Source organism: Bacillus sp. JK106 (assembly GCF_053663355.1).
The window spans coordinates 511586-569256 of record NZ_JBSJQC010000002.1; the positions used below are offsets into that span (position 1 = coordinate 511586).

Consider the following 57671-nt stretch of genomic DNA (forward strand, 5'->3'; position numbering starts at 1 on the left):
TTAAAGCGCGTTCACGGCGGGGCGTCTAAACTTTCCAACAGCAGGCAAGAACCCGATATGCTTGAAAAATCCTCCAAAAACCTTCAGGATAAACTGAAGATCGCTGAAGAAGCGGCATCTTTATTAGAAGAAGGTGACTGTATTTACCTTGATGCGGGAACAACTACATTGCACATGATTGATTTTATAGATCATACAAAGGACATTGTGGTTGTCACAAACGGGGTTATGCATATCGACGCTTTAATAAGGAAGGGGATTCCTTTTTATCTTCTCGGAGGATATGTGAAGCATAGAACAGGTGCGATGATCGGCGGCGCCTCATTAACGGCGGTCAGCCAGTACCGTTTTGACAAAAGCTTTCTCGGGGTGAACGGCGTGCACATTGAAGCCGGCTTTACAACACCCGATCCGGATGAGGCTCTTCTGAAGACAAAGGCTGTGAGACAGGCGAAAAATGCGTATGTTTTAGCCGATCCTTCTAAATTCGGCGAGATTTCTTTCGCAGCGTTCGCCGCCTTGGGCGATGCAGCTATCATTACCACTGAAGCTGAAGAACTTGCATTCGATAATTACCAAGAAAAAACTGTCGTAAAGGTAGTGAAACCATGATTTACACTGTAACCCTCAATCCGTCTGTTGACTATATCGTTCACGTTGAAGATTTTGCCGTAGGCGGTTTAAACCGTTCCAGCTATGACACGAAGTATCCCGGCGGAAAAGGCATCAACGTTTCGAGATTACTGAAAAGACACCATGTGCCGTCAAAAGCATTGGGGTTTGTCGGCGGATTTACCGGAAATTATATCACGTCATTTTTGCAGCAGGAAGGTCTGGAAACGGCTTTTTCTGAGGTGGATGAAGACACGCGTATAAATGTAAAACTGAAAACGGGCGATGAAACGGAAATTAACGGACAGGGCCCGACGATTTCAGACGAAGTGTTCAATGCCTTTTTAGAACAGTTCTCCGCTCTGGAAGAGGGAGACATCGTCGTTTTAGCGGGAAGCATCCCTTCTTCCCTGCCGCATAACACGTATGAAAAAATTGCTGAGGCATGCAGAAAGCAGAATGCCCGGGTAGTGGTGGACATCTCCGGTGAAGCGCTGATGAAAGCGACAGAAATGAAACCGTTTTTGATGAAGCCGAATCATCATGAGCTTGGGGAAATGTTCAATACGGTCATTGATTCAGCCGAAGCTGCCGTTCCTTACGGTAAAAAATTAATTGAACAAGGCGCTGAACACGCGATTGTTTCGATGGCTGGCGACGGTGCGCTTTTATTTACGAAAGAGGCGGTTTTCCTCGCCAATGTTCCTAAAGGAAAGCTTGTCAATTCGGTAGGCGCGGGTGATTCCGTCGTCGCGGGATTCCTTGCGGGAATTTCAAAACAGCTGCCTTTGGAAGATGCGTTCCGTTTAGGAGTTGCTTCCGGAAGCGCGACGGCATTTTCTGAAGAACTCGGAACTGAAGAGTTTGTACAGCAGCTTCTTCCTGAAGTTAAAGTCACACGTCTATAGAGGAGGAAAGAAAAGTGAAGATAACTGAGCTGTTAACAAGAGATACAATTCATCTCAATATAGAAAGCAAAGAGAAAGAAAACGTTATCGATGAAATGGTGACAGTGCTTGACAAAGCCGGCAGATTAAATGACAGAGAGGCTTACAAAGCAGCCATTTTAAATCGTGAAAGCCAAAGCTCGACGGGAATCGGCGAAGGCATTGCCATTCCTCATGCGAAGACGGCGAGCGTCATTAACCCGGCCATCGCATTCGGCCGTTCAAAAGATGGTGTGGATTATGAATCATTAGACGGTCAGCCGGCACACCTGGTCTTTATGATTGCGGCAACCGAAGGAGCAAATAATACGCATCTTGAAGCATTATCAAGACTTTCAACGCTTCTTATGCGTGAGGAAATCCGCAAACAGCTTCTTGAAGCTGAATCAGAAGATGCAATCATTGACATCATCAATCAGCATGACAAAGATGACGATGAGGAAGAAGAGCAGGAAGAACAGGCAGCGCCGTCAGGAAAAGGAAAAATCCTTGCCGTTACGGCATGCCCGACAGGTATCGCTCATACGTTCATGGCAGCTGACGCACTGAAAGAAAAAGCGAAAGAGCTCGGCGTTGACATTAAAGTCGAGACAAACGGTTCGAGCGGTATTAAACATAAGCTGACGGCTCAAGAAATTGAAGACGCGCCTGCGATTATCGTGGCGGCTGATAAACAGGTTGAAATGGAGCGCTTTAAAGGCAAACATGTTCTTCAAGTGCCTGTAACGGCCGGTATCAGACGTCCTCAGGAACTGATTGAAAAAGCAGTTAACCAAGATGCGCCGATTTACGAGGGCAGCGGCGGAGCATCTTCCGCTTCAAATGAAGACGGCCCGAAACAGAAATCAGGCACAAGCATCGGAAGTACTTTCTATAAACACTTAATGAGCGGTGTCAGCAACATGCTTCCATTTGTCGTCGGCGGCGGAATTCTCGTTGCGATTTCATTCTTCTGGGGAATTCATTCAGCTGATCCGAAAGATTCGACATACAACACGTTTGCTGCCGCGCTGAACTTTATCGGTGACGGTAATGCGTTAAAGCTGATTGTTGCAGTTCTTGCCGGATTCATCGCAATGAGTATTGCGGACCGTCCGGGATTTGCGCCGGGTATGGTCGGCGGATTTATGGCTACGCAGGCGAATGCCGGATTCTTGGGCGGACTGATTGCCGGATTCTTAGCCGGTTATGTCGTAGTCCTTTTGAAAAAGCTGTTTGTCTTTATTCCTCAGACTCTTGACGGATTAAAACCTGTATTGATTTATCCGCTGCTCGGTATTTTTATCACCGGTGTCCTGATGCAGTTTGTCATTAACACACCTGTAGCAGCGTTTATGAATTTCTTAACAAATTGGCTTGAAAGCCTTGGAACTGGAAACCTTGTCTTAATGGGGATTATTTTAGGCGGTATGATGGCTATCGACATGGGCGGCCCGCTCAATAAAGCGGCGTTCACTTTCGGTATCGCGATGATCGATGCCGGAAACTATGCGCCGCATGCGGCCATCATGGCGGGCGGAATGGCTCCGCCGCTTGGAATCGCACTGGCGACAACATTCTTTAAACACAAATTCTCTAAACGTGACCGTGAAGCCGGTATTACGTGCTACTTCATGGGAGCAGCTTTCGTTACAGAAGGCGCCATCCCGTTTGCAGCGGCTGATCCGCTTCGCGTCATCCCTGCAGCCGTTGTCGGTTCTGCGGTAGCGGGCGGACTGACAGAGTTTTTCAGGGTAACGCTTCCTGCACCGCACGGAGGAATATTCGTTGCATTCATTACGAACCATCCGCTGCTTTACTTAATGAGCATCGTGATCGGAGCGATTGTAACTGCGGTTATCTTGGGAATCATCAAAAAACCGGTAGTAGAGAAATAAGCGAAAAGCGTCCTTTACGGGCGCTTTTTTCAATCATATGCGCATAGAAGCGTTATGTATTTTGTGATGAGTTGTGATAAAGTAAAGATGGTACATGAACCGAAACAGTGATCGTCTAGGAGGAACCACGTTGACTGAAGAACAAAAACCTACTTCTGAAAAATCGGTAAAAAGAAAATCCAACACATATTGGGAATGGGGAAAGGCCATCATTATAGCGGTTGCACTTGCGCTGTTAATCCGCCATTTCCTGTTTGAACCGTACTTAGTGGAAGGATCATCAATGTACCCGACATTACATGACGGTGAAAGACTGTTTGTCAACAAAAGCGTCAATTATATCGGAGAAATCGAGCGGGGGGACATCGTCATTATTAACGGCGATACATCGAAAGTCCATTATGTAAAGCGGCTCATCGGAAAACCGGGAGAAACGGTGGAAATGAAAAATGACACGCTTTATATAAACGGCAAAAAAATCGCAGAACCGTACCTCGCGAGCAATAAAAAAGAAGCGAAAAAACTGGGAGTCAACCTGACGGGAGATTTCGGCCCCGTAAAGGTTCCGAAAGGCAAATACTTCGTCATGGGCGACAATCGGCTGAATTCAATGGACAGCCGGAACGGACTCGGTTTAATTGCCGAAAACCGGATCGTCGGCACCTCGAAGTTTGTGTTCTTCCCGTTTCATGATATGCGTCAGACAAAATAAAAACGCCGCGCTGCCCGATTCGGACAGCAGGCGTTTTTTATTTGGCAAACGAGGCGGCGACGGCGATGAACAATACTGTGGCCAGCACTGATCCGACAATGGCCAGAACGCTGAAAAAAAGATTCACCTGCTTCTTCTCTTTGCCGCGTTTTTCAAGCATCCGTTTTGAAAAGAGATGCGAAAACGTATAAATGAGGGCGATTCCGACGTACAAGCCGATGTCACGTGCCGTAAAGCCTGTGACGGCCAGAAAAACCCCGGTGAAGAAAATCATAAGACAGTATTCTGTGAGTGTTAAAAGCTTCAACTTGTTCCTCCGTGATGAATATGTATATATATCTATTGTATCACAGCGCTCCGGGTTTGACGCCTGCATCTTTTCAAACCCGTATATTCGCAGGGAAACATTTCTCTTCCCCTTTATTCATGGTATACTTTTAATGATGATAGACACGATGGAGGATTCTAAATGATTGCTGTAAATAATGTGAGCTTGCGTTTTGCGGATCGCAAGTTATTTGAAGATGTCAATATTAAATTTACGCCGGGCAACTGCTACGGATTAATAGGCGCAAACGGTGCCGGAAAATCAACATTTTTGAAAATTTTATCCGGTGAGCTGGAGCCGCAGACCGGCGATGTCCATATGAGCCCGGGCGAACGTCTTGCCATTCTGAAGCAGAACCACTTTGAATATGAAGACTGTGAAGTGCTGAAAGTCGTCATCATGGGGCATAAACGTTTATACGAAGTCATGCAGGAAAAAGACGCGATTTATATGAAGCCTGATTTTTCAGATGAAGACGGCATCCGCGCCGCTGAACTTGAAGGAGAGTTTGCGGAATTAAACGGATGGGAAGCTGAAAGTGAAGCCGCTATTTTGTTAAAGGGGCTGGGCATCTCTGAAGACCTGCATACGAAGAAAATGGCCGACTTAGGCGGTTCAGAAAAGGTGAAAGTGCTTTTGGCACAGGCGCTGTTCGGCAAGCCGGACGTTCTGCTGCTTGATGAACCGACCAACCACTTGGATCTGAAAGCGATTCAGTGGCTGGAAGAGTTTTTAATCAACTTTGAGAACACAGTCATCGTCGTATCCCATGACCGTCACTTTTTAAATAAAGTGTGCACGCACATCGCCGATCTTGATTTTAATAAAATTCAAGTGTACGTCGGCAACTATGATTTCTGGTATGAATCAAGCCAGCTTGCTTTAAAGCTTTCTCAGGAAGCCAACAAGAAAAAAGAAGAGCAGATTAAACAGCTTCAGGAGTTCGTGGCCAGATTCAGCGCCAACGCCTCTAAATCAAAGCAGGCGACATCAAGAAAGAAACTCCTTGATAAAATCACGCTTGATGATATTAAACCGTCATCACGCCGTTATCCTTATGTCAATTTCACGCCGGAACGCGAGATCGGAAATGACGTGCTGCGGGTTGAAGGCTTAACAAAAACGATTGACGGGGTTAAGGTGCTTGATAACGTCAGCTTTATTATGAACAGAGAAGACAAAATCGCATTTACGGGCCGCAACGAACTTGCCGTTACCACATTGTTTAAAATCATTTCCGGGGAAATGGAAGCAGACAGCGGCACATTTAAATGGGGCGTGACTACATCTCAGGCGTACTTCCCTAAAGACAACAGCGAGTATTTTGACGGCAGCGATGCGAACCTTGTCGACTGGCTCCGCCAATACTCGCCGCATGACCAAAGCGAAAGCTTTCTGCGCGGTTTCTTAGGACGCATGCTGTTCTCAGGAGAAGAAGTCAACAAAAAATCAAACGTCCTTTCCGGAGGAGAAAAAGTACGCTGCATGCTTTCAAAAGCGATGCTTTCCGGTGCGAATATCTTAATTCTGGATGAACCGACAAACCACTTAGATTTGGAATCCATTACGGCGCTTAACAACGGCTTAATCAGCTTTAAAGGCGCTATGCTGTTTTCATCTCATGACCATCAGTTTGTACAGACAATTGCCAACCGCATCATTGAATTAACGCCTAAAGGCATTGTTGATAAACAAATGTCTTATGACGAATTTCTTGAAAACGCGGATGTGCAGAAAAAGCTTGAAGAGCTATACGCGTAATAAAGAAGCAGGGGAGACTCTGCTTTTTTATTTATGAAAAAAGTTTTCAATCTTCTGACTTCCCATTACAATAAAGGAATACATAAATTGAAAAGAGACGGAGGAATGCATCATGAAGTTTTTAGTTGTCGGAGCTGGGGGAGTGGGCGGATATATCGGCGCGCGACTTGCAGAAAAGGGAAATGACGTTACGTTTCTCGTCCGTCAGAAGCGGGCGGAACAATTAAAAGAGACGGGATTGACCGTCAAAAGTGCAAATGGTGATGTTTCAATCAAGCCGAAAATAATCATGGCGGGCGAAGATGGAGAGTTTGACGCCGTTATCATCGCATCAAAAGCGTATTCTTTGCAGGACGTCATTGGGGATGTCAAACCGTTTGTCAAACCTTCGTCGGTCATTATTCCTTTTTTAAACGGATACAGGCACTATAACCAGCTGTTTGAAGCTTTTTCAAAACGGCAGGTGCTGGGCGGCCTCTGCTTTATTGAGAGCGCCCTTAACGACAAAGGGGAAATTCTTCATACGAGCGCTGCCCACCGCTTTGTTTTCGGTGAATGGAACGGGGAGCGCACAGAACGTATGAACGAGCTGGAAAACGCATTTGCAGGCGTGAAAGCGGATGTCATCATCAGCGGGGATATTGAAAAGGACATTTGGAAAAAATATATGTTTATTGCCGCGCAGGCGGGAGTGACCACTCTGTTTCAACAGCCGGTCGGACCGATTTTAGAAACAGAAGGCGGCCGCAGCACGGCAAAGCGCCTCTTTGCTGAAATCGGAGCCATTTTCAAGGCTGCCGGCATCCCGAAAGATCCTGGTCTGGAAGAAGAGAGTTATCGCACATTGACAAGCATGTCTTACCATATGAAATCGTCGATGCTGAGAGATATGGAAAAGGGCAGGGTGACGGAAGGAGATCATTTACACGGCTTTTTGCTTGAGAAAGCGAAAGGCTTGTCAATTGATACACCTGTTTTGGAAACCGTCTGCGCCAACTTGCAAATGTATGAAGCGAAATAAAAAGGAGGCCTGATCGCCTCCTTTTTTTATTAAAATGCCCAGTTTCCGTTTCTGAAGATCGGTTCTCTTTTCCCGTCCGCGGTAATACCGTCGATATTCATGTCTTTGGAACCGACCATAAAATCTACGTGTGTAATGCTTTCATTTAAGCCCTCTTTAACAAGCTCTTCCCGTGTCATTTGTTTGCCGCCCTCAATATTAAAGGCATACGCACTGCCGATCGCCAAGTGGTTAGAGGCGTTTTCATCGTACAGTGTGTTGTAAAATAAAATATTTGATTGTGAAATCGGTGAATCGTAAGGCACTAAGGCCACTTCACCGAGATAGTGTGAGCCTTCATCGGTTTCGACGATGCCTTTTAAAATCTCCTCGCCTTTTTCAGCTTTCACATCGACAATGCGGCCGTTTTCAAAGGTAAGAGTGAAGTTATCAATAATGTTGCCGCCGTAGCTCAGCGGTTTCGTGCTGGAAACCGTGCCGTTCACCCCGTCACGCTGCGGAAGGGTGAAAACCTCTTCTGTCGGCATGTTGGCCATGAATTCGTGACCGCTTTCATTCACGCTTCCCGCGCCTGCCCATACATGTTTTTTCGGCAGTTCAATGGTTAAGTCTGTTCCTTCAGCCTGATAATGCAGGGCGCTGTAATGTTTTTTGTTCAGGTGTTCCACTTTTTCATGAAGATTTTGATCATGTTTTTTCCATGCTTCCACAGGGTTTTCTTCATTTACGCGGGTCGTTTTGAAAATTTCTTCCCATAAAAGCTGAACGGCTGTTTCTTCCGGCTGATCCGGGAACACTTTTTTCGCCCAGCCTGTTGAAGCAGCTCCGATCACCGTCCAGCTGACCTTATCTGATTGAATATATTGTCTGTATGTATGCAATGCTTTTCCGGCGGCTTTTTGGAACGCTGCAATCCGTTTGCCGTCAGTGCCTTTTAACAGGTCGGGGTCGGATGAGACGACAGAAATAAACGCAGCCCCTTTTTTCGCGAGCTCTTCTTTTCCTTTTGCTTCCCATTCAGGATACTCTTCAAACGCTTCAAAAGGTGCCATCTCGTATTTTAATCTGGACAGTTCATCGTCCTGCCAATTTACGGTGACGTTTTTTGCGCCTTTTTCATAAGAATGTTTGGCAAGCAGTCTGACAAGTTCCCGGACATCAGTTGAGGCATTGATTACGACATGCTGTCCTCTTTGGACATTGACGCCGACTTCTACCGCCAGCTGAGCATATGTATTTAACTTTTCAGTAAACGAACTCATCGTTCATTCCTCCTCATCGGTTTTTCTCATCATATCAAATAACGCCTCATAAAGGAAAGAAAGGAGCACAAACGAAAAAGACACAGCTTTTGCTGCGTCTTTACGGGTGATTCAGTTTTACGGCGCCGCCGGCCGGAGAATGGGGCATATTGGCCAGTGAAATGCTCATACCCCCCAAAATAATTCCGCTTAAAATGACGGCTACTGCTACGCGTCTTCCCACATCTCTAAGCATATGCTTCCTCCTTAATGTTTCTCCAGTTCTCACAATATGAGCCGGCCGGAGAAAAAAGAAGCACAATCTTATTATTTAATCGCTTTTTGCAGCTTGTCGATGACGTCTAATGAACGCCCAGTGCCGATAGCCACTGATTCAAGCGGATTTGCCGCCAAATGAACGGGAACGACGATTTCATCTGTCAGCCATTCTTTCATCCCGTTTAAAAGGGAGCCTCCGCCGGTTAACACGACGCCGCGGTCAACGATATCACCGCTGAGCTCCGGCGGACAATCTTCAAGCGTCGCTCTGATCGCTTCAAGAATATGCAGGAGCGACTCACGCATCGCGTGCTGAATTTCATTAGACTGCAGTCTGATTGTCTTCGGCAGACCGGTTACAAGGTCACGCCCGCGGATTTCCATCGTTTCCGGCACATGTTCGATCAATGCAAATCCGATTTCCATTTTCACTTGTTCTGCCGTGCGTTCCCCGATCAGCAGGTTGTATTTTTTTCTGACGAACGAGGCGATATCTTCATCAAGCTGGTCGCCGCCGATTCTGATCGAATGGCAGGATACGACGCCCCCGAATGAGATGATGGCGACTTCAGTCGTACCGCCGCCGATATCTACGACGACGTTTGCGACCGGCTCGTCAACAGGGAGGTCGGCCCCGATTGCAGCGGCTACGGGTTCTTCAATCAAGTGAACGTTTTTCGCTCCGCAGTTTTTGACAGCGTCACTGATGGCGCGGCGTTCAACGGCTGTTGAGCCTGAAGGCGTGCAGACGACGACATTCGGTTTGCGGAAGGTCATTCCGATTTTTTTTCCGGCTTTTTTCATAATGTGTTTTAATAAGTCAGTTGTCATATCATAATCAGCAATGACACCGTCTTTCATCGGCCGTACGGCGACGATTTTCCCCGGCGTCTTTCCGATCATGCTTTTGGCATCCGTTCCGATGGCAAGCACCGCTTTCGTTGTTGTATCTACAGCGACAACGGAAGGCTCGTTTAAAATAATACCTTTATTTTTACTGTAAACAAGTATATTAGCGGTTCCTAAGTCGATTCCGATCTCAGTTGATTGAAACATGTTTTCACCCAATCCCTATCCTGATTTAATTGATTCTACATTTAAAGTTTCTGAGAAAAACCACGATTTTTGGGGGTTTCCGCCGGGAATGAAATGTTTTTGTAAAAAAGGAGGGAAAGTCTGTATCCCGTATTTCAAAAGGCTTTTTTTCTGTAAAAAACATTCATTTCCGGATGCTGAGAAACTTTTGCTCCGTTCCTTTCGTCTACGTTTATGAAGGATTTTCCTTGGACATAAAGAAGAGACATTAAAGGAAGTAGGGGATTTCTATGAAATCAATTGGTGTAGTAAGAAAAGTAGACGAACTCGGGCGTATTGTCATGCCGATTGAATTGAGAAGAGCATTGGATATCGCTATTAAAGATAGTATTGAATTTTTCGTTGACGGAGACAAAATTGTCTTAAAAAAATACAAGCCGCACGGCATTTGCTTAATGACCGGGGAAATTACCTCCGAAAATCAGGAGTACGGCAACGGCAAAATTATTTTAAGTCCTGAAGGAGCGAAAATGCTGCTTGAGGAAATCGAGGAAGCGTTAAAAGATAGATCATAATCAGCAAAAAGGGCGGGGCATTATTCCGTCCTTTTATTATGAACTTGTGCAAAAACTCACGGGAAAAGTAAGCGAACCTGCTCAATTAATTGGGAATAGTTATCATTTTTTAGTCAATAATGCAGTCAACAATGTTACAATATATGTAGAAATGCTAGCGGCAGGTGGGACTATGGGAAAATATCAAGCGCGTATCATTTCCTTAATCTTGGCAATGATTTTTATTATGTTTTGGGATTATTTATTTTATATGATTGAACGGAATCCGATTAACTGGCCCGTTGACATCACCTTTACCGCCGTCACATTAATCAGCGTCTGGCTGCTGGCTTATTATGTGGACAATAAAAAGCAGCTGCTGGCGGAGCTGAAGGACAGCGAGCAGAAAGCAAAGGCGCTTTCAGATGAGAAAAACCGGATCATGGACAATTTGCAGGAAATCGTTTTTCAGACGGATTCACAAGGGAATATTACATATTTGAATCAGGCCTGGACGACGATTACGGGCCACTCCATCAGCGAATGTATGGGCACGATGTATAATGATTATTTTATAAAAGAAAAACATATCATTGATTATATTATCTCCCAAATCAAGCAGCAGTCCCCGTCAGGAATGTTTACGGCCAAATATATTAAAAGAGACGGCACGATTTTTTGGGGGGAAGTCCATTATAAGCTGTATTATGACCGCAGACAGAAATTTGTCGGGAGCCTGGGGACGATGTCTGATATCAGTGAACGGAAAAAAGCGGTCGACGAGCTTCTGGAAACGAACGAACGCCTTGCCATGCAATCTCAAAAGCTGGCCATTGCCGGAGAGCTTGCGGCAGGAATCGCCCATGAAGTAAGAAATCCTTTAACGTCAGTCAGCGGCTTTCTCCAGCTGATGAAAGCCCAGTATCCGGAAAGAACGGATTATTTCGATATTATTTTTTCGGAGATTAAAAGGATTGATCTCGTGCTGGGGGAGCTGCTTCTGCTCGCCAAGCCGCAGACCGTGACGTTTACCGCTCATCATCTCAACCATATTTTAAGGCAGGTGGCGACGCTTCTTGACACGAACGCGGTGCTGTCAAACACTGTGATTGAGAAGGATTTCAGGCAGACTGAGTCCTGTATGGTCAACGGTGACGAAAACCAGCTGAAACAGGTATTTATCAATATTATTAAAAATGCGATTGAAGCGATGCCTGACGGCGGGAATATTCATATTTATACAGAACGGGATGAAGAATACGCGGTGATCAGCATACAGGATGAAGGAAACGGCATGTCGAAAGAAAAGCTTGAAAACATCGGCAAACCGTTTTTCTCAACAAAAGATCAGGGAACGGGTCTCGGGCTTCCGATTTGTTTACGAATTCTGAAGGAGCATAATGGTAAACTTAACATTAAGAGCAAAAATGGAGAAGGCAGTACGTTTCAGGTGATTCTGCCGTTAGAAGCGGCTGCTGTCCAAAAGGAGGAAAAATAACTTGCTTCTTTTTGTATACGGTTTGTTACGGAAGCGTGAAGAAAACCATGAACTGCTGAAAGGCGCTCCGTGTGTGTGCGAGCAGGCCGCGATAAACGGTGTGCTGTACGAAACGGATAAAGGTCAGCCTGCGGCGTCTTTAGCAGAAACAGCTTTTGTGTACGGGGAATTGTATGAAACAGATCATCAGATGATCCGTAAGCTGGATATGTATTATGCTGATTTTGACCGGAAAGAGGTTGCCGTGACGACGGATGCCGGGAATAAAACCGCCTTCGCATATGTCGTAAAGCCCGACCAGTGTGCCTCATTCAGCCGTATCAAAAGCGGAGACTGGAAAGAATACCGTTTTATGAAACGGGAGGATGACAGTCCGGTTTATTATTTTGCTTACGGCTCCTGTATGGACAATGCCCGGTTTAAACAGGCGGGGGTCGACCACTTCTTTGCCGAGCCGGTCGGAGGGGCGGTTGTTGAAGGGTATTCGACGAGATTCACGTTAAGGCGTCCTGACGGTTCCAGAGCCGATCTTGTTGAAGACGGGGGACGAACTGAAGGCGTGCTGTACAAGCTCCCGTTTGAAGCGGCAACCTATCTGTACAAAAGAGAAGGTGTTGATAACCACACATACCGTCCCGCGTTCATAGAAGTGTGTGCCGGCGGCCGTGTATACAGAGGCGTCCTGACGTTTCTGGTTCTTGATAAAGCTGAGGAAATTGCGCCTCCGGGTCACTATCAGGAAGAAATCGAACGCGGAGCGGACCTGTATTTATCACTCGCCTTTTCAGAAAAGCTTAAACGCTATATGAACTCATTGCCGAAAATGTGATACTATTCCTATTAGAGATATTGTTTAAAGGAGTACTGTTATGAGAAAAGAGTTTGCCGTTATCGGTCTCGGACGCTTCGGCGGAAGTATTTGCAAAGCATTAAGTGAAGAAGGCCTTGAGGTCATGGCGATGGATATTGATGAAGATAAAGTAAATGAATACGCCAAAATCGCATCACACGCGGTCATCGGCGATTCAACCGATGAATCGGTGCTGAAAAACTTAGGGCTGCGCAACTTTGACCACGTCATTGTGGCAATCGGCGAAAATATACAGGCGAGCATTTTAACGACGCTGATCTTAAAGGAACTCGGCGTGAACACGATCACGGTTAAAGCGCAGAACGATTATCATGAGAAAGTGCTTGCGAAAATCGGGGCCGATCACATCGTCCACCCTGAACGTGACATGGCAAAACGCATCGCCCACAACATCGTATCAAATAATGTGCTTGATTATTTGGAGCTGTCCGACGAACACAGCATTGTGGAGATCGTGGCCAACAGCAGGCTTGCGGGCAACACACTGCTTGATCTGGACATCCGGGCGAAGTACGGCATTAATATCGTGGCGATCAAGAGAGAAAAAGAAGTGATCGTATCTCCGCTGGCGACTGAAATGATTCAAAAAGAAGATATTCTCATCGTTATCGGCTCTCTTACGGACATTTCCCGATTTGAAAAAAGAGTGCTTCATACAAAGTGAAAAGCCGTCCGTAAAAGGACGGTCTTTTATTATGTCAGAATAGAAAGACATTTATCATGTAAGCGGTATATTCTGCAATTTTTATTGACTATGATCAGGCGATCCGATAGCATATTGTACCATATAAAGAAAAAGAGGAGGCCTCATTTTGAACAAAGAAACACTGGCTGAACGGCTGAATGCATCAGCCGGCAGACAAAAAGCCGATACCGTCATTAAAAACGGAAAAATCATGGATGTATTTAACCAGGAATGGATCTCTGCAGATATCGCCATTACGGACGGAGTGATCGTCGGGCTGGGCGAATATGAAGGGGAAGAAGTCATTGATGCAGAAGGCCAAATGATCGTTCCGGGCTTTATTGACGGACATGTTCATATCGAGTCCTCTATGGTTACTCCGATTGAATTTGCTAAAGCCGTCCTCCCTCACGGAGTGACGACTGTCATTACTGATCCTCACGAAATTGCGAATGTTTCCGGAGCAAAAGGCATTTCATTTATGATAGAGCAGGCGAAAAAGGCGCCGCTGAACATCCGTTTCATGCTTCCTTCCTGTGTTCCCGCCGCTAGCTTTGAACGCTCAGGAGCTGTATTAAAAGCCGAGGATTTAAAGCCTTTTTATCAGGAGAAAGAGGTGCTCGGGCTTGCGGAAGTAATGGATTATATGTCTGTTGCGGAAGGTGAAGAGGATATGCTTCAGAAACTGCTTGATGCCAAGCGTCACGGAAAACGGATCGACGGGCATTTAGCCGGACTGTCTTCAGATATCATCAATATATACAGAACCGCAATGGTGTCAAATGATCATGAAGTGACGACAAAAGAAGAAGCGCTGGACAGAATCAGACGGGGAATGTACGTCATGCTGCGCGAAGGATCGGTGGCAAAAAATACGCTCAATGTGCTGCCGGCGGTGAATGAAAAAAACGCGCGCCGCTTTTTCTTTTGTACGGATGATAAGCATGTAGATGATCTGCTTTCAGAAGGAAGTGTGAACCACCAAGTCAAAATGGCGATAAAGGCCGGACTTGATCCATTCCTTGCGTATCAGCTCGCCAGCTTAAATGCGGCTGAGTGCTACGGCCTTGAAACAAAAGGGGCGGTAGCGCCGGGTTTTGACGCAGATCTGCTGTTTATTTCAGATGTACGGGAGGCTGCCGTCACGAAGACCATGGTCGCCGGCCGGACCGTTGCCGAGAACGGGCGAACGGTTGATGAACAGTCTGCCGGTTCCTATTCGCCGGACCAGGCGCTGTTGGATACAGTGCGGTTGAAATCGCCGCTGACTGAATCTGATTTTTATATGCCGATTCATGAGGGCAGGAAAATGAAAGTAATCGAAATGATACCGAATCATTTGGAGACGAGAAAAAAAGAAGTGCCTGCACCGTCTGCTGACGCGTTTCGTTCTGATACAGATAATGATTTATTAAAAATCGCCGTAGCAGAGCGGCACAGCGGCGAAAAAATGATAGGACTCGGGATTGTACAAGGGTTCGGGTTAAAAGAAGGCGCCATCGCCACAACCATTTCTCACGATTCCCATAATATCATCGCCGTCGGTACAAACGATGCCGATTTGGCAAAAGCAATCAACAGGCTCCGTGACACCGGGGGCGGATTAACAGCCGTGAAAAACGGAGAATTGCTTCACTCCGTTCCGCTTCCGATCGCCGGGCTTTTGTCTGATAAGTCGGCGGAATGGGTCAATGACAGCTTGGGCGTGCTTCATGAAAAGCTTCCTCTGCTCGGATTCACCGGTGATTTCAATCCGTTTCTCACCTTATCGTTTTTAGCCCTTCCGGTGATTCCGGATATTAAAATGACGGCGGCCGGTCTGTTTGATGTCAAAGCCTTTCAGCATATTCCGCTGCAATAAAAAAACTGCACTCGTAATGAGTGCAGTTTTTTTAGACCTCCATAATGATCGGAAGGATCATCGGGCGGCGTTTTGTTTTTTCGTATAGGAACGGAGCAAGCGTATCGGTAATTTCGTTTTTAATTTCGGACCACTGCGTTGTTTTCCGATCCATTACTTTCTCCAGATGGTTCGAAATGAGCTGCTGCGCGTCATTGATCAAATCACCGGATTCTCTCATGTATACAAAACCTCTTGAGATTAAATCAGGTCCCGCCGAAACCTTAAAGTCGTCCATATTGATGCTGACAACAACGATAACAAGGCCTTCTTCTGAAAGAATGCGGCGGTCGCGGAGCACGATATTGCCGATATCACCGATTCCGCTTCCGTCAATGTAAACGGAGCCGGACGGAATTTTGCCTGCCACAGCGGCTTCTTCGCCTTTGAGGGCCAGCACTTCGCCATTATCCATGATAAAGCAGTTTTCTTCAGGTATGCCGCAATCAGTCGCGAGTTTGACGTGCATTTTCTGCATTCTGTACTCACCGTGAATCGGCATAAAGAACTTCGGTTTGATCAGGCGGAGCATTAATTTCTGCTCTTCCTGTCCGCCGTGTCCGGATGTATGAATGTCATTCAATGAACCGTGAATGACTTCTGCGCCCGCACGGTACAGCTGGTTGATGGTGCGGCTTACGCTGATTGTGTTTCCGGGTATCGGAGAGGAAGAAAAGACGACTGTATCTCCGGGATTAATGGAAATCTGCCGGTGCGTCCCGTTAGCGATGCGTGATAACGCCGCCATCGGTTCACCTTGGCTCCCCGTACATAAAATCGTTACCTTATTGGCAGGCAAACGATTGATTTCGTTATGCTCAATAAACGTATTTTTAGGACAGGTAATGTAACCGAGATTTTGTCCGATTTCAATAGCCGATTCCATACTGCGTCCGAATACGGCAACTTTTCTGCCGTTTAAAACGGCTGCTTCAATCACCTGCTGAAGACGGTGTATATTCGAAGCGAATGTCGCAAATATAATTCTGCCGTCCACTTTTCGGAAAATATCGTGAATGCTTTCGCCTACGCGGCGTTCTGACATGGTGAAATCAGGCACCTCACTGTTTGTACTGTCAGAAAGCAGGCACAAAACGCCTTCTTTCCCGATTTCAGCCATCTTTGTCAAGTTAGCCGGTTCGCCTACCGGTGTGAAATCGAACTTAAAGTCCCCGGTATGTACGATATTGCCCGGCGGTGTTTTGACGACGATTCCGTATGAATCCGGAATGCTGTGTGTTGTTCTGAAGAAGGATACAGACGTCTTGCGGAACTTCACGATGTCGTCTTCACCGATGATGTTTAATTTGGTCTGTCTTAACAGCCCGTGCTCTTCAAGTTTATTCCGAAGTAAGCCGATCGCGAGTTTACCGCCGTAAACGGGAATATTTACTTGTCTGAGCAGGTACGGAATACCGCCGATATGGTCTTCATGACCGTGGGTGATAAACAGACCTTTAATTTTATCTTCATTTTTTACTAAATACGTGTAATCGGGGATTACGTAATCAATGCCGAGAAGTTCATCTTCCGGGAACTTGATTCCCGCATCAATCAGTACAATTTCATCCTGAAACTGCACCCCGTACGTATTTTTCCCGATCTCGCCCAATCCGCCGAGGGCGAAAACGGCAGTCTGGTCATTTTTTACAAATTTCATTCCGCTCATAACTCCAATACTTTAAAATTTTCGCTCTGCTTCTCATATTCTAAAAAAGCACCGTCCACAGGCTGAACAAATTCAATGTTGTATTTCTGATCTTTCAGTTTCGTTCTGACGTCCCGTTCTGAAACGCCCTCAATGTAAAGTGAATCTGTTTTTTCCCGAACAGGTACTTCGTCAGCCTTCTCTTGATAAAATACCTTATAAATCATCCAAATCTCTCCTTAAATGCCGTATGTTAGACTCGCTTATTCTATTATATTCGAAAACGGATTATAAGGAAAGTCTCGAGCAAAAAAGGGACTTTCAAAAACCGAAAGATCCCTTCTACGCGATGACTTTTTTCCGGAGCATTCCGCCCCACTGTCTTCTGAGTTTCTTCCGTAATCGGCGCAGCATCGTATACCTCCTTTAAAGCCCTTTATAGCAGTAGTATGCGGAAAAAATGAATTTGTTTTCGTGGGTAAAACTGGAATTTGATCAAGGCGGTTTTCCGGAAGAAAAACTTTCTGTATGATGATATTGAAAAAGACACGACTGATAAACGGGAAAAAGGAGAAATTGACATGAAACCAAAACTGATCTTTTTTGATATTGACGGCACGATCTATGACCATGATAAACATATTCCCGATAGCGCAAGAAACGCCGTGACGGCGCTTAAAGAGGCTGGCCATCACGTTTTTATCGCCAGCGGAAGGTCCCCGTTTATGGTAAAACCGATTCTGGAAGAGCTTGAGATTGAATCATTTATTTCATACAACGGCCAGTATGTCGTATTTGAAGGTGAGGTCATTTATAAAAATCCTCTTCCTGAAGATGCGGTTGCGCGTTTATTAAAGCAGGCGGCAGAAGGGGAGCACCCCGTCGTATTTATGGCGGAAGACACGATGAAAACGACCGTCCCCGGACATCCGCACGTCTCGGAAGGAATCGGCAGTCTGAAAGCGCCTTATCCCGAAGTTGATGAAACATTTTATAAAGGAAAAGAAATTTATCAGCTGCTTTTATTCTGCCGCGGACATGAAGAAAAAGCATATGCCGCTTTTCCGGAGTTTGATTACGTCCGCTGGCATGAATTGTCCACGGATGTGCTTCCGAAAGGCGGTTCAAAAGCGGAAGGCATTAAAAGAGTGCTTGAGCGGCTTCCGTACGGCGTAAGTGACACTTATGCATTCGGCGACGGACTAAATGACCTTGAGATGATCCGTTTTGCCGGCACCGGGGTGGCGATGGGAAATGCGGTTCCGGAATTAAAAGCTGCCGCCGATTTCGTCACAAAGCCGGTGGATGAAGAGGGAATCAGCTGGGCCGTCAAAGAACTGGGCCTTTTGAAATAAAGAAAACCGGCACTTTGGGAAGTGCCGGTTTTTTTAACGGTCAATGGCAATGGCGTTTTCAGGTTCTTTGAACGGATCTTCTTTATCGATATGGTCGTAAAACATCACGCCGTTCAGATGATCGATTTCGTGCTGAAACACGATGGCCGGAAAACCTTTGAGGCGGATGTCAATCTGTTCTCCTTCAAGCGTCACCGCCTTCACGCGGATGCGGGCGTAGCGCGGCACATAGCCGGGAATGGGTTCGTCTACCGACAGGCAGCCTTCTCCGCTCGTCAAGTAGCTTTTTTCCACTGAGTGGCTGACGATTTTAGGGTTAAAAAGAGCATAGCTGTATAAAGTGCCTTTCGCATCTTCTGCATGGACGGCGATCATCCGTTTTTTTACGTCTGTTTGCGGAGCGGCAAGACCGACGCCCGGACGAAGGTTGTATTTCTCGGCTAATTCAGGATTTTGGCTGTTTTTCACAAACTCAATCATATCAGCAAGATGCTGTTTTTCTTCGTCAGAAGCGGGAAGCTGAACCTCTTCAGCGATCTCTCTGAGCGCGGGATGTCCGTCGCGTACAATATTTTCCATAGTAATCAAGAAACTTCACTCCTAAAGCTTAATATGTAAATTATAGCGAATTTCTTTATCGCGGCGCAACGAAACAATTGGCCGGCCATAGCAGGCCGGCCGATTTTCATGGTGTATAAGGTCAGCAGCCGCAGCCTAAATAAGCGGCACCGACGATGATTAATAAGATAAACAATACGACGATTAATGCGAATGTGCGGCCATATCCCCCGCCGCAGCCATAACCGTAACCGCCATAACCGTATCCGCCGCCGCAGCAACCGCCGCCAAATCCGCCGCCAAATCCATATCCGTACATAAAAAAACCTCCTCTTTTAATTACGCTGACCCTTTGTCAGCAGGGCCGGCGTCTACTATAAACTATGTAAAAGCCAAAAAGATGTATGGTCATCCGCCCTGTTTTCTCAATTTTTTACGCAAGTATTCTTTGACAGCACCGTAAGCGTCTTTTTACCCGGTCATGCCAATTACAGCTCAGCTATTGTCAAAAAGCGTTCGGGCTTCTATAGTGGAAATTGTCAAGATTGGGGGATTTTAAGTGAATATGATTCAAAAAAAGGTAATAGCAGGAATCGGAGCGCTCGGCGCCGCAAGTATGCTGCTTGCGGGCTGCGGGGGAAAAGATCCGGTTGAATCGCTTCATGACTCGATGGAAAAAGCCGTTCAAGCGGAAAAACCGTTTCAAAAAGAGCAGAAAACATTAGAAAAATTGGAGAAAAAAGAGCACAAGCTTTACGACAGCGCGGTTAAACTGAATATGGATGATTACCAGAAAATCGTCACACTGTCTGATCAGGCTCTGAGCAATGCAAATCAGCGAAAAAAACATCTGAAAGCAGAAAAAGACAGTATTGATGATTCAAAAAAAGCATTTGAATCCGCAAAAAAAACTTCTCAAGAAATAAAGGATAAGAAAGTAAAAGAAAAAGCCGGGCATGCTGTCGCTTTAATGGGGAAAAGGTATGCATCTTATGATCTTTTGTACAAAAAGTACGAAAAAGCCATTTCACTTGATAAGGACCTTTATAAACTGATTAAAGATAAAAAGCTCACATTAGCGCAGCTGGAAGAGCAGATCAGCAAAGTAAACTCAGTTTACGAAAAGGTGCATAAACAAGCAGATGAGTTCAATCAATTTACTAAAGACTACAACAAAGAGAAAGAACTATTATTCCGCGAATAGTATAGTGAAGGCATATCGGCATGGGCTGATGAACTGATAACAACCGAGTTCAGCCGCCTGTAAAATGGCGGCTGAAGAATTGGTATATACGTGTGTTTCCCATTGACAACATGTAAATCATGGTATAGTATTTATTTAGGGAAATATTCACATAAAACCAATCGTTGTTTCGGCACGTTGGAATGTTTTTATTATATTGATATATAAAAAACGGAATGAAAATGCGGTTTTAATTATCAGAAAATTCTATCTATTTATATTTGCGGCAATATGATATTTGTACATGTTTTTGCTTTTAAACCTTTATCCGGCATAAAGGTTTTTTTATTTTGCTTCGTATTGCTTATTAAGTAAATGACAATTTTAAAATTGAAGTGAAAAATGTTGATCAAATCACAATCGGAACGAAAAGAAACGGCAGAAATACGGAACAAGGAGGAAAACAAATGCTTGCTTACGTCTTTCCCGGACAGGGAGCGCAGTTTAAAGGAATGGGCAGAGACTTATTCGATGAATTCAGTGAGCTCATTAAAAAGGCAGATCATATTTTAGGATACTCCATAAAGGATTTATGCCTTTCAGATGAAAAAGAGAGGCTCACTGATACGAAGTATACACAACCTGCAATTTATACAGTGAGCGCACTGCAATATTTAAAGGGTTTAAAAGAAGGGCATACACGCCCTGATGCTGTTGCAGGACATAGTCTGGGTGAATATACTGCGCTTTTTGCGGCCGGCGTTTTTAATTTTGAAACAGGTCTCCGGCTGGTTGCTAAAAGAGGCGAGTTAATGAGTGAGGCTTCCGAGGGCGGAATGGCTGCCGTGATCGGACTGGATGAGCATCACATAAAAAAAATACTTCAAAAGTATGAATTCGGCCAAATAGATATCGCCAATTACAATACATCTTCACAAATTGTGATAGCAGGGGCTGCAGAAGAGATAAAGCGGGCAGCCTCTTTTTTTGAAAAAGAAGGGGCGAAAGCTTATATCGTATTGCAAGTCGGCGGAGCTTTTCATTCTCGTTTTATGGAAAGTGCACAGCGTGAATTTGCGGAATTTATCGAGGAGTTTCATTTTTCTGAATTGAATTTCCCGGTCATCTCTAACTATACGGCAAGACCTTATAAACAAGAAGATATCAAACGGAATTTAATTGAACAAATAACAAACTCGGTGAAATGGACTGAAAGCATCAGGTACTTAATGGGACAAGGCGTCACTGTGTTTGAAGAGATCGGTCCCGGAAACATTCTGACTAAATTAATTCAAACCATACAAAGAGATGAGGAACCGCTTAATATTAGTGCGCCGGAAGACAGTCTCTTGTTTTCTGAAGGGAACAAGGACAATTCGGAAAGCGGGAAAGAGAAGGGCCTCTTGGCCGAAAATATAGAAAGCAGTGCGGCTTCACCGGTGTCCCGATTGGGTGATCAATCTTTCAAAGAAGATTACGGTTTGACATACGCGTATTTGGCAGGTGCGATGCATAGAGGGATCTCTTCCGCTGAAATGCTGATCCGCCTCGGGAAGAAAGGAATGCTGGGGTTCTTTGGCACAGCGGGTTTAACTATAAGGGAAATTGAACAGGCTCTTATTACTATTAAGAAGACACTCAAAAGTGGCCAGCCCTACGGAATGAATCTGCGATTTGAGCCGGATCATCAAGATAGAGAAAAGGAATTGATAGATTTATATATCAAGCATGACGTACGGGTAATAGAAGCGTCTTCGTATCTTTCCGTCAGCGCGCCATTAATTTATTACAAAGCGCATCAGTTGAAGATGGACAAAAGCGGCAGGGTCATACCTCATAATCGGATCATTGCCAAAGTTTCACGGCCGGAAGTTGCGGCCGCATTTCTGAGTCCGCCTCCTCAAAGTATCGTAAAGAGAATGTGTCAGCAGGGTATGCTGACGGAAGAGCAGGCGGAGTGGCTCAGCCGTGTTCCGGCAGCAGACGATATCATTATTGAAGCAGATTGCGGCAGTAATACCGAACAGGGCTCATTGACGGCGATGCTGCCGTTTTTTGTTAACCTGCGGGATGAAATGATGGAAACACACAAATACGCAAGGAAGATCAGAGTCGGGGCCGCGGGAGGAATCGGGACTCCCGAGTCTGCGGCGTCTGCTTTTTTAATGGGCGCTGATTTTATTATGACGGGATCCATTAATCAATGTACAGTTGAAGCAGAAACAAGCGGTTTTGTTAAAGAAATGCTGAGTGAGACAGGAATATGCGATACTGCTTATGCGCCTTCGGAGACTCTGTTTGAGTTCGGAACAAAGGTGCAGGTGCTGAAAAAGGGCACGCTGTTTCCGGTCAGGGCAAATAAATTATTTCAAATCTACCAACAATATGAGTCTTTGAGTGAGATAGATGAAAAGACAAAGATTCAGCTCGAAAATGACTATTTTAACAAGACTTTTGATGAAATCTACGAAAGCATAATAGATAAACAGCCGAACCTGGCCCAAAAAGCTGAGCGCAATCAAAAATATAAGATGCTGTTACTATTTAAGTGGTATTTGCAGAGAGGATGTCTGCTTGCTTTGGAAGGGCAGGAAGAACAAAAGGTGAATTTCCAAGTTCATTGCGGCCCGTCTTTAGGCGCTTTTAATCATTGGGTAAAGGGCACGGATTTGGAATCATGGAGAAACAGACATGTTGATGACATTGGTGAAAAAATGATGAATGAGACCGAAAGTCTGCTAAGGCGCAGATTGGATACGTTATTTCTACACTAAAGAAGGGGCGGGTGGAGGCCAATGGTTCATTTGAATAAACAGAGTGCGGATATCGCGATAATCGGGGTTGCTTGCAGATTCCCCGATGCAGATCATTATCATGAATTCTGGGAAAACATAAATAGCGGCAAAGATTCCATCCGGGAAGTGCCGATTGAACGGTGGGATCCCGATCTTTATTATTCAGCTGATATCAGTATACCGAACAAAACAATCAGCAAGTGGGGAGGTTTTATTCATAAAGCTGACCATTTCGACCATAAGTTTTTTAATATCTCTCCCCGGGAAGCGAAAAACATGGATCCTGAGCAAAGAATCCTTTTAGAAGAAACTTGGCGGTGCATCGAAGATTCCGGGGTCTCTTTGCGGGATCTCCAGCGTAAAACCACTTCTGTTTTTGCGGGTATTATGAATTCTGACTACCGGCAGACAGGTCATGCTGAATCGGAAATCGACAGTTACGCCTGTTTAGGAAGTTTCGAAGCTATGATCTCCAACCGGCTTTCATACACATTCGGTTTGACCGGAAAAAGCATGTCTGTAAATGCCGCTTGTGCATCGTCGCTTGTTGCTTTACATGAAGCGGTTAAGTCATTGCGGACAAAAGAAAGCGATTATGCAATCGCATCGGGAGTAAACTTGAATTTCCAACCCGGAAAATATATTTCTTTTTCTAAAGCCAGAATGCTGAGTCCTGACGGCAAATGTAAAACCTTTGACGCAGCGGCGAACGGGTACGTTCCCGGAGAAGGGGCAGGCGTTGTATTGCTGCAGCGCCTTGGTGATGCAGTAAAAGCCGGTCACCATATATACGGGATCATAAAAGGGACAGCTGTTAATCATGGCGGTAAATCCCGTTCCATAACCGCTCCCAGAGCAGAAGCGCAGTGCCGGGTCATCTCAGAAGCTTTACACAACGCTGCTGTTGATGCTGCGACGGTTTCTTATGTAGAAGCACATGGCACAGGTACATCTCTGGGCGATCCGATAGAAATAGAAGCATTGACAAAAGCGTATCGGCAATATACTGAGGATACTCAATATTGCAGGATCGGAAGTGTGAAAACAAATATCGGTCATACAGAAGCAGCGGCGGGAATGGCCGGATTGATAAAAGTTCTAATGATGATGAAACATCGGAGGGTGCCGAAAAGCCTGAATGTACATACGGTAAATCCAATTATACAGTTTGAAAAAACACCGTTTAGGCCGGCGCTTGATTCAAGTGATTGGAAGGCGGCAGACGGGGCTCCGCTCAGGGCGGGAATCAGCTCCTTCGGTTTTGGAGGTGTTAACTCTCACGTCATCATCGAAGAATTTATACATACAAATGACGAAACTGACAGAAAGGGAAGGGTTCCCTTCCTTTTTTCCGCTAAAAGTGAAGAAAGCATGAAACAAATGATACATAATTGGAGAACCTTTTCTGACGATTCTGAGGAATTTTGCAAAATATCAAATGAAGTGATCAGCAGCACCCTTTTAACAAGGACATCGTTTGATTACAGGGCTGGTTTATTGGCAGGCAGCAAGGAGGAATTTAAAAATCAGCTTAAAGAGGGATTGAGTTTTCGGAGGAAACAAGATTCTGAATGGGCGCTTGCCATCGGTGACTTCAAATGGGAAAGTTATAAACAATTTGCCGTTTTGAAACGCGTGTTCCCTGATTTAGAAAAGAACGTAAGGTCGGTGCTGAAGGATATACCAACATTGCACAGTTCATTTAAAAGAAAATGGACGCCTGAGAAAATCCGCTTGTATTCTTTAGTTATCAATACGGAAATCATAAAAAGTATCCTGGCATCCGGTTTTAAGCCAAGCCTCATTACAGGCGCCGGAGACGGATATTACGTCGCTCTTGCAGCAGCGGATATCATCAAAATTGAAAAGGTCATTTCTGTCATCACAGGCGCTGAAAAACCTTCGCACTTATCCTGTGAGCCGCCGTCCATTCCATTTGTCAATCCGTACACTTCAAAAACGTACCCGCCGGTTCGATTAAATGAAGAATATGTAAGGATGCTGCTGAACGGTCTGAACTTCCCGGCTGATTTTACAGACCGCCTGTACGGGAAAACACGGCTGCTTCTTGAGCACCAATATACGTTTAAAGGGTTTTTAGAAGAGTGGGATAAAGCGGGAAAGACTCAGGAAATCGAGATTTTATCTTATATTGTGAATCGCACGGCGGATAAAAGAAACGCATTGCCGGCTGATGAGGAAGCGGCGATCATGGCTATCCTTGCCTCTATGAGAAGACTGTATAAGAGATGGGATTTAACAGATTATGATGGATTCTTTGATAATGATTATGTTCTGGAAATATTAAATTTACTGGATGAGGGAATCTTGTCTAAAGAACTTTTTCTGAGCATGTTAGTGAAAAAGCAAGACGGAATTAAACAGGCTGTTGCTTGTATGAATGAGCAGCCGGCAGGTTTTTATGATAAGACTCGTTTTCCGCTGATGACAGAATACAATCAAATGGATGCCGTGTCTCAGGAGATAGCTGACCATATGCCGCTTCACACGGAAGAAAAGGGAACGGAGCCGGATGTGAATATCTCTGATTTTTCAGTTTTTCAATTCGGATCGCTCCCTCCATCAGCAAAACTAAACAAAGCGGCTGCTTTTGAAGCGGACAAACCAGCCGATGAGGCTCTTTATCATTCATTTATGCAAATGTGGCTTTCAGGAGAAGAGATTGAATGGGCGAAACTAGGTGATTATCATAAAAGAAAAGCCCCGCTTCCGCCTTATCCGTTTGAGCGCTCTCAATTTTCTTTAAACCCTCAGCCGGTAAAATCAGACGCGGCTTTTTCAGAAAAGAAGAATCAGGCACTTTATACGCCGGTATGGAAAGAAACCGCACTTGAGAATGAAGCGGGCAGCGGACAAGCCTGTACTATTTTGTTGTTCTCCGGGAATAAAGACTATTTTGAAGAGCTGAAAAAAAGAGAGAATACGTCCGCATATCTTATTATGCCCGGTGACCGTTTAGAGCAGATAAGCGACAGTGTTTTCACCATCAACAGGCAGTGTCCCGAAGATTATCAAGGTGTCATTCGTCTGTTAAAGGAAAAAGGCGCAGCGCCCGATGCAATTTTGCATACTTGGTCTGAAAAACAGCCTGAACTGGAAGAAACACTCGAATCAGGAATTTATTCCGTGTTTTATCTGACTAAGGCTTTAATCAGCGAGAACCTTATAAACAAAGTAACGTTCATTTATACATTCAGCGCAGATCAAAAAGAAAAATTGCCGTATTTTGAAGGTGTGAACGGTTTTTTAAAATCGGTAAAACAAGAGTACCCGCAGCTGCATTGTAAGACGGTTTGCTTTGAACATGATTCTGCGTCCGTTTCATGTTCAGAGAAGGCTGACATTCTTTATAAAGAAATAAACACAATGCCTGATCGGCATATTCATATCACTTACAGAGGCTGCGTAAGATATGCACGGATGTTAGAGAAGCAGAGAGAAACAAACAGAAAGACCATTCAATACCCTGAAAAAGATAAAGTATATTTAATTACAGGGGGATTTGGGGGGATTGGCAGTAAAATCGCTGAATATTGCGCGAAAACTGAAAGATCCACCATTATCCTATCGGGGCGATCTGTTTTAAACGGAGATAAGCAGAAACATTTAGAATACCTGAACAGCTTTAAAGCGAAGGTTTATTATATACAGGCGAATATATCCGATAAAGAAGCGGTAAAAAAAATGATTGACGATATTACCGATCAGCATGCAGGTCTTCATGGCGTCATTCATTGTGCAGGAGTTATCAGAGACTCGCTGCTTTTTCGAAAAACAAAGCAGGAACTTTCAGAGGTGATTGCTCCGAAAGTTCATGGCGCATTGAATCTTGATCATGCAACGAAGTCGCTCGAATTGGATTTTTTCGCCGTTTTTTCTTCAGTCGTCTCTATTGCAGGGAACGAAGGACAGTGTGATTATGCATATGCAAACGGCTTTTTAGATCATTTCGCCGAATATCGGGAACAGAAACGGCAAAATTCTCTGCGCAGCGGCCGCACCCTGACAATCAATTGGCCTTTATGGCAAGACATCGGAATGGGGGCGAACCTGTCAGGTCAAGGGCGGACGTCTCTTTTTCATGGTTCAGGGCTTGAAGAACTTCCTGCTGAAGACGGAACGAAATGGTTTTCGCGGATTGTAACTTCGGGTCAGCTGCATAATATTGCAGTTTGCGGTGATCACGAACGCTTTGAACAATTTATGCAGCAGAGATTTTTGACGGACGAAACAGAGACAGGCAGTGCCGTTCCTTTGGCTCAAGGCGATATTTTGGATCAGACAGTTTTGTTTTTAACCAATATCATCTCCTCTGAGGTCGGTGCAGAACGGGAAGAGATCGATCAAGATGTGCATCTGGCTGAATATGGAATGGATTCGGTTATGATTCATCAATGCAACACAAAGCTGGAGCAGTCACTGGGAGCAATTTCGAAAACGCTTTTATTTGAATTTCATACAATCAGAGATTTAGCAGATCATCTTGTAAAGGAATACCCGGATCGGCTGGGGCGTTTATTTTCACGGGAGGAAAAAGGAAAACAGATTCAGAGCATTACCCCCGCCAGGCCGGAACAAGACATCACTGCACCTGCGGCGGAGGAAAAAGAACATCTTGACGGGATAGCGGTAATCGGTATCAGCGGCCGTTATCCCGGGGCTGAAAATATCGAAGAATTGTGGGATCTTCTATCAAAAGAGAGAACCGCAATCACAGAAATTCCGAAAGAACGATGGAATTATGAGACCTACTATGATCCAGACCCCGCTAAAGCGCATGAGGGAAAAATTTATTGCAAATGGGGCGGATTTTTAAAGAATGCTGAATCATTTGATTCTTTGTTTTTCCAAATATCGCCGAGAGAAGCAGAAGCGATGGATCCTCAGGAACGAATATTTCTCGAAACCGTATGGAAAGCATTTGAAGATTCGGGATATACCATTGACGGGTTGAGAAAGCAGACCGAAAAACATGTCGGTGTATTTGCGGGAGTTACAACCAATTCTTACAAGCTGCTCGGCGAAAGAATACCGACGGACAAAAACGATGTACTTCCAAATTCGTTCCCATGGTCTCTCGCGAACAGAGTGTCTTACACATTTGATTTTACGGGTCCCAGTATCCCTGTAGATACGGCTTGCTCTTCATCCTTAACGGCAATTCACATGGCTTGCCAAAGTTTAAAAAAAGGTGAGTGCTCTGTTGCGGTTGCGGGAGGAGTAAATTTGTATCTTCATCCTTCTGACTATTTATACCGGTGTCAGATGGGAATGCTTTCAAAATCGGGAAAATGCAGAAGTTTTGGAGAAGGCGGCGACGGTTTCGTGCCCGGGGAAGGTGTCGGGGCCGTTATTCTTAAACCGCTTAAAGATGCCATACGTGATAATGATACTGTGTACGCCGTCATAAAAGGAACGGCAATTAATCATGGCGGAAAGACGAATGGCTATACGGTGCCTAATCCTGCCGCACAGGCGGATTTAATCCAAGGAGCTCTTAAAGCGGCCGGTTGGAGCGCCAGAAGTGTCAGCTTTATTGAAGCCCACGGCACGGGAACGCCGCTGGGTGACCCGATTGAAGTCCGAGGCCTGACCAAGGCGTTCAGAGCTTATACCGAAGATGTTTCATATTGCTCTCTCGGATCGATTAAATCTAACATCGGTCATCTCGAAGCGGCCGCGGGTATTGCCGGCCTGACAAAGATTATTTTACAAATGAAGTATAAAAAAATAGCCGCAACACTGCATGCTGAACGGGTGCATCCGGATCTTTATCTGGAAGAGACACCTTTTTGTCTCCAGCAGGAAACCGCCGACTGGATAAAACCCGTGAATGAAAAACATTCTGACAGCAAATATCCGCGGCGTGCGGGATTAAGTTCTTTCGGAGCGGGCGGGGCAAATGCACACATCCTTGTGGAAGAGTATGAGTCTGCTGCTGACTGTCAAACGGGGCGTGAAGAAAGTGAAGAACTTATCGTACTCTCAGCCAAGCATTCACTGAGTTTACGGGAATCAGCAAAACAGCTGGAGGAATATCTTCAAAAGGCTCGTCATAAGCAGGGCGAGTGTTTACAGCCGGCGGGAACAAATAAGCCGCTTCACCTTTCTGATATTGCGTATACCCTTCTTGAAGGGCGTGAAGCCATGCCGGAAAGGCTTGCTGTCATTTCAAATAATATCGATGATCTGATGTTGAAATTGAATCACTTTTATAATGGAATTGACGACCACGAAATATTCAGAGGGAAAAAACCGAATCATAAACGCGGACAGCGGCAATCAGATCTTCCGCTCAAATCCGGCAGAACCACATTAGCCGATATGGCTGAATTCTGGGTATCGGGAGGGAATTTAAGCTGGGAAGATTTCCGCACCGGCAGAAAACCGGCAAAAATTGCGCTGCCGACTTACCCTTTCTTAAAAAACAGACTGTGGGTGTCAAATAAGGCGCAAACAACATCAGCAGCCGGTACAGCTCCTTTATTTGATTTTTCTGCAGGTGAGTGCCGATTTTATAAAACGCTTTCAGATTCTGAATATTATTTAAAAGACCATGTTGTGCATGGGAAAACGGTTCTGCCCGGAGCGGCAATCATCGAAGCGGCCAGAGAAGCGGGAGAGAGGCTGTACGGAAAATCAGTCATAAAACTGAGTCAGGTTGTATGGGCGGTTCCGATAACCGTTGAAAAAGAAAAGACGATAATGATAGATCTGCTGCCGAATCAAAAAGACGGCAGATTTGTGGTGAAAACCGATATGCAGCCTGAAGCGGCAGTTCATTGCCAAGGAAACATTATCACATGCGGAGATAAAGATGCCACTCATACAGAGCATTTTAAATTGGACAGCTGGTTAACCGGACAGAAAAGATTAATCAGCGGCGCTGAGTGTTATAGGAACTTCCGGCAGAGCGGTTTGGACTATGGAGCCGGCTTTCAGGTAATAAAACAGCTGCTTATCCATGAAAATGCTGTTCTTGCACGAATATCACTTCCTGAGAGCATTCATAAAAAATCCGGCGCGCTGCTGGAACCGTGTTTATTGGATGGCATTTTTCAATCCACAATCGGGTTTACGTCCACTCAGGAAGACGATCACACCGCATATTTGCCTTTTGAATTAGGTGAGCTGGAGATTCTTCACCCACCTTCAGCAAACGGCTATGCTTACATTACTGCTGCAGATGAAAGACAACATGATGATGTCAAAAGGTTTCATATACTATTTATGGATGAAAACGGATCTGTAAGTCTTAAAATAAAAAACTTAGCGTTGAAGGCATTAAGGGTTACACCGCAGACTCAAAATGAGCGGCATTCAGCTAAGTATTACACTGATATGTGGAAGCGGGCCCCTATGCTTCATCAGCCTGAAGCCAGCGGTTTAAACAGCTGCCTTGTGATTTCACTCCGTCGGGATATATCAGAACCGCTAATCCGCAAGGCATATAAAGATATCGGCCTGAACATGATCTTTGTCCGCCATGGCGGCAGTTTTCAAGAAAAAGAAGCTGATTCCTTTGAATTGAACAGCGTCAAACTTGAAGGCTATAAGAAATTGCTGGCGATTCTTAAAGAAAGACAAGTGACAATTGACCGCGTCATTTTAATCGGGATGAGCCCTGAAACGGGAATTGAGCATAACATTCATGAAAAGCTGGAAGAGGCTGTTTTGCCGGTTTTCAATGTAACGAAAGCTCTGTTAGCCACCATCCCTAGGCATAAAATCCTGATATCACATGTATTTTTCACAAGGAACAATCAAATCTTACCTTATCAAATGGCAATGAGCGGCTTTTTTAGGTCGCTTCATTTAGAACATCCAATGTTGTCCGGTAAAAATATTGAAATACACAGCGATGAAATTCAGTTACAGCTGAACACCGGTCTGCCTGAATTAAAAAACCTTGTGAAAGAAACAGTCATCAGCGATGATGCTTCAGAGATCAGATACAGAGATGGAATCAGGCAGGTGAAACACTCTGCAGAAATTGAAAGGGCAGAGCCCTCCAAAAAGATGGAAGTAAAAGAAGGGGGAGTTTACCTTATTACAGGAGGAACAGGCGGCCTGGGCCTGATTTTTGCCAGACATCTTGTGCGAAAAGGGAGAATAAAACTTGTGCTTATCGGCAGGTCAGAGCTTTCTGAGGAAGCCGTAAGCAATGTAAAAGAGCTCGAAAAAAACGGATCAGAGGTTTTTTATGTAAGAACCGATATTTCTGATAAGGAAAATGTCAACAACCTGATAAAACTCGTCAAAAACAAATTAGGTCCTGTTAAAGGAGTTATTCACAGCGCCGGAGTGATAAAAGATTCATTACTCATCAATAAGCGTGAAGAGGATCTCGATTCAGTCTTGGCCAGCAAGGTTTACGGAACGATATGGCTTGACCGGTATACAGACAGAGAACCTCTGGACTTTTTTGTTATGTTTTCATCTATCAGCGCAATAATCGGGAATGCCGGACAAACTGACTATGCTTATGCAAACCGGTTTATGGATTATTTTGCGGAAATGAGAGCGGCGGAAAATAAACCTGGAAAAACAGTCTCGATTAATTGGCCTTTATGGAAAGAAGGCGGTATGCAAATTGACATTCATTCAGAGAAGTTCCTTTATGACCGTTTCGGAATGCTGCCTCTGGAAAAACGGGAAGGCCTTGCAGCATTTGATCAAGCAATGACAGGGTGTGAACATCAAATAATGGTATTTAGCGGTAATGAATTAAAGCTGGAACGAATGATAACGATTGACAGCGGAAAAAGTGACCCGGCAATCGCCGACGAAAATCACGAACCGAAAGAGCTGTCAATAACTGAATCTTTAAAAAGCACTTTGACGCGCATCATCACCGGCGTATTAAAAATTGAAGAACGGGAATTTGATTTTGAACTGCCGATAAGCGAATACGGATTTGATTCAATTATGTTTACAATGCTGGGCAACGAATTAAACGAAACATTAGGAATATCAATGATGCCGTCAGATTTTTTCGGTCTTACTGATTTTAATGAACTTCTTGAGTTTTTAAAGAGTGAGTATTCCGAAGAGCTTCATCTCTGCGGATCTTTTTCTTCAGATGAATCTGCGGCGAAAGACAGGAGAGAAAATCTGATTGAGGGCATCGCAAAGATGATGTCAAGTATTTTAAAGATTGACAGAAAGGAAATAGAAGAAGAGACTTCATTCGGCGAGTACGGATTTGATTCTATTACGTTTACCAGACTCGGAAATGAAATCAATCAACAATATGGTACGGAATTATTGCCGTCCATTTTCTTTGAATGCAATTCACTGGATGAACTGACTGATTATGTAATCGAGCAATACGGAGAAATCCTTTTTGCTGAGACAGAACCTTTTTCTGCAGCAGACGAAAAAACATTGTACAGCACGCCTCCGCCCGAATCCTATGAACATTCCCCTGAGCCTGAAAACAAAACCAGGCAAGAGGAAAGACATATGAATGAGCCGGTTGCAATAGTGGGAATAAGCGGCCGTTTCCCCCAAACAGATACGCTGGAAGACTTTTGGGAAGGAATTGAAAAAGGGCGGGATATGATTACAGACATTCCTGAAGACCGTTGGGACTGGAAAGAGTTTGACGGCGATCCGATCAGGGACGTCAATAGAACAAAAATAAAAAAAGGCGGGTTTATCAAAGGCGCGGACAGTTTTGATCCGTTGTTTTTCGGGATTTCTCCCGCCGAAGCAGAATTAATGGATCCCCAGCAAAGAATTTTTATGGAGACTGTATGGAAAACAATAGAAGATGCGGGCTATAAGCCGTCTGATTTGGCAGGGACGAAAACTGCGGTGTTTGCAGGGGTCGCCACAACGGACTATGCGGAACGTCTCAATGAAAATGGCGTCTCTGTTCAGGCGCAGACCGCAACCGGTTTAAATCATTGTATATTGGCTAATCGTATTTCTTACCAGCTGAACCTGACGGGTCCGAGTGAACCGATTGATACTGCCTGTTCAAGTTCGTTAGTTGCACTCCATCGTGCGGCTGAGGGGATTCAAAGAGGCGATTTTGAAATGGCGATTGCAGGCGGAGTGCATATTATGACAAGCCCTACTCTGTTTATAGCTTTTGATAAAGCAGGTATGCTTTCCAAAGACGGAAAGTGCAAAACATTTGATAAAAGCGCTGACGGCTATGTAAGGAGTGAAGGGGCGGCTGCAGTATTGCTTAAGCCGCTCAGCAAAGCACAGGCAGACGGTGATCATATTTATGGTTTGATTAAAGGGTCAGCTGTAAATCACGGCGGCCGCGCCAATTCTTTGACAGCTCCGAATCCGAACGCACAGGCGGACTTATTAACCGAAGCTTGGCGGAAGGCGGGGGTCAGTCCCGCCACTGCGGGATATATAGAAGCGCATGGCACAGGGACAAGTCTTGGCGATCCGATTGAAGTAAACAGCATCATAAAGGCATTTAAAACGTTATATCAAGAATGGGACATTCCTTTTGAGAAACAGAAAAGCTGCGGAATCGGGTCTGTGAAAACAAACATCGGCCATCTCGAAACCGCTGCCGGAATAGCCGGAGTGCTGAAAGTATTACTGGCTTTTAAATATCGCAAACTTCCGGGACTCGCCCATTTTTCAGAACTCAATCCATACATCAAACTGGAAAATACGCCATTTTATATCACAGAAACCGCTCAAAAGTGGAATCCGATAAAAGATGAAGAGAACAACGATCTGCCGAGGAGAGCAGGTATCAGCTCATTCGGATTCGGCGGTGTGAACGCGCATATTGTTTTAGAGGAATATAGGAAACCTCAAAAAGAAGTGCCGGAAAACAACGGTAAAACACACATTTTTGTTTTATCTGCGAAAACCAAAGATCAATTACTTGAGTATATCCGGCTTATGGTTCAGTACTTGGATCGCGTGATTGCCGGTGACATGACCGTTAATGCCAGTGACATGGAATTTACATTGCAAAACGGCCGGGAAGCAATGAACGAGAGAATTGCCGTATGTGCAGTGAGTCTGACTGAGCTGAGAGATAAATACGTCAGCTTTCTTGATAAAAGCAAGGTGCAAAATGGCGTATTTATAAGCGAAAACACTGTAGAGCGCGCAGCTGTCTCTGAATATATGATTCAGGAGGCTCTTCAAAGCGGAAAAGAGGAGCTTCTCGCGCAATGTTGGGCCAATGGAGCCGAGTTTGAATGGAAGACAATCGGCAATAAGAAATTGAATAGAGTGCCGCTGCCGTCTTATCCGTTTGCAAAAGAGAGTTATTGGTTTACTCCGAAAAAGAACAAAAGCGAGGTTAATAGCAAAAGTCTTCACCCATTAATCAGCGAGAATGTCTCAACATTAAAGAAACAAGCATTTAAAACTGTTATTTCCGGAACTGAATTTTTCGTCACTGATCACCTTGTTTCAGGAGACTGTGTGTTGCCGGGAGCCGCTTCGCTTGAAATGGCTCTTGTTTGTGCGGAAATAAGCGGAGAAAGTAAAGTATATAAAATAAAAGACGTGATGTGGAACAGACCTATATTATATAAAGGAAAAACGCTGCACATTTATACCGGCTTGGAAATGAAACAAGATAAGTTGAACGTAACGATATGTAAAGAGGGCCCGGATGGCGTGCAGCAAATCTGCACACAATGTGAAACAGTATTCGGAGACATAAACAGCAATCCTGAGTATGTCGATATTGATAAGTTCATACGCCGCAGTAAAACGGTCATAAGCCGGAAAGAGTGTTATCACCGCTTCAGTCGTATGGGCCTGACATATCAGAGCGGTTTTCAAACGTTGAAAGCCGTATATCGCGGTGATGTGGAGTTAATGGCAGAATTGGAGCTTCCGGATCATTTAGCGAACGGGTTTTCACATTTTACACTCCATCCTTCATTAATTGACGGCGGTTTTCAAGCGGCGGCATTTTTGTTAAGAGAAAATGAGAAAGACGGCTTATTTGTTCCTTATTCACTTAGAGAGCTTCACATTAAGAGGGCGCTTACTGCCCGATGCCATGTTTCGGTGAGAGAAACCGGTTTTTATACGTATAACATTGATTTTATTAACGAGAGCGGCGAAATAGCCGTGAGCATGAAAGACTTCTCTGTCAGAAAAGTGACCGGGGGAGAATTAACCGCAGGTCATAAAAATGAAGATCAGGAAATTCTCTTCTTATTGGAACAATTGAAAAACGGTGAACTTTCTGCTGACCAAGTTTATCAGCTGCTGGAGGGAAAATAGTGCAGATCAAACAAATACTTTCCTTAATTGAAGAACAGCAAATGTCTCCTGATGCAGGACTGGAGCTAATTCGTACTTACAGAAAACAACAAATGGAAAAAAAGGCGGAGCCGGAATCACAAGCTCCGTCCCCAACCATTTTTTTTAAGACCGATTGGGTCAGGACAAATCACATTGATATGCCGAATCAGCAGGCACCGGGGAATATGCTGATTTTTGATCAGGATAACCGTCTTTTTCAGCATGCCGAGATGATGAATGGAGAACATAACCGTGTCATTCTCGTAACGCCCGATTCTGATTACAGAATTGAACGGAATAGATGCACAATCAATCCTTCTGATGAAAATCATGTCGAAATGCTGCTGTCTGATTTGGCTGAAAACGGATTTACACCTGATGTCGTGCTTTATTTATGGAACGGAGAAATCAGAGAAATCACTGAAGAATCCGTTAATGAAACTCTTCGCAGAGGGATAAACTCGCTCTTTTTATTATCAAAAGCTTTAATGCGAAGAAACGAACCTGTTACGTTATTGCATATTTATTGGACAAGCGGTCTGAATCAGCCGTTTCATGAAGCTGTCGGAGGGTACATGAAGACGGTAAACATGGAAAGCTCCAAGCTTAAAGCGAAAACCATACAGATACGCCACGTGGATTCTGACATAAATCCTCCGGTTTCCGAGATGTGGGATGCTGCAATCAGTGAAATGCAGCGCTTTCAAACGGATGAATGTGAGGTTTTAATAGACTCATATACCCGTTATGTGAAAGGGCTGCAGCCTATTGATATTCCGGAACACGATCACGGATCTGTAACGTATCAAAAAGGCGGCATATATATCATTACCGGAGGAGCCGGAAAACTCGGGCTGCTGTTTGCGGAACACATCGCTAATGAAAACCAAGCCGTGATTATACTTACAGGCCGTTCTTTTTTAACAGCTGATCAAAAAGAACGGATCAGTAAGCTTAATGAGAGCGGCTCTATTGTTGAATATCAGCGGACGGACATAACAGATCGAACAGAGGCAGAGCGATTCATTTTCGGCGTTAAACAGCGGTACGGCAGCATAAACGGGATCATCCATGCTGCCGGCATCCTTCGTGACTCATTTCTTGTAAATAAAAGTCTCAGTGATTTTACGGACGTACTGAAACCGAAAGTTTACGGGACAATCTGGCTGGATGAGCTGACAAAAGACGAAGATCTTGATTTTTTTGTTCTCTTTTCTTCTTTTGCCGCTTACGGAAATGCCGGCCAAAGTGACTATGCGTACGCAAATCATTTTATGGACAGTTTTGCAATGCTTCGATCCCAGCTCTCTCGAAACGGAAAAACACTATCAATCAATTGGCCGTTATTGAAAGATGGCGGAATGAGTCTCGACAGCAATGGAATCATTCAAATAAAAGAAAAATACGGAATGACTCCGATGCGAACTTCCTCTGTTCTGGAAGCGTTTCTGAAAATGCTGGGGTCTTCATTTACCAGCTTAATGCCTGCAGAAGGTGAGCGGAATAAAATGATAAAAGCGCTTTCGATTCAAAGAAATACAGCTGCAGCAGATCAAGATACACTCACGGCGGAATACGATGAAGAAGAGGAATATGCTGCGAAAGAAAAAGTCAATGACTATTTAATCAAGATCATCAGCGGTGTCTTGAAAATCCAAGCTCATAAAATAAATGCGAAAGACTCTTTTGAGAAGTTCGGAATCAACTCACTTATGATCATGTCACTTATTTCAAAGCTTGAAGATACTTTCGGGGATCTTCCGAAAACAATCTTTTTTGAATATCAGAACATTGAAGAGCTTTCAAACTTCTTCCTAACATCTTTTAAAGAAAAAGTCCTTAAGGCCGCAGGGGCAGCTCCGGTAACAAGAGTGCAGAAGAAAAGAGAAAATCCGAGTAAAAAACAGCACCGGCAGCAGAAGAATACACCTGCACCGAGCATGGTTCAGCCGGGTGAGGATATTGCCATTATTGGTGTGAGCGGAAGATATCCGAATTCCGATACTCTTGAGGAGTTCTGGGAAAACATTGCCGGGGGGAAAAACTGTATTATTGAAATCCCCGAGGAACGCTGGGATTTCAGATCAATTTACAGTCCCGACAGAATGGAGAAGGGGAAAATCAACAGTAAGTGGGGCGGTTTTATCAGCGGTGTTGATCAATTCGATCCGCTGTTTTTCCACATTTCTCATAAAGAAGCTGAGCTGATGGACCCTCAGGAGCGAATTTTTCTCGAAACCTCCTGGCATACGTTTGAAGATTCAGGATATACAAAAGAGAAGCTTAACGGTATGAAAGCCGGTGTGTTTGTCGGAGCTATGTACGGACAATATCAATTATTCGGCGCAGAAGAAACTGCGCGGGGCAATCCGATTGCGCTCAGTTCCTTCTTTTCATCTATTGCGAACAGGGTTTCATACTTTTTTAATCTCTCCGGTCCGAGCATTGCACTGGATACGATGTGTTCATCATCGCTGACGGCCATTCACTTGGCGTGTGAGAGCATTAAAAGAGGGGAAAGTGAGATTGCGCTTGCGGGCGGCGTTAATGTGTCCATACACCCCAGCAAATACCTTTGGCTGAGTCAAGGTAATTTTGTTTCCACCGAAGGATTGTGCAGAAGTTTCGGAGAGGGCGGAGACGGCTATGTCCCGGGAGAAGGTTCGGGAGCCGTCCTGTTGAAACCTCTGGAAAAAGCAATTGCTGATCAGGATCATATATACGGAGTGATTAAAGGAACATCTGTAAATCATGGCGGAAAAACCAATGGGTTTACGGTTCCGAATCCGAATGCACAAGCTGAGCTGATTGCTGAAAATTTCAAGAAATCGGGCATCAGTCCGCGATCCGTCAGCTACTTGGAAGCACACGGAACGGGTACCTCGCTCGGAGATCCGATTGAGATCGCAGGATTGACAAAAGCTTTTGAGAAATTTACGGATGATAAACAATTTTGTGCCATAGGTTCAGTGAAGTCTAATATCGGACATTTGGAGTCTGCCGCAGGTATAGCAGCCCTTACAAAAGTTCTTTTGCAATTTAAGCACCAGAAATTGGCGCCATCCATTCACTCGGAACAGCTGAACCAAAATATCCGATTTGAAAAGACGCCTTTTTACGTTCAGCAGAAAGAAGAAGAGTGGCGGAAAGAATCAGGCGCCTCTAACAGGAGAGCAGCAATCAGTTCGTTCGGAGCGGGAGGAGCAAATGCCCATGTCATTGTGGAGGAATATCAAAACCATGCGGACACACAAACAATAAGCGGGCCGTTTGCCGCAGTTCTCTCTGCCAAAAATGAAGACAGACTGAAAGAATACGCCCGGCGCCTTCTGCAATTCACAGAGCGGGAGACAAAGGCCTCGGCAGCTGATATCGCTTTTACATTGCAGACATGCAGGGAGCCGATGGAAGACAGACTTGCTGTTGTAGCTTCCGATTTGCCGGAACTTAAGCAGAAGCTGAGAACTTTCTGTACTGAAGGAACAATTGGAGAGGGCGTATACAAAGGCAATGTTACGAAAGATTTTGATAAAGTCTTTATCTTTCATGATCAAAAGATGAAAGATAAATTCCTCGAGGTGATGATGGAGACAAAGGACTTGAATCTTCTAGCAAAATTATGGTCTTTCGGGGCTGATATTCAATGGAGAGAGTTATATGAAGAGTATACCCCGCAAAAGGTCAAGCTTCCTTTATATCCATTTGCTGAGGAGTCTTACTGGGTGCCTCGAAATCAAAGTGCAATATTTCCGGAAATATTGCCGCGGCAGTCTTCACTGCACCCGCTTCTGGATTCGAATGAATCTACTCTGGAACAGCAGTTTTTTAAAACGACATTAAGAGAAAAAGAGATTTGGTTAAAAGACCACATCGTAAAAAACAAGAGCATTCTCCCGGCAGCTGCTTTTCTTGAAATGGCATGCGCAGCGGGAACGCGGTCATATCGAAAGAAAGAGGTCACTCGTTTAAAAAACGTGATATTTGCAAGACCGGCCATGCTTTTGCAAGAGAGCCTGACCATTTACACTCACGTTTCCGTAAAAGACGGCAAAATATTATTTAATATGTCATCTGACGAGGATGCTGCTGTAAGGACTGGATTTGTGACGGGGGAATTAGATTTTGATCATCATTACGGTGATATAGAGAATATCGACAGACAAGAGATGATAAACAGAAGTGCTTTTGTCCGTGAACAAGATGAATGTTACAAGTATTTTCAGGAAAACGGGTTCCTGTATGGGCGCGCTTTTCAGCCGATTCAACGTTTATGGGGCGGAAAAACAGAAGCGGTTGCACACTTATTGCTGCCAAAAGAAGCCGCATATGCTCTTGAAAATTATACATTGCATCCGTCTTTAATTGATGGGGCTCTGCAATCTTTGTTCGGAATTACGGACGGAAGAGAAGAGGCATCTGTTTATGTTCCTTTTTCAATAGGTGAGATTACGATTCGGAAAAAAGTTTCAGCAGAATGCTGGGCTTATGCGCGTAAAACAGGCCAAAAAGGTCAATCCGAGCTTATTTACGATATTCAGCTGCTTAATGAACAGGGAGAAAGACTTGCAGGTTTGAAGGATGTAACCATTCGTAAAAAAGAAACGTTTTCCGCGGAGGCACAGACTCGTGCAACAGCGGATTCCAATGGAAAGAACGAGAGAGTAAAAGAGCTTCTCAGACAATTAAAAGCGGGCGAACTGACTGCGGAGGAAGCTGATTATGTGCTGGAGCGCATGCAGGATTAGTTTATCATTTTGCGGAAGTGCCATTTGTAAAGGGGATGAAGATTTTTATGAAAGAAGCCCGTCATATTAGAAAAAAAGTACTTTCTGACATAGAAAGCGGCAACATTTCTTTGGAAGAAGGAGTAAAGCGGATACAGCAGCTTGGTTTTCATTCCGCAGGGGTTAACGGACAGGCGATATATTATCAGACGGTCTGGCAGCGGACAGATCTCAGCATTCATGTAAAAGGCGGCCGGCGTGAGGGCAGCCTTTTATTATTTGATAAAAATGAAGATGTGAGTAAAGAACTTGCTGCATTGCATGATACAAGGGTTATTTTGGTTAAGCCGGGGAAAGAGTTTCGAAAAACCGGGGACGGTGTATTTGAAATCGACCCCCGCTCTGAAAAAGATTACATAGACCTGTTAGGATGGCTTATAGAAGAAGAAAAGTCAGATATACGGGAAGCGGTGCATTTATGGTCAGACATGCCGTTTGAAAAAACAGAGAGAGCGATTCGTGAACAATGCGACAGCGGAGTCTATTCTTTGTTTTTATTACAACAGGCGCTCTTCAAAAATAACTGCCGCAAACCGATCAAGCTGTTATATGGATATTTTTCGCATCTTTCCGGAGAACAGCCTCTTTACGCGGCGGCAAGCGGATTTTTGCGGACATTGCAGCTGGAAAATCCGTTAATCTCAGCAAAAAGCATTGAAATGGAGCAGTCAATAGCAGCCGTTCACGCAGCTGATATCATACGCAATGAGCTGAGTGATTTCCAGCCTTCAGATGTAGAGATCCGTTATAAAGACATGCAGCGTTACGTCAAACAGCTTAAAACGTATGAACCCGAAAAAAATTCCGGAAGCGGAGATGTGCCGCTGAGAGAAAATGGAGTATATATTATCGCGGGAGGCGCGGGCGGATTAGGATTTACCTTTGCAGAATATTTGGCTTTTCAAACAAAATGCTGCCTTGTTTTAACAGGAAGATCTCCGCTTTCAGACCATATAAGAAAACAGCTGAGGCGATTGGAGGATGCCGGTTCTTCAGCTGTTTATGTTCAGGCTGATATTACCAATAAGGAAGAAGCCGAATATGTAGTCAAAAAAGCCAAAACTTCTTATGGAAAAGTAAACGGGGTCATTCAGGGCGCGGGAATCATCCGGGACTCTTTCCTTCTTAACAAGTCACGAGAGGAATTCGATCAGGTAATCAGACCGAAAGTATTGGGTACGATGTGGCTGAATGATGCTGTTGAGAAAGAAAATCCTGACTTTTTCATTTGCTTCTCCTCTACTTCCGCAGTGTTGGGAAATGTCGGGCAATCTGATTACGCGTTCGGAAACAGTTATATGGATCATTTCATGAATATGCGTTCTGCCCAGCATTCTGATACGATTTCTCTCTCTCTGAACTGGCCGCTGTGGAAAGAAGTCGGCATGCAAGTGGATGAGCGAACGGTAGAGACAATGAAAAAGGCGGGTTTTTATCCTTTAGAAAAAGAAGAAGGTAAAAAAGCGTTTGCCGTCGCATTGTCCTCCGGTTTTTCGCAATTTACTGTATTTTACGGAGATGAGCAAATTGACAATCATGTTCATCAATTATATGAACGAAAAGACAATATTCAGGCAGATGAAGGAACAGGGAGAAATATCGAATCATTTGATTCAGAGAAACTGACAGCTGAAACATCTGATTTTATCATAAAAATAATTGCTGCAGAATTCAGGATGCCTGCGGACAAAATAGATGCAGAAGAGGCATTGGAAAAATACGGACTTGATTCCGTTATGATTATCAATATGACGAATGAGCTTGAAAAACATTTCGGCGCGCTCTCAAAAACGCTGTTATTCGAATATCAGACTGCGGCAGAATTGTCACAGTATTTCGTTGAGGAGCACAGGGATACTCTTCTTCATAAACTCCGGTTAGGAGAAAACGGGAGCAGCACCCCATCTCAGAAGAAAAAAGATAATAAACAGACAGCCGATCTTAACGGGAAACAGAAAATCCAGATGAAAAAACAGGTCCAGCAGGAGAAGTATCATGACAATGATATCGCTATTATCGGTATCAGCGGACGTTACCCGATGGCAAATGATCTTGATACTCTGTGGGGAAACTTATTGAACGGTAAAGACTGTATAACTGAGATACCTGAGGATCGGTGGGATTCGGGGCTGCACTATCAGCCTGCGGCGGGCGACGAAGTAAAAAACCAAAGCAAATGGGGGGGATTTATTGACGATGTGTATCATTTTGATCCGTTGTTCTTTAATATTTCTCCTGCCGAAGCTGAATTAATTGATCCGCAGGAGAGACTGTTTTTAGAGACGGTATGGCACACCATAGAAGATGCCGGGTACGCAAAGAAAACGCTTGAAAGAAAAAACGTCGGTGTTTTTGCAGGGGTTATGTACGGCCAATATCAGCTGTACAGCGTTGGTCACGAAGCGGCCGTTTCTTCCTCATATGCATCAATCGCAAACCGGGTATCCTACTTCTTTAATTTCAGCGGGCCAAGTATTGCTTTGGACACGATGTGTTCCTCATCATTAACGGCTGTTCATTTTGCCTGTGAAAGTTTAATCAGGAATGAATGTGAAATTGCAATTGCAGGAGGCGTCAATTTATCCATTCATCCTCATAAATATGAACTCCTGACTCAAGGCGGATTTTTATCCAGTGATGGCCGGTGCAGAAGCTTCGGTTCAGGAGGAGACGGCTATGTGCCGGGAGAAGGGACAGGTGCCGTGCTGCTGAAACCTGTAAAAAAGGCTATTGCCGACGGTGATCAGATTTATTCAGTTATTAAGGCAACAGCGATCAACCACGGTGCTAAGACGAATGGATATACCGTGCCGAATCCAAAAGCTCAAAGTGAGGTCATTACGAGAGCCTTAAAAAAAGGATGTATTGATCCAAAAAGCATCAGCTATATAGAGGCTCACGGAACAGGCACCGCGTTAGGAGATCCGATTGAAATCACCGGTCTGACCAAAGCATTTTCAGGTGCCGAACGCGATAAGAAGACATGCGCGATCGGGTCGATTAAATCAAATATCGGACATCTTGAGGCTGCTGCAGGCATAGCGGGCATTACGAAAGTTATTCTTCAAATGAAACATAAAACGATTGTTCCGTCACTGACTCATTCTGCTGAATTGAATGAAAATATACCGTTTCAAAAAACACCTTTTTATGTACCGGACAGTGCCGAAAAATGGGAGTCATCCGTTCCAAGGCGTGCCGGAATCAGTTCTTTCGGGGCAGGAGGAGCTAATGCCCATGTTATTTTAGAAGAATTTGCGGATGAAGCTACCTCTCCTCTCGCGGCTGAAGAACCTGAACAGCTTTTATTTGTTTTTTCTGCAAAAAATGCCGAAAGGCTGGCAGAATATGCAAAACGCGCAAAAGAACAAATAGCAGCCAGAGATTATCCATTAGAAACACTTAGAAATACAGCATTTACTTTACAAACCGGCCGAGAAGAAATGCCGCACAGATTGGCTGTTATCGCCTCCACAAGAGATGAATTGCTTAAAGGACTGACAGACTACATTCTCGGAAACGCGAGGGATCATATTTTTACAAGCGGCAAAGACACAACAGAAGCTCAAAGGATGAACAAAGCTGAGATTGAAGAAGCAGCCGCAAACAGGGATCTTGTGAAGATTGCTGAATACTGGGTTGGCGGTAACGGAGCAGATTGGCCGTCACTTTATAAAGATGTCACTTTGAGACGGGTATCAGCACCCGGATATCCATTTGCTAAAGAGCTATGCAGAATAGATGCGCAAAATACGGGAAGCCGCTTTATGAACGTAAATAACGATCTGCATCCTTACATTTCATGCAATATATCTGATTTTAAAGGACAGAAGTTTCTTATCAATGTAAGCGATACCGATTTGTATATAAAAACAAAGTATCAAGACAAGGAAATGTTTCCGTTTCTCAGCCAGATTGAAATGGCGAGGGCTGCCGGAGCGATGGCTTCAGGAAATCCGATTATTAAATTAACTGAGCTCTCCTTTAAAGAACCGATGTTACAAAACGAAAGCAATGAGCAGATCCAGATTGTATTAACCCCGGATAATCAGGGTGCATCGTATTCTATAGAAAAACAGAGCGACTCATCCATTTATTCCTCAGGGCGGATCGAATTAGAAGACGGGGCGTACGAGAACGGAAATATTCATCTTGAGCCGTTTCTGTCTCAGCGTGCAGACCGCATACCGTACGAAGCGTTTTATCAGCGGCTTGCCGAATTCGGATACAGCTGCAGTGACAGTCTGAAAGCGGCAGAGCACTGCGTCAGCAGGAACGGACAGGTGCTTTTAAAGATAAAAGCAAAGGCCGGGCCGAAAGGGTGCATAATCAAACCGGAAGTGATTGAGAGCGCATATCAAGCCGTCATATACCTTGCGGGGGAAAATGCCGGAGAGCTCCCGGAAAATATTAAAGAATGTACGATTTTTGATCATGAGACTGAACCCGTTTATGTATATGCAGAACAAACTGAAGAAAGCGATTCGGCTTATGATGTGTATGTATTAGACAATGCCGGCGGGATTTTGATGGAACTGAGCGGGCTGGTTTTTGGCGAAAAGCCTAATAAAAATGTACGTTTTTATGAGCATAAGTGGGATCAAAAAAACCCTCTGATTGAAATGAAAGATAGGGAGCCAAAAACAATTCTGGTTTTTGCAAAAGATGAAGCATTGGCTGGAGCTCTGAAAAATCAATCAGACAGCCGTGTCATTCTCGTCACGCCGGATCAGCGGCAGACCGATCAAAATCTGCTGACATTCTGTATAAACCCGGAAGTGACGTCAGATTATATTCGTTTATTCGAAGAATTGGAGAAAAAGGGGTTTTCTCCTGATGTCATCTTGCACACGGGAGAAACATTTTACGCGGGTGACCGCCTTCTCAGCGGCCTGGAATCAATTTTTTATTTATTAAAAGCCCTGAGCGCCCGCAATGATGCCTCTCTTTATCTGCACTCTCTGCTTCTTGTTCACTCTTTTAAAGAAGGCGTGAATGATCCGTATACGGGCGCTCTTGCAGGCTGTTTAAAAACGGCAAATATGTTGGTGCCATCCGCAGAGAATGTGAAGTCAATCGGTTTTTCAGAACGTATATCAATTGAAAAAATGGCTGAATTTTGTCTTAACGAAATGGTTTCAGGCGTGGAACGGCAGGCGGAAGAAGTTAAATATATAAATGACAAGAGGTATGTTAAGACACTAAAGGAGTATGTATTCAATCATACAGAGCACTCTCATCAGCTGAAACAGAAAGGGATTTACCTCATAACGGGCGGTTTGGGCGGTCTGGGCCTGATTTTCGCAAAATATTTAGCCTCTCAGTATCAAGCAAAATTGGTATTGACGGGAAGGTCACCGTTAACAGCTGATAAACGCCATAACATTGACCGGCTGCAGGCGCTTGGAGGGGATGCGGTATATTATCAAGCTGATGCCGCAGATCAAAAGACGATGGGACGGGTCATAGAAGAAACGAAACGGACTTGGGGCTCCCTTCAAGGCGTTATTCATTCAGCTGGTCATGCCGATGATCGGTTATTTACAGAGATGAATCTGACTGATTTTTCAGAAGGCATGACTGCTAAAATTGAAGGAACGGTATGCTTAGATGAATTAACGAAAGATGAGCCGCTTGATTTCTTTATCGTATTTTCTTCTATTTCTTCGGTCTTCGGAGATTTTGGACAGGTTAACTATGCGATGGGCAATTATTTTCAAGATCAATATATAAATTGGAGATCCGAACAGAGCCGCCGGCAAGAGAGACAAGGCAAGAGCATTTCGATTAACTGGCCGTTGTGGCGTAAAGGCGGAATGCATTTAAACAAAGAAGCTGAAGACGCATATCTTTCCGCATCCGGGTTTGATTATTTGGAAACGGAAGAAGGGATAGCGGCTTTTGAGACAATTTTGGCAAGTGACTGTCCGCAAATTTCGGTTGTTACCGGGGATGCCGGAACAACACCAGCAAAAAAAGATCTGCCGCATCAAAAAGTAAATACGCTTCCGGTTCGTCAAGAGGAAAGTTCTTATACAGGACCGGATTCTGCAGACAATGTCCTTGAAGAACTGAAGCAAATGGTGTCGGAATTATTGAAAATTAACATTGAACAGCTGGATACGGCAGAGAATTTCGGCAATCTCGGCTTTGATTCTATCAGTTTGAAAACATTAGCTGTCAGACTGAATAAAAAATACAAGCTTAAGCTGACACCTGCCGTTTTCTTTACTTACAGCCATATAAAGTCTCTTTCAGAATTTCTAAGCAGTGAACTGCGTACTGTTGCAAAAGGGAATACAGATGCAGAAAAAAACATTTCTGAAAAAAGGAAAGTGCACGCCGGGAAAACCGTGAAGCCGCCGCGAAGTTTTCCGTTTGAAAAAAAGACAGCAAGACAGGCTGACCATCATCCGGAGAAGCAGCCGGTTGCCATTATCGGGATGAGTTGTGTTTTTCCGGGAGCAAAAAATGCAGATGAGTTTTGGATCAATTTAATCAATGAAAAAGATTCGATTCAGGAAATTCCCCCGGATCGATGGGATTGGAAAAAATACGCCGAAGGCAAAGGAAGCAGCGAAGTACATTCGAAATGGGGCGGATTTATCACAGATGCCGATAAATTTGATGAGGCGTTTTTCAATATTAATCCGCGGGAAGCAGAACTCATGGATCCTCAGCACAGAATTTATTTGCAGGAAACCTGGAAAGCGATAGAAGATGCGGGTTACAAAGCTTCAAAGCTGTCCGGCAAACATATCGGGGTGTTTACGGGCATTCAATTTAATGATTACCGCCAGCTGCTGATGAGGCATTCGGACGGGGCGCATGCGTTTGCGGGAACCGGAAACAGCCAGGCGCTCATCAGCAATCGTGTATCCCACTATTTTAATTTCAGAGGTCCGAGTGAGTCCATTGATACAGCCTGCTCAAGCAGTCTTGTAGCAATCCACAGAGCTGTGCGCTCGATTCAAAATGGTGAAAGTGAGCTGGCGGTAGCAGGCGGGGTTTCGCTGCTTTTAGATCCAGTCACGCATATGTATACCGATAAACTCGGTATTTTGTCTAGGGACGGCCGGTGTAAGACGTTTGATAAACTTGCCGACGGTTATGTCCGCGGTGAAGGTGCAGCTGTTCTGTTATTGAAACCATTGCAAGCGGCAATGAATGACAGAGACAATATTTACGGAGTCCTGAGAGGAACCGGAGAAAATCACGGAGGAAGATCTGCTTCATTGACCGCTCCGAACCCGGAAGCTCAGGCAGAACTGTTAACGTCTGTTTACAAAAATGCCGATATTCCTGTTGATACGATATCTTATATTGAAGCACACGGAACCGGAACAGAACTGGGAGATCCGATTGAGATTGAAGGCTTGAAAAAAGCGTTTGGATCTTTTGAGCCGCATCCAGGAAAGAATCATGTCCAATATTGCGGCATCGGTTCAGTAAAAACGAATATCGGTCATTTAGAGCCCGCCTCTGGAATGCCGGGGCTGATTAAAGTATTACTATCCATGAAGTATAAAACATTGCCTGCCACACTACATGTTAAGGAACTGAACCCTTACATTCAATTAAGCGGAACACCGTTTCATATTGTCAATAAAACTATGAAGTGGGCCAGATTAAAAGATCGAAAAGGAAATGAAATTCCGCGCCGTGCCGGAGTCAGTTCCTTTGGATTCGGCGGGGCAAATGCTCATGTCATCGTGGAAGAATTTGAATACGGACAAGATAAAGCAGTAACTGCCGAGCGGGATCAAATCATTGTTCTATCGGCCAAAACAAAGGAAAGGCTGATGGTTAAAGCCAAAGAGTTAACAGCGTTTTTACATGAAGAACTATCAGTTCAATTCAGTCAGCAAGAGGTGCAGGAACGTGATGTGCAAGAGGCGGTTCGGGAAGCGGCAGCGGGTATCCTGCGTTTAGATACCGCAAATATAGATGCAAAGACACCTCTTTCGGAATTCGGATTTGATCCGTTGGCTTATTCCGAATTAATCTCTTATATAAACCAAATGTACGGCACAGAAATATCACTAGACATATTTCAGGAATTAATGACCCTGAGCGAGCTGTGCCGCTATATCAGCAGCGTGCGGAATCGATCAGCTGATAAACCGTATAACGGCAATTTTAGAGAAAAGTCCGGAATCGGTCTTGAAGAAATAGCATATACGCTGCAAACCGGAAGGGAACCATTTGAATGCCGCCTTGCGATCACTTGCTCGAATATCGGAGATCTTCTTGAAAAATTAAACGGTTACATTCAGGGGAGCAGGCTGCAAGGTGTTTATGAAGGAAATGTAACGGATTTTGATAGTCTGTACGCTCCTTTATTCGGCGGCCCCGAAGGTCATGCGTATGTTCAATCACTGATTCAGCAAAACAAGCCGGCCAAACTGGCTCAGTTGTGGACGATCGGTTGTGAAATCAGCTGGGAAGACTTGTATGAGGAGGAACTCAAACCGGTTAAACGGCCTCTTCCTCTTTATCCTTTCAGCAAGAACAGACATTGGATTCATTTAAATAAAGATGAAGCGCAGAAGGCTGAGGCTTTCTCGAACACTGAGCTTCACAATTCAAATAAAGATACAGCAGATGGAGAAATCATGTCGCTTCTTGAAAAAGCACAAACAGGTGAGATGAATACGAAAGAGACGTCAGAGCTGATAGAGGAGTTGCTTTTCCATGAATGAAAAAACGATGCAAATTGAGCAAATCGTGAAAAAGGTGAAAGAAGGCAGCCTGACGCGTGAAGAAGGGCTGGAATTAATTAAGAGCTTGGGGAAAACCCATCTATATGAAATGGTATGGGATAGACATGAATTTAAAGGCAGTGAAAAATTCCCGAATACGAAAGAGCCAATTTTATTTTTTTGCAAAGACGACAGCATGTATACCGTAATGAAGAGACAGCTTGAAGGTTATGAGGCGCCTTTCATTTACGTGACTTCCGGCGAGCGTTTCGAAGATTGCCGGAACGGTCGTTTTAAAATGAACTTTGCAAAAGATGAGGATTATGATGCGTTATGCGGGGTTTTGCGTTCTCAAAATATAAGACCCCGCCATATTATTCATTTTTTAGCTGCCGGGCTCTTCAAAAATACAGAAGATGCAATGAGAAAGCAGCTCAATAAAAGTCTGTTTTCCTTGTTTCAAATGTTTCAGGCCTTCATGGCGAACAAACTTTGTCCGAAAGCAGAAATTTTGTATCTGTATGAAAATACCGAGGGCGAGGTTCAGCCCATTTATAACGCGGTTGAAAGTTTTCTTAAGACCGTACAGGCCGAAAACCCGAATTTCACATGTAAGGCTGCAGAGCTGAAATCAATGTTTGACGAGCCGTTTACAAAGCAGCATATTGCAGATGTCATCTCTTTTGAATGGAACAATCAATGCAAGACGGACCACTTTACCTGTTATGAGCCGAGGCATTATTATAAAAGGCAGCTTAAAAGAGTAAAAAAAGAAGATGGGGAGAAACATAGTTTCAGTGTAAAAAAGAACGGTGTGTATTTAATTACGGGAGGAGCCGGCGGTCTCGGGTATCTGTTTGCGGAATATCTGGCGAAACAGGCAGAAGTCAAGCTGGTATTAACCGGGCGTTCCCCGGCATCCCGTGAAACGGCGCAAAAATTGAGCGCTCTTGAAAATCTCGGCGCTGAAGCCTTATATGTCCCGGCAGATATTTCAAAGGAAAAAGAGGCGGACGCGTTAATTAAGCACATTAAGCAGACATTCGGAGAATTAAACGGAATTTTGCACAGTGCCGGACTTGTTAAGGATGCATTTATCATAAAAAAAGCGAAAGAAAGCATAGAAGAAGTTATAGCGCCTAAAGTATTCGGAACCGTTTGGCTGGATAAAGCAGCTGAAGAAGAGCCTCTTGATTTCTTCGTTATGTTTTCATCCCTTTCGGCCGTTCTGCCTAATGCGGGTCAGAGCGACTACGCCTTCGCTAACGGATGTATGGACGGATTCACCCAGTATCGAAGCATGAAAGGACGTCCCGGGAAAACACTCTCTATTAATTGGCCTTTATGGGATGCGGGGAATATGACAGTTGGTCCGGCAGAGCTGCAGGCTTTAAGACACACGGGGCTGGAACTTTTATCTGCCCAAGCAGGGCTTGCCGCTTTTCAGGACAGTATGAGCCGTTCTGCTTCTCAGCTGGCTGTTATCAGCGGAGACAAAGATAGAATAAGTGAATTACTTTCAACTGACCATAAAAAGATAGAGACTGTGCCTGAAAACAACAGTCTGCCGCAATTAAATGAAAAAGATCTGAAAAAGCAAACGATCCGTCTATTGACAGAGATTGTCGGTGCGGAAACGGGAAGACCGGCGGACAGCATTTTACCCGAGGATACATTTGACCGTTACGGAATTGACTCTCTAACGATTTTAGGTCTTAACTCCCGTCTGGAAAAGTATTTTGGAAGAGTGTCTAAGACTCTTTTCTTTGAATACAGCAGTGTTGAAGAGCTGTCAGAGTATTTTCTTGAACACTATCAACATGAGTTGAAGAAGGCGTTTTTACCGGCAGCCGAACAGCGAATTGATCATTCGGCGCCGGCGAAACGGGAGAAGCTTTCCGTTTCCCGCATACCATCCGCACCTTCCGAGGAAGATATTGCAATTATCGGTATAGCCGGCCGCTACCCGATGGCGAAGGATGTGGAACAGTTTTGGGAAAATATTTCTTCCGGAAAAGATTGTATAACGGAAATACCGAAAGAGCGCTGGGATTTTCGGAAATATTATCACACAGGTGACAATGCCCGTCATGACAGCAAATGGGGAGGTTTTATAAAAGACGCTGATAAATTCGATCCGCTGTTCTTCTCAATTTCGCCTCGTGATGCCGAGTTAATTGATCCTCAGGAACGGTTATTTTTAGAGACAGCATGGCACACGTTTGAAGATGCGGGTTACACAAAGAAAAAGTTGAAACGGCATAAGACAGGTGTATTTGTCGGCGTCACCTACAGCCACTATCAGTTATTTGCAGCCGGTGCTTCAGATGATGAGGGACGTCAGGCGCTCTTGTCTTCTTATTCGTCTATCGCAAACCGGGTGTCATATTTCTTTGACCTGCGCGGACCCAGCCTTGCAATTGATACAATGTGTTCGTCTTCACTTTCTGCTGTTCATTTTGCATGTGAAAGTATAAAAAGAGGAGAATCCACTCTCGCCATAGCCGGAGGAGTGAATTTATCCTTACACCCGGATAAATATACTTTACTTTCTCAAAATCATTTTGTTTCAAGCGATGGGCGCTGCAGAAGCTTTGGAGCGGGAGGAGACGGATATGTGCCGGGAGAAGGAGTCGGGGCCGTTCTTTTGAAATCGCTTTCTGCCGCAAAGGCTGACGGGGACAGGATTTACGGTGTGATTAAGGGAACATCTGTAAATCACGGCGGAAAAACAAACGGATACACTGTGCCAAATCCGGGCGAGCAGGCAAACGTCATCAGTGAAACTCTTGATAAGGCGGGGATTGATGCAGACAGCATAAGTTATATTGAAGCGCATGGCACCGGGACATCTTTGGGAGACCCGATTGAAATTTCAGGTTTAACCAAAGCTTTGCACAGCTCGAAAAGCGATTATCGTTGTGCAATTGGTTCGGTTAAGTCAAATATCGGACACCTAGAGGCCGCGGCTGGAATTGCTTCTATCACAAAAGTGCTGATGCAAATGAAGTATAAACAACTTGCTCCTTCTCTTCATTCCGATAACTTAAATCCTAATATTGATTTTGAGGAAACACCGTTTTACGTGCAGTCTGAACTGACTGATTGGAAGACGCCGCAAAATCAAGCCAGAAGGTCGGGCATCAGTTCGTTCGGCGCTGGAGGATCTAATGCCCACATTATCATCGAAGAGTATAAGAATGAAGAAAAGATGGAAACGGTACAGAGCAACAAGGCGCAAATTATTCTGCTTTCTGCCAAAAATGAAGAACGGCTCAGACTCTTGATTGATGCATATATAAAAGAACTGGAGCCAAAAACGTCACTAGCTGATGCCGCGTACACCTCGCAGACCGGGAGAAACGCTATGGAAGAGCGGCTCGCTGTTGAGGTTAGCAGCATTGACGATCTTCGCAATAAGCTGACGATGTATTTGCGGTCAGATCATAAGTTAAACGGTTTATATAGGGGAAAGGCCCGCCGAGGCGCTGGTCAAAAGAATGCCCTGTCAGCCGCTCACTTTGAAAATGCAAGAGAAATGGCCATTCACTGGGTGAACGGAGGAGACGTTGAATGGGAAGGGATGTACACTGCGGAATTACCGAAGCTTATCTCTCTTCCTGCATATCCTTTTGAACGGAACAGATATTGGGTGCCTGCCGCAAAAGCAGCAGAGAAACAGAAAAAAACAGGTGTACCGCAGAGTCTGCCCCATGCACCGACTGACTTATCATTTGATGTATTAAAAAAATCGTGGAAAAAACAAAAGGCTGCGCCTTCCGCTTTTACGAAAGGACAGGTGATGATCCTGGCTAATAGTGAAAGTGAGCGGCTTGCATTCGAATTGTTTGATTCAGATCCTCTGATTGAATCCGCTGTCATTTGCGCAGATAACTGGGATCATTCGGATGGGGAAGCCAAAAAAACGGCTCTAGCAGTCATAGAAGAAAATCCGGAAATCATCGGCATGATTGACCTGTCAGATTTGCGGAGTGATCAAAACGGGGCACGCACCGGCACAATCGGGAAGCTGACACTGCTGCAGGAAATCATAAAGACACGTAAACAGCTTTTCGTTTTACATGTGACAAGAGGGCTGCAGACATTTCTGAATGACAAGCCGTCGTTAGCCGGAGCCGAAACAGCCGGACTATATAAAATGCTGAGCGCGGAGTATCAAAAGATAAAATCAAAAACAATAGATGTAGACGGGCATGTCGGGACTGCGGCGGAACTGAGACAGGTAATCACAGATGAAGCTTGCGCTGACGGGCTGTATAGTGAAATCTGCTACCGGAACGGTGAACGTTATATTCCATACGTCGAGAAATTACATGCAGCGGAAATAAACCGGAAACTATCCGGTCTGCCGGTCTGCCGTACGGATCAAACCTTGGTTATTACAGGGGGAACAAGAGGGATCGGAGCAGAACTTGCCAGACATTATGCCGGCAAGGGAGTCAAAAAACTTGTGCTGATGGGAGTAACCGACCTTCCGGAATCTGATAAAATAGCCGGCATGTTAGAAGACACCGATGAAAAGTCACCTCTTTATTCGAAATTACAACTGCTGCATGAGTTGGATCAAAAGGGAGTTCAGGTGGAAGTGTATTCCGGGCCGCTCACGGAAAAAGAAAAATTACATCGCTTCTTTTCAGAGGTGAGAATGAAGTTCGGCAAAATCGGCGGGGTGATTCATTGCGCTGGTGCAGCCAATCATTCGAATCCGGCTTTTATCCATAAATCTGATAAAGAAATAAGAGAAGTATTTGAGCCAAAGGTTCAAGGGATGCAGGTACTTCATGACATTTTTATTGATGACGAACTTGATTTCTTCATTTTGTTTTCATCTGTTGCGAGCGCTTTTCCTTTATTAGGCGCCGGAACAAGTGACTATGCCGCGGCGAACGCTTTTATGGATTACTTTGCGGCGTATCAGCATGCAGCCGGCAGAACATATTATCAATCCATTAACTGGCCGAGCTGGAAGGACATTGGAATGGGCGAGGTGACAAGTCCATCATATCAGGCACTCGGTTTACTTTCACACTCAACAGAAACAGGTATTTCTATGCTAGATGAAATCATGACGATAAACGGATATCCATGCCTTATACCGGCAAAGACACATCAGGAGAAATTCAAGCTGCAGCAGCTGCTTCAGACAAGAATTCAAGCTGCTAAAAATAACCCGGATGCTGAGGAAAAAGTGATCTCTGGTCATGGAGACAATGAAGCTATGATCAGGAAGTTAATGGAGATTTTTTCCGCAGAGCTGAAAATACCTTACGGGAAATTAGATCAGGATACGTCTTTTGCGGATTACGGAGTTGATTCAATCTTACTCGTTCAGCTTGTCAAAAAAGCGGAAGATGCATTTCAAATAAAAATTGAACCTTCGGCTTTTCTGGAGTATCCGAGTTTTTCACAACTGGGCGCCTATTTGAACGAGTTATTTGCAAGTGAGGGGATCAGTCCTCAAATTAATTCAGAAAACATTGAGGTTCGGAAAAAAGAGCAACATATAAATCAAAATGCTTCCGAAGTACGGGACAGCGGATCTCAAATGCAACCAACCAGTCTGAACCAAATCGCTATTATCGGAATGGGCTGTGAGTTTCCGGATGCTCCGGACACAGAAACGTTCTGGAGAAATTTGAAGAAAGGACAAAATAGTGTCCGTGAAGTCCCGGCGTCGCGATGGGATATTTCTTCATACTACTCTGACACCTATGAAAAAGGAAAAAGTATCAGTAAGTGGGGCGGATTTCTTCAAGATATTGAGTCTTTCGATCCCGCGTTTTTTAATATGAACAAAAGTGAAGCATCAGAGCTTGATCCGTTAATCAAAAAATGCCTTGAGGTCAGCGTCCAGACATTGAGAGACGGCGGCTATACAAAAGAAGAAGTATCAAACAAAGAAGTCGGCGTTTTCATCGGTTCGCGGACCGGGACGTTTATGTCCAAAATAGGTTCACCTTCAAAAAATACGATCGTGGGTATAGGACAAAATTTCATAGGCGCGCATATCTCACATTTTTTTAATCTGAAAGGACCGAATCTGGTTGTAGACACGGCATGTTCTTCCTCATTGGTCAGCGTCCATCTCGCTTGTCAAAGCCTGATGTCAAAAGAGTCAGATATGGCAATTGCGGGCGGGGTTGACATTTTGCTGGATCAAAAGCCTTACGTCATGCTGAGTGAGGCTCGGGCGCTTTCACCTGAAGGAAAATGTCATACATTTGATGAAAAGGCAGATGGATTTGTACCGGGAGAAGGATGCGGCGCAGTCCTTTTGAAAAGACTTGATGACGCCCTTGCCGAAGGTGACAGAATTTACGTGGTAATTGACTCATCCGCGGTTAATAATGACGGACAGACAATGGGAATGACAACACCTAATCCGAAAGCGCAAAGCGCAGTGATAAAAAAAGCCCTGAAAAAAGGCGGAATTGATGCAGATACTCTCAGTTATGTCGAAACGCATGGCACCGGTACGATGATAGGAGATCCGATTGAATTAAAAGCGCTGACTGAAGTGTTCCGGGAGGTTACGGAAGAAACGCAATTTTGCGGAGTAGGCAGCGTAAAAACGAATTTCGGACATTTAATGAGCGCAGCGGGGATAGCGAGTATTATAAAGGTTGCCTTATCCATAAAAAATCAGATGCTCCCGCCGACATTACATTGTAAAACGCCAAATCCGCGTTTTAAATTTGATCAGTCGCCATTCTTTCCGAACACGTCTTTAAAAGAATGGCGTCCCAGAAAAGGGGTTTTGAGAGCCGGAATCAGTTCTTTTGGATTCGGGGGCACGAACGCACATATGATATTGAGCGACAGCCATCTCACATTAGGATATGGAGAGACAAAAAGACACCCGCTTTCTCCGGTTATATTCAATAAGGAACAATGCTGGATCGACAATGGAGAAACTCCAGAAAAGGAAGAGTCAGAATTGCTGATTCCTTTACTTGATTTCAAAGAATTATAAAGAAAAGAAAAGGAATGAGACAGGTGGCCAGTAATCAAAACTATCAGTTCACATTAACAATTAAACATACGGACTATATTGTCAGGGATCACCGGGTGCATGGCACCCGGATTATACCCGGTGTCACATTTTTAGATATGATATACCGTATGGCGCTGAGCAAAGGTTTGCCTATTGAAGAACTCGAGTGTCAGAATATTTTGTATTTGGAACCTGTAGCAACATCGGATACCTTTGACAGAGAAATCCGCATTCGTTTTCAGGGATTGGAACAGGGATGGGAAATTCAGGCGAAGAGCAGAAAGGTAAAAGATGACCGCATTCTGGATGAAAGCTGGGATGAGAATATGAACTGCAGGCTCATGCAGAAATTCCCGGAAAACATGAGTTCAATTCATATCGATGAAATCAAACATGCCTCCGTCCGTGAAGCCGATATGGAGATATGTTATGACTATTTAAAAAAGGTTGATATAGAGCATTTTGAATTTATGAAGAGTCTGGGGAAGGTTTATGCGTCTGATCATTCTGTACTTGCAGAGTTGTCGCTCAGCCAAATTGCCAAACAATATACCGGCTATTTTCAATTGCATCCCACTTTTCTTGATGCGTCTACCATCATATCGATCCTTTATCAGGCATGTCCCGAATATTTTACACAAGGATCTCCGGCAAGCCGGATGAAAACGTATATTCCCATTCATATTGAATCTTTCCGTATGACGAAGCGCCTGGAAGACAGGTGTTATGTGTACATAGAGAAGCAAGACCAACATCATGATTCAGGGGATGTCATCCAAGTCAGTTACGGTTTGTACGATGCACACGGGGAGATGATCGCTTATTTTACGCGGCTGTCTGTGAAACATATTCGCTCAAAAGATTTAATTGAAAATCTGAAGCAGACTCGTTTAGAAACTGAAGCGGCTTCTCAGCCAAAAGACGGCCTGATCAGAAAAGATTCCATCATAGATCGAAGCGAAAGCATTGAGACACACCTTAAAGAATTAATATCCGGGGTTTCAAATATAGACCTGCGTGACATAAGGACAGACATTGGTTTTTATGAACAAGGCCTGGATTCCGCTTCTTTGCTTGCCATTGTCAAAGAACTTGAAAACAAAACAGGGGAACAGCTGTATCCTACACTCCTGTTTGAGCAGAAAACGATCCGGGAACTCGCCGCGTATATTAAAGAAAATCAAAAAATGTCCAGTTATTTCTTAACGCAAAATCAACCGGCTGAAAAGCCTGACATGAAAGAAAGTAAGAACGAAAATCTTTCCGCTCTTATAACAGAAGGAGACATTCAGCAGCTGATCGCAGACATCAAAGGGACTGCCCCTGAAACACTCTCTGTGGTAAAAGGTTTTTATGAACAAGGCCTGGATTCCGTCACACTTATGCAAGCCGTAAAAGCATTGGAAGAGAAAACAGGCAGGGAACTGTACCCTACTTTATTGTTTGAGTATCCGACAATTCAAAAACTTGCAAATTATTTTGCGGAGAGCGGCGAAAAGACTTCCGTTGACAAAGACCTCCCTCTTCATCATGGAGAGAATCATACGGCTCTGACCTATTTAACGCCGTATTGGAGACAAAAGGCTGCCGCTTGGGACCCGCATTGCGGAAATAAAAAGAAAAGAACATGTCTGCTGTTTCAATATGACAGAGAGCTTTTTCATTTTATGCGGGAAAATGCTGAAAATGGATTCGAAAATACACAGATCATTCTCGTTTTATCAGGGAATCGTTTCTCCTATCACGGAGACGGTGTTTATGAGATAGATCACAGGGAGGAAGCCCACTTTGACAGGCTTGCAGCTGATCTGAAAAAAAGGGGGCAAATGCCCGACACCGTGGTGTACGGGTGGTCGGAAGGATCATTTGCCGGCCCGGAAAAAATAAGTGAACAGCTTTCTAAAGGGGCTTACCCGCTATTCTTTTTCAGCCGGGCATTGATGCGCAGCAAGGCGGAAAAAAAGGTTGTATCGCTTTTCCTTTATCCGGCGGATCATAAAAATGATCAGCCGCTTTACGCTTCAGTCCATGGCG

General features: G+C 44.5%; 27 protein-coding genes (2 of these 27 running past the window's edge). 19 read left to right on the top strand and 8 right to left on the bottom strand.

Features of this window, described 5'->3' with window-relative positions; genetic code table 11:
* From ACWJJS_RS08245 to sipT, 4 genes are all read left to right on the top strand, one after another.
* Positions 1 to 612: the 3' portion of a DeoR/GlpR family DNA-binding transcription regulator gene (locus ACWJJS_RS08245; RefSeq protein WP_014417627.1), read on the top strand. It extends 144 nt beyond the left edge of the window; 612 of the gene's 756 nt are visible here — the last part of the coding sequence; its start codon lies beyond the left edge, outside the window; it ends in the stop codon at positions 610 to 612.
* Positions 609 to 1520: a 1-phosphofructokinase gene (gene pfkB, locus ACWJJS_RS08250; RefSeq protein ID WP_003154572.1), complete on the top strand. Its 912-nt coding sequence runs from the start codon at positions 609 to 611 to the stop codon at positions 1518 to 1520. The genes ACWJJS_RS08245 and pfkB overlap by 4 nt, the downstream gene beginning before the upstream one ends.
* Positions 1521 to 1534: 14 nt before the next feature.
* The gene (locus ACWJJS_RS08255; protein ID WP_454022711.1) at positions 1535 to 3436 is read left to right on the top strand and encodes a PTS fructose transporter subunit IIABC; all 1902 of its coding nucleotides are present in this window, start codon (positions 1535 to 1537) and stop codon (positions 3434 to 3436) included.
* 94 nt (positions 3437 to 3530) lie between these two features.
* A complete protein-coding gene (gene sipT, locus ACWJJS_RS08260) occupies positions 3531 to 4148 on the top strand; it encodes a signal peptidase I sipT (RefSeq protein ID WP_369719103.1) in 618 nt (205 codons plus the stop codon).
* 37 nt (positions 4149 to 4185) lie between these two features.
* Here sipT and ACWJJS_RS08265 read toward each other — a convergent pair whose 3' ends face one another.
* Complete coding sequence (locus ACWJJS_RS08265) at positions 4186 to 4455, bottom strand: hypothetical protein (RefSeq protein WP_021493749.1); 270 nt, start codon at positions 4453 to 4455, stop codon at positions 4186 to 4188.
* A gap of 162 nt (positions 4456 to 4617) precedes the next feature.
* On the opposite strand from ACWJJS_RS08265, the gene ACWJJS_RS08270 reads away from it, so the two are divergent.
* Together ACWJJS_RS08270 and ACWJJS_RS08275 are read left to right on the top strand one after the other, a co-directional pair.
* Positions 4618 to 6237: an ABC-F family ATP-binding cassette domain-containing protein gene (locus tag ACWJJS_RS08270; protein WP_003154562.1), complete on the top strand. Its 1620-nt coding sequence runs from the start codon at positions 4618 to 4620 to the stop codon at positions 6235 to 6237.
* A gap of 112 nt (positions 6238 to 6349) precedes the next feature.
* Positions 6350 to 7258 carry a ketopantoate reductase family protein gene (locus ACWJJS_RS08275; RefSeq protein ID WP_102421869.1) on the top strand — a complete coding sequence of 303 codons (909 nt, stop codon included), beginning with the start codon at positions 6350 to 6352 and terminating at the stop codon, positions 7256 to 7258.
* 29 nt (positions 7259 to 7287) lie between these two features.
* Here ACWJJS_RS08275 and ACWJJS_RS08280 read toward each other — a convergent pair whose 3' ends face one another.
* The 3 genes from ACWJJS_RS08280 to mreBH form a co-directional block, all read right to left on the bottom strand.
* On the bottom strand, positions 7288 to 8520 hold the full coding sequence (locus tag ACWJJS_RS08280) for an aminopeptidase (protein ID WP_070081754.1): 1233 nt from the start codon (positions 8518 to 8520) through the stop codon (positions 7288 to 7290).
* A 100-nt stretch (positions 8521 to 8620) separates the two neighbouring features.
* Entirely contained in the window at positions 8621 to 8755 is a 135-nt protein-coding gene (locus tag ACWJJS_RS08285) for a protein YkpC (RefSeq protein ID WP_003154559.1), read from the bottom strand.
* 71 nt (positions 8756 to 8826) lie between these two features.
* Positions 8827 to 9834, bottom strand: coding sequence for a cell shape-determining protein MreBH (gene mreBH / locus ACWJJS_RS08290; protein WP_003154558.1), 1008 nt, complete (start codon positions 9832 to 9834; stop codon positions 8827 to 8829).
* 269 nt (positions 9835 to 10103) lie between these two features.
* On the opposite strand from mreBH, the gene ACWJJS_RS08295 reads away from it, so the two are divergent.
* The 5 genes from ACWJJS_RS08295 to ade all read left to right on the top strand — a co-directional run bounded on the left by ACWJJS_RS08295 (position 10104) and on the right by ade (position 15282).
* Entirely contained in the window at positions 10104 to 10388 is a 285-nt protein-coding gene (locus ACWJJS_RS08295; RefSeq protein WP_024085249.1) for an AbrB/MazE/SpoVT family DNA-binding domain-containing protein, read from the top strand.
* A 172-nt stretch (positions 10389 to 10560) separates the two neighbouring features.
* Positions 10561 to 11865 carry an ATP-binding protein gene (locus ACWJJS_RS08300; RefSeq protein ID WP_014304932.1) on the top strand — a complete coding sequence of 435 codons (1305 nt, stop codon included), beginning with the start codon at positions 10561 to 10563 and terminating at the stop codon, positions 11863 to 11865.
* A gap of 1 nt (position 11866) precedes the next feature.
* Positions 11867 to 12694 (top strand): gamma-glutamylcyclotransferase, encoded by an 828-nt coding sequence (locus ACWJJS_RS08305; protein ID WP_454023474.1) that lies wholly within the window; start codon positions 11867 to 11869, stop codon positions 12692 to 12694.
* 40 nt (positions 12695 to 12734) lie between these two features.
* Entirely contained in the window at positions 12735 to 13400 is a 666-nt protein-coding gene (gene ktrC, locus ACWJJS_RS08310; RefSeq protein ID WP_003154554.1) for a Ktr system potassium transporter KtrC, read from the top strand.
* 148 nt (positions 13401 to 13548) lie between these two features.
* Positions 13549 to 15282, top strand: a complete 1734-nt coding sequence (gene ade, locus ACWJJS_RS08315; RefSeq protein ID WP_369614269.1) for an adenine deaminase — start codon at positions 13549 to 13551, stop codon at positions 15280 to 15282.
* Positions 15283 to 15313: 31 nt separating this feature from the next.
* Here ade and rnjA read toward each other — a convergent pair whose 3' ends face one another.
* Both rnjA and ACWJJS_RS08325 read right to left on the bottom strand, forming a co-directional pair.
* Positions 15314 to 16981 (bottom strand): ribonuclease J1, encoded by a 1668-nt coding sequence (gene rnjA / locus ACWJJS_RS08320; protein WP_007409649.1) that lies wholly within the window; start codon positions 16979 to 16981, stop codon positions 15314 to 15316.
* A gap of 5 nt (positions 16982 to 16986) precedes the next feature.
* Positions 16987 to 17196: a DNA-dependent RNA polymerase subunit epsilon gene (locus ACWJJS_RS08325; RefSeq protein ID WP_003154548.1), complete on the bottom strand. Its 210-nt coding sequence runs from the start codon at positions 17194 to 17196 to the stop codon at positions 16987 to 16989.
* A gap of 354 nt (positions 17197 to 17550) precedes the next feature.
* On the opposite strand from ACWJJS_RS08325, the gene ACWJJS_RS08330 reads away from it, so the two are divergent.
* Positions 17551 to 18324 carry a Cof-type HAD-IIB family hydrolase gene (locus tag ACWJJS_RS08330; RefSeq protein ID WP_003154546.1) on the top strand — a complete coding sequence of 258 codons (774 nt, stop codon included), beginning with the start codon at positions 17551 to 17553 and terminating at the stop codon, positions 18322 to 18324.
* Between the two features lie 33 nt (positions 18325 to 18357).
* On the opposite strand, the gene def is transcribed toward ACWJJS_RS08330, so the two are convergent.
* Both def and ACWJJS_RS08340 read right to left on the bottom strand, forming a co-directional pair.
* On the bottom strand, positions 18358 to 18912 hold the full coding sequence (gene def / locus ACWJJS_RS08335) for a peptide deformylase (RefSeq protein WP_071391889.1): 555 nt from the start codon (positions 18910 to 18912) through the stop codon (positions 18358 to 18360).
* Positions 18913 to 19024: 112 nt separating this feature from the next.
* A complete protein-coding gene (locus ACWJJS_RS08340; protein ID WP_032862645.1) occupies positions 19025 to 19201 on the bottom strand; it encodes a YjcZ family sporulation protein in 177 nt (58 codons plus the stop codon).
* A 246-nt stretch (positions 19202 to 19447) separates the two neighbouring features.
* Between ACWJJS_RS08340 and ACWJJS_RS08345 the strand changes: the two genes are divergently transcribed.
* The 7 genes from ACWJJS_RS08345 to ACWJJS_RS08375 form a co-directional block, all read left to right on the top strand.
* Positions 19448 to 20086 (top strand): YkyA family protein, encoded by a 639-nt coding sequence (locus tag ACWJJS_RS08345; RefSeq protein ID WP_454023553.1) that lies wholly within the window; start codon positions 19448 to 19450, stop codon positions 20084 to 20086.
* A 446-nt stretch (positions 20087 to 20532) separates the two neighbouring features.
* A complete protein-coding gene (fabD, locus tag ACWJJS_RS08350) occupies positions 20533 to 22839 on the top strand; it encodes an ACP S-malonyltransferase (protein WP_454023475.1) in 2307 nt (768 codons plus the stop codon).
* A gap of 21 nt (positions 22840 to 22860) precedes the next feature.
* Positions 22861 to 35115: an SDR family NAD(P)-dependent oxidoreductase gene (locus ACWJJS_RS08355; RefSeq protein WP_454023476.1), complete on the top strand. Its 12255-nt coding sequence runs from the start codon at positions 22861 to 22863 to the stop codon at positions 35113 to 35115.
* Positions 35115 to 39881, top strand: a complete 4767-nt coding sequence (locus tag ACWJJS_RS08360; protein ID WP_454023477.1) for an SDR family NAD(P)-dependent oxidoreductase — start codon at positions 35115 to 35117, stop codon at positions 39879 to 39881. The genes ACWJJS_RS08355 and ACWJJS_RS08360 overlap by 1 nt, the downstream gene beginning before the upstream one ends.
* Before the next feature lie 47 nt (positions 39882 to 39928).
* The gene (locus tag ACWJJS_RS08365) at positions 39929 to 48622 is read left to right on the top strand and encodes an SDR family NAD(P)-dependent oxidoreductase (protein ID WP_454023478.1); all 8694 of its coding nucleotides are present in this window, start codon (positions 39929 to 39931) and stop codon (positions 48620 to 48622) included.
* Positions 48615 to 55616, top strand: a complete 7002-nt coding sequence (locus tag ACWJJS_RS08370) for an SDR family NAD(P)-dependent oxidoreductase (protein WP_454023479.1) — start codon at positions 48615 to 48617, stop codon at positions 55614 to 55616. The genes ACWJJS_RS08365 and ACWJJS_RS08370 overlap by 8 nt, the downstream gene beginning before the upstream one ends.
* A gap of 23 nt (positions 55617 to 55639) precedes the next feature.
* On the top strand, positions 55640 to 57671 hold the 5' portion of the coding sequence (locus ACWJJS_RS08375; RefSeq protein WP_454023480.1) for a type I polyketide synthase. 3680 nt of this gene lie beyond the right edge of the window; the window shows 2032 of its 5712 coding nt (coding positions 1-2032); it begins with the start codon at positions 55640 to 55642; its stop codon lies beyond the right edge, outside the window.

Bases quoted from the DNA above. Each gene is read 5' to 3' on its own strand.
- ACWJJS_RS08345 (WP_454023553.1), top strand. From the start codon at position 19,448: ATGATTCAAAAAAAGGTAATAGCAGGAATCGGAGCGCTCGGCGCCGCA.
- ACWJJS_RS08270 (WP_003154562.1), top strand. From the start codon at position 4,618: ATGATTGCTGTAAATAATGTGAGCTTGCGTTTTGCGGATCGCAAGTTA.
- ktrC (WP_003154554.1), top strand. From the start codon at position 12,735: ATGAGAAAAGAGTTTGCCGTTATCGGTCTCGGACGCTTCGGCGGAAGT.
- ACWJJS_RS08300 (WP_014304932.1), top strand. From the start codon at position 10,561: ATGGGAAAATATCAAGCGCGTATCATTTCCTTAATCTTGGCAATGATT.
- ACWJJS_RS08325 (WP_003154548.1), bottom strand. From the start codon at position 17,196: ATGATTTATAAGGTATTTTATCAAGAGAAGGCTGACGAAGTACCTGTT.
- fabD (WP_454023475.1), top strand. From the start codon at position 20,533: ATGCTTGCTTACGTCTTTCCCGGACAGGGAGCGCAGTTTAAAGGAATG.
- ACWJJS_RS08280 (WP_070081754.1), bottom strand. From the start codon at position 8,520: ATGAGTTCGTTTACTGAAAAGTTAAATACATATGCTCAGCTGGCGGTA.
- ACWJJS_RS08365 (WP_454023478.1), top strand. From the start codon at position 39,929: ATGAAAGAAGCCCGTCATATTAGAAAAAAAGTACTTTCTGACATAGAA.
- ACWJJS_RS08275 (WP_102421869.1), top strand. From the start codon at position 6,350: ATGAAGTTTTTAGTTGTCGGAGCTGGGGGAGTGGGCGGATATATCGGC.
- ACWJJS_RS08330 (WP_003154546.1), top strand. From the start codon at position 17,551: ATGAAACCAAAACTGATCTTTTTTGATATTGACGGCACGATCTATGAC.
- sipT (WP_369719103.1), top strand. From the start codon at position 3,531: ATGAACCGAAACAGTGATCGTCTAGGAGGAACCACGTTGACTGAAGAA.
- ACWJJS_RS08340 (WP_032862645.1), bottom strand. From the start codon at position 19,201: ATGTACGGATATGGATTTGGCGGCGGATTTGGCGGCGGTTGCTGCGGC.
- rnjA (WP_007409649.1), bottom strand. From the start codon at position 16,981: ATGAAATTTGTAAAAAATGACCAGACTGCCGTTTTCGCCCTCGGCGGA.
- ACWJJS_RS08285 (WP_003154559.1), bottom strand. From the start codon at position 8,755: ATGCTTAGAGATGTGGGAAGACGCGTAGCAGTAGCCGTCATTTTAAGC.
- ACWJJS_RS08355 (WP_454023476.1), top strand. From the start codon at position 22,861: ATGGTTCATTTGAATAAACAGAGTGCGGATATCGCGATAATCGGGGTT.
- ACWJJS_RS08370 (WP_454023479.1), top strand. From the start codon at position 48,615: ATGAATGAAAAAACGATGCAAATTGAGCAAATCGTGAAAAAGGTGAAA.
- ACWJJS_RS08295 (WP_024085249.1), top strand. From the start codon at position 10,104: ATGAAATCAATTGGTGTAGTAAGAAAAGTAGACGAACTCGGGCGTATT.
- pfkB (WP_003154572.1), top strand. From the start codon at position 609: ATGATTTACACTGTAACCCTCAATCCGTCTGTTGACTATATCGTTCAC.
- mreBH (WP_003154558.1), bottom strand. From the start codon at position 9,834: ATGTTTCAATCAACTGAGATCGGAATCGACTTAGGAACCGCTAATATA.